The 57,671-nt window shown below is 49.6% G+C and carries 43 protein-coding genes, 3 pseudogenes and 1 riboswitch (2 of these 47 cut by a window edge); of the genes and pseudogenes, 36 read left to right on the forward strand and 10 right to left on the reverse strand.

Translation table 11 applies throughout. The features are described from left to right. A pseudogene (locus tag BFJ94_RS26280) lies at positions 1 to 50 on the forward strand (transposase) (its annotated part extends 444 nt beyond the left edge of the window); the annotation flags it as partial. 132 nt (positions 51 to 182) lie between these two features. Here the strand turns inward: BFJ94_RS26280 and BFJ94_RS00295 are convergent. Then, a complete protein-coding gene (locus BFJ94_RS00295; RefSeq protein WP_120460110.1) occupies positions 183 to 638 on the reverse strand; it encodes an NUDIX hydrolase in 456 nt (151 codons plus the stop codon). Between the two features lie 785 nt (positions 639 to 1,423). Here BFJ94_RS00295 and BFJ94_RS00300 point away from each other — a divergent pair. The 9 genes and pseudogenes from BFJ94_RS00300 to BFJ94_RS00340 all read left to right on the forward strand — a co-directional run. Beyond that, a pseudogene (locus tag BFJ94_RS00300) lies at positions 1,424 to 1,807 on the forward strand (hypothetical protein); the annotation flags it as partial. Positions 1,808 to 1,845: 38 nt separating this feature from the next. Further along, entirely contained in the window at positions 1,846 to 2,616 is a 771-nt protein-coding gene (locus BFJ94_RS00305) for a type II secretion system F family protein (protein WP_120465024.1), read from the forward strand. An 8-nt stretch (positions 2,617 to 2,624) separates the two neighbouring features. Then, entirely contained in the window at positions 2,625 to 3,500 is an 876-nt protein-coding gene (locus BFJ94_RS00310; RefSeq protein WP_120460112.1) for a type II secretion system F family protein, read from the forward strand. A 23-nt stretch (positions 3,501 to 3,523) separates the two neighbouring features. Then, on the forward strand, positions 3,524 to 3,721 hold the full coding sequence (locus BFJ94_RS00315; protein WP_120460114.1) for a Flp1 family type IVb pilin: 198 nt from the start codon (positions 3,524 to 3,526) through the stop codon (positions 3,719 to 3,721). Positions 3,722 to 3,727: 6 nt separating this feature from the next. Then, a complete protein-coding gene (locus BFJ94_RS00320) occupies positions 3,728 to 4,399 on the forward strand; it encodes a pilus assembly protein (RefSeq protein ID WP_120460116.1) in 672 nt (223 codons plus the stop codon). A gap of 76 nt (positions 4,400 to 4,475) precedes the next feature. Beyond that, on the forward strand, positions 4,476 to 6,680 hold the full coding sequence (locus BFJ94_RS00325) for a hypothetical protein (protein WP_120460118.1): 2,205 nt from the start codon (positions 4,476 to 4,478) through the stop codon (positions 6,678 to 6,680). Beyond that, positions 6,649 to 7,662, forward strand: a complete 1,014-nt coding sequence (locus BFJ94_RS00330) for a TadE/TadG family type IV pilus assembly protein (RefSeq protein ID WP_120460120.1) — start codon at positions 6,649 to 6,651, stop codon at positions 7,660 to 7,662. The genes BFJ94_RS00325 and BFJ94_RS00330 overlap by 32 nt, the downstream gene beginning before the upstream one ends. Before the next feature lie 76 nt (positions 7,663 to 7,738). After that, positions 7,739 to 8,248 (forward strand): A24 family peptidase, encoded by a 510-nt coding sequence (locus BFJ94_RS00335; RefSeq protein ID WP_120460122.1) that lies wholly within the window; start codon positions 7,739 to 7,741, stop codon positions 8,246 to 8,248. 18 nt (positions 8,249 to 8,266) lie between these two features. Then, complete coding sequence (locus BFJ94_RS00340; RefSeq protein WP_120460124.1) at positions 8,267 to 10,003, forward strand: DUF6382 and FHA domain-containing protein; 1,737 nt, start codon at positions 8,267 to 8,269, stop codon at positions 10,001 to 10,003. Between the two features lie 117 nt (positions 10,004 to 10,120). Here the strand turns inward: BFJ94_RS00340 and BFJ94_RS00345 are convergent, their stop codons facing one another. Next, positions 10,121 to 11,050 (reverse strand): TIGR01777 family oxidoreductase, encoded by a 930-nt coding sequence (locus tag BFJ94_RS00345; RefSeq protein WP_120460126.1) that lies wholly within the window; start codon positions 11,048 to 11,050, stop codon positions 10,121 to 10,123. Positions 11,051 to 11,392: 342 nt separating this feature from the next. On the opposite strand from BFJ94_RS00345, the pseudogene BFJ94_RS26285 reads away from it, so the two are divergent. The 5 genes and pseudogenes from BFJ94_RS26285 to BFJ94_RS00370 form a co-directional block, all read left to right on the forward strand. Next, positions 11,393 to 11,518 (forward strand): annotated as a pseudogene (locus BFJ94_RS26285) (transposase); the annotation flags it as partial. A gap of 302 nt (positions 11,519 to 11,820) precedes the next feature. After that, positions 11,821 to 11,915, forward strand: a riboswitch (cyclic di-GMP riboswitch). 192 nt (positions 11,916 to 12,107) lie between these two features. Continuing rightward, positions 12,108 to 13,697 carry a methyl-accepting chemotaxis protein gene (locus BFJ94_RS00355; RefSeq protein ID WP_120460128.1) on the forward strand — a complete coding sequence of 530 codons (1,590 nt, stop codon included), beginning with the start codon at positions 12,108 to 12,110 and terminating at the stop codon, positions 13,695 to 13,697. Between the two features lie 16 nt (positions 13,698 to 13,713). Next, on the forward strand, positions 13,714 to 14,139 hold the full coding sequence (locus tag BFJ94_RS00360; RefSeq protein WP_120460131.1) for a chemotaxis protein CheW: 426 nt from the start codon (positions 13,714 to 13,716) through the stop codon (positions 14,137 to 14,139). Between the two features lie 81 nt (positions 14,140 to 14,220). Then, positions 14,221 to 14,364 (forward strand): Hpt domain-containing protein, encoded by a 144-nt coding sequence (locus tag BFJ94_RS00365; protein ID WP_240431930.1) that lies wholly within the window; start codon positions 14,221 to 14,223, stop codon positions 14,362 to 14,364. A gap of 337 nt (positions 14,365 to 14,701) precedes the next feature. Further along, positions 14,702 to 20,899 (forward strand): polysaccharide lyase family 8 super-sandwich domain-containing protein, encoded by a 6,198-nt coding sequence (locus BFJ94_RS00370; protein WP_120460135.1) that lies wholly within the window; start codon positions 14,702 to 14,704, stop codon positions 20,897 to 20,899. 415 nt (positions 20,900 to 21,314) lie between these two features. Here BFJ94_RS00370 and BFJ94_RS00375 read toward each other — a convergent pair whose 3' ends face one another. Together BFJ94_RS00375 and BFJ94_RS00380 are read right to left on the reverse strand one after the other, a co-directional pair. Next, on the reverse strand, positions 21,315 to 21,782 hold the full coding sequence (locus tag BFJ94_RS00375) for a DUF2621 domain-containing protein (protein ID WP_120460137.1): 468 nt from the start codon (positions 21,780 to 21,782) through the stop codon (positions 21,315 to 21,317). 450 nt (positions 21,783 to 22,232) lie between these two features. Then, a complete protein-coding gene (locus BFJ94_RS00380; RefSeq protein ID WP_120460139.1) occupies positions 22,233 to 24,509 on the reverse strand; it encodes an MFS transporter in 2,277 nt (758 codons plus the stop codon). A 177-nt stretch (positions 24,510 to 24,686) separates the two neighbouring features. Between BFJ94_RS00380 and BFJ94_RS00385 the strand changes: the two genes are divergently transcribed. The 12 genes from BFJ94_RS00385 to BFJ94_RS00440 all read left to right on the forward strand — a co-directional run bounded on the left by BFJ94_RS00385 (position 24,687) and on the right by BFJ94_RS00440 (position 41,125). Continuing rightward, a complete protein-coding gene (locus BFJ94_RS00385; RefSeq protein ID WP_120460141.1) occupies positions 24,687 to 25,409 on the forward strand; it encodes a response regulator transcription factor in 723 nt (240 codons plus the stop codon). Between the two features lie 114 nt (positions 25,410 to 25,523). Further along, positions 25,524 to 25,703 (forward strand): ATP-binding protein, encoded by a 180-nt coding sequence (locus BFJ94_RS00390; RefSeq protein ID WP_439116401.1) that lies wholly within the window; start codon positions 25,524 to 25,526, stop codon positions 25,701 to 25,703. A 99-nt stretch (positions 25,704 to 25,802) separates the two neighbouring features. Beyond that, positions 25,803 to 26,915, forward strand: a complete 1,113-nt coding sequence (locus BFJ94_RS00395) for a deoxyribonuclease IV (protein WP_120460144.1) — start codon at positions 25,803 to 25,805, stop codon at positions 26,913 to 26,915. 87 nt (positions 26,916 to 27,002) lie between these two features. Next, complete coding sequence (purU, locus tag BFJ94_RS00400; RefSeq protein WP_120460146.1) at positions 27,003 to 27,899, forward strand: formyltetrahydrofolate deformylase; 897 nt, start codon at positions 27,003 to 27,005, stop codon at positions 27,897 to 27,899. Between the two features lie 377 nt (positions 27,900 to 28,276). Beyond that, a complete protein-coding gene (locus BFJ94_RS00405) occupies positions 28,277 to 30,637 on the forward strand; it encodes a DUF8725 domain-containing protein (protein WP_120460148.1) in 2,361 nt (786 codons plus the stop codon). Next, positions 30,634 to 31,563 (forward strand): ABC transporter ATP-binding protein, encoded by a 930-nt coding sequence (locus BFJ94_RS00410; protein WP_120460150.1) that lies wholly within the window; start codon positions 30,634 to 30,636, stop codon positions 31,561 to 31,563. The genes BFJ94_RS00405 and BFJ94_RS00410 overlap by 4 nt, the downstream gene beginning before the upstream one ends. After that, complete coding sequence (locus tag BFJ94_RS00415; protein WP_120460152.1) at positions 31,560 to 32,474, forward strand: ABC transporter permease; 915 nt, start codon at positions 31,560 to 31,562, stop codon at positions 32,472 to 32,474. The genes BFJ94_RS00410 and BFJ94_RS00415 overlap by 4 nt, the downstream gene beginning before the upstream one ends. Then, positions 32,467 to 34,197, forward strand: a complete 1,731-nt coding sequence (locus tag BFJ94_RS00420) for a DUF8809 domain-containing protein (protein ID WP_120460154.1) — start codon at positions 32,467 to 32,469, stop codon at positions 34,195 to 34,197. Before BFJ94_RS00415 ends, BFJ94_RS00420 begins: the two co-directional genes overlap by 8 nt. A 23-nt stretch (positions 34,198 to 34,220) precedes the next feature. Beyond that, entirely contained in the window at positions 34,221 to 35,210 is a 990-nt protein-coding gene (locus BFJ94_RS00425; RefSeq protein WP_120460156.1) for an AAA family ATPase, read from the forward strand. Next, positions 35,207 to 36,214, forward strand: a complete 1,008-nt coding sequence (locus BFJ94_RS00430; protein ID WP_120460158.1) for a DUF58 domain-containing protein — start codon at positions 35,207 to 35,209, stop codon at positions 36,212 to 36,214. The genes BFJ94_RS00425 and BFJ94_RS00430 overlap by 4 nt, the downstream gene beginning before the upstream one ends. A 14-nt stretch (positions 36,215 to 36,228) precedes the next feature. Beyond that, positions 36,229 to 38,319 (forward strand): BatA domain-containing protein, encoded by a 2,091-nt coding sequence (locus BFJ94_RS00435; RefSeq protein WP_162944091.1) that lies wholly within the window; start codon positions 36,229 to 36,231, stop codon positions 38,317 to 38,319. Next, complete coding sequence (locus BFJ94_RS00440) at positions 38,303 to 41,125, forward strand: VWA domain-containing protein (RefSeq protein ID WP_120460162.1); 2,823 nt, start codon at positions 38,303 to 38,305, stop codon at positions 41,123 to 41,125. The genes BFJ94_RS00435 and BFJ94_RS00440 overlap by 17 nt, the downstream gene beginning before the upstream one ends. 831 nt (positions 41,126 to 41,956) lie before the next feature. Here the strand turns inward: BFJ94_RS00440 and BFJ94_RS00445 are convergent. After that, positions 41,957 to 42,217, reverse strand: coding sequence for a hypothetical protein (locus tag BFJ94_RS00445; protein WP_162944093.1), 261 nt, complete (start codon positions 42,215 to 42,217; stop codon positions 41,957 to 41,959). A gap of 614 nt (positions 42,218 to 42,831) precedes the next feature. Between BFJ94_RS00445 and tkt the strand changes: the two genes are divergently transcribed. Together tkt and ppnP are read left to right on the forward strand one after the other, a co-directional pair. Further along, the gene (gene tkt / locus BFJ94_RS00455) at positions 42,832 to 44,859 is read left to right on the forward strand and encodes a transketolase (RefSeq protein WP_120460168.1); all 2,028 of its coding nucleotides are present in this window, start codon (positions 42,832 to 42,834) and stop codon (positions 44,857 to 44,859) included. A gap of 49 nt (positions 44,860 to 44,908) precedes the next feature. Beyond that, positions 44,909 to 45,241, forward strand: coding sequence for a pyrimidine/purine nucleoside phosphorylase (ppnP, locus tag BFJ94_RS00460; protein ID WP_120465025.1), 333 nt, complete (start codon positions 44,909 to 44,911; stop codon positions 45,239 to 45,241). Between the two features lie 93 nt (positions 45,242 to 45,334). Here the strand turns inward: ppnP and BFJ94_RS00465 are convergent, their stop codons facing one another. After that, entirely contained in the window at positions 45,335 to 46,231 is an 897-nt protein-coding gene (locus BFJ94_RS00465; protein WP_120460170.1) for an NAD(P)-dependent oxidoreductase, read from the reverse strand. Between the two features lie 213 nt (positions 46,232 to 46,444). On the opposite strand from BFJ94_RS00465, the gene BFJ94_RS00470 reads away from it, so the two are divergent. The 3 genes from BFJ94_RS00470 (at position 46,445) to BFJ94_RS00480 (ending at position 49,139) form a co-directional block, all read left to right on the forward strand. Then, a complete protein-coding gene (locus BFJ94_RS00470; RefSeq protein ID WP_120460172.1) occupies positions 46,445 to 47,800 on the forward strand; it encodes a glucose-6-phosphate isomerase in 1,356 nt (451 codons plus the stop codon). A gap of 104 nt (positions 47,801 to 47,904) precedes the next feature. After that, the gene (locus tag BFJ94_RS00475; RefSeq protein WP_120460174.1) at positions 47,905 to 48,537 is read left to right on the forward strand and encodes a YigZ family protein; all 633 of its coding nucleotides are present in this window, start codon (positions 47,905 to 47,907) and stop codon (positions 48,535 to 48,537) included. A gap of 5 nt (positions 48,538 to 48,542) precedes the next feature. Next, entirely contained in the window at positions 48,543 to 49,139 is a 597-nt protein-coding gene (locus tag BFJ94_RS00480; protein ID WP_120460176.1) for a TetR/AcrR family transcriptional regulator, read from the forward strand. 160 nt (positions 49,140 to 49,299) lie between these two features. Here BFJ94_RS00480 and BFJ94_RS00485 read toward each other — a convergent pair whose 3' ends face one another. Next, entirely contained in the window at positions 49,300 to 50,280 is a 981-nt protein-coding gene (locus BFJ94_RS00485) for an alpha/beta hydrolase (protein ID WP_120460178.1), read from the reverse strand. Positions 50,281 to 50,961: 681 nt separating this feature from the next. Here BFJ94_RS00485 and BFJ94_RS00490 point away from each other — a divergent pair. Beyond that, the gene (locus BFJ94_RS00490; protein WP_120460180.1) at positions 50,962 to 52,026 is read left to right on the forward strand and encodes a sulfate/molybdate ABC transporter ATP-binding protein; all 1,065 of its coding nucleotides are present in this window, start codon (positions 50,962 to 50,964) and stop codon (positions 52,024 to 52,026) included. Between the two features lie 114 nt (positions 52,027 to 52,140). Here BFJ94_RS00490 and BFJ94_RS00495 read toward each other — a convergent pair whose 3' ends face one another. From BFJ94_RS00495 to BFJ94_RS00505, 3 genes are read right to left on the reverse strand one after another with little or no spacing between them, the layout of a single operon-like run. Next, a complete protein-coding gene (locus BFJ94_RS00495; protein WP_120460182.1) occupies positions 52,141 to 53,241 on the reverse strand; it encodes an ABC transporter permease in 1,101 nt (366 codons plus the stop codon). After that, on the reverse strand, positions 53,238 to 54,242 hold the full coding sequence (locus BFJ94_RS00500) for an ABC transporter ATP-binding protein (protein WP_120460184.1): 1,005 nt from the start codon (positions 54,240 to 54,242) through the stop codon (positions 53,238 to 53,240). The genes BFJ94_RS00495 and BFJ94_RS00500 overlap by 4 nt, the downstream gene beginning before the upstream one ends. 2 nt (positions 54,243 to 54,244) lie before the next feature. Continuing rightward, positions 54,245 to 55,405 carry a COG1470 family protein gene (locus BFJ94_RS00505; protein ID WP_120460186.1) on the reverse strand — a complete coding sequence of 387 codons (1,161 nt, stop codon included), beginning with the start codon at positions 55,403 to 55,405 and terminating at the stop codon, positions 54,245 to 54,247. Between the two features lie 253 nt (positions 55,406 to 55,658). On the opposite strand from BFJ94_RS00505, the gene BFJ94_RS00510 reads away from it, so the two are divergent. From BFJ94_RS00510 to BFJ94_RS00520, 3 genes are all read left to right on the forward strand, one after another. Continuing rightward, positions 55,659 to 56,243 (forward strand): RNA polymerase sigma factor, encoded by a 585-nt coding sequence (locus BFJ94_RS00510; RefSeq protein WP_120460188.1) that lies wholly within the window; start codon positions 55,659 to 55,661, stop codon positions 56,241 to 56,243. Beyond that, a complete protein-coding gene (locus BFJ94_RS00515) occupies positions 56,236 to 57,135 on the forward strand; it encodes an anti-sigma factor domain-containing protein (RefSeq protein WP_120460190.1) in 900 nt (299 codons plus the stop codon). Before BFJ94_RS00510 ends, BFJ94_RS00515 begins: the two co-directional genes overlap by 8 nt. Before the next feature lie 306 nt (positions 57,136 to 57,441). Further along, positions 57,442 to 57,671: the 5' end (the start) of an MBL fold metallo-hydrolase gene (locus BFJ94_RS00520; RefSeq protein ID WP_120460192.1), read on the forward strand. It continues 544 nt past the right edge of the window; only the first 230 of its 774 coding nucleotides appear in the window; it begins with the start codon at positions 57,442 to 57,444; the stop codon falls past the right edge of the window.

Consider the following 57,671-nt stretch of genomic DNA (forward strand, 5'->3'; position numbering starts at 1 on the left):
GAACCGTCCCATTGCAGGGCGAGTACGCCGTCGTCTACATGGATGCCATCGGTCGTCGACTCAGCAGGTTGAATGTATCGTCTGATTAACATCTATGAAATCGGCGATCAAGGGAAAATGCACGCAGTTGGAATGCGGTGTTAATTGGTGTCGGGGATCCTCGATTAACTAAAATAATGTTTTCATGCTCTTACTTCATTTATAAATCTTGTTATTATTGGTAGATCAGGAGGACTTATTTGACTCGGTATCTTATCTAACTCGAAAAATTGGATATCCTGTACTTCATCTTCATCGCCTCTAATTGTTCCACTGTATTCTTTACATATATAAGCCACAACTACGTTATATACTTCATCTCCATGTGGATACTGATAATACAGATCTGGTCCTGAAAATATATCTAGTAATTCTAATTCTTTAGCTTCTAAACCTACCTCTTCAAAAAGTTCCCGTTTTGCAACTTCTTTCATTTCTTCCCCGGGTTCCATTGAACCTCCTGGTAATCCCCATAAATCATTATCTGTTCTATGCTGTAATAATAATCGTCCTTCACCGTCTATAAGAATCACACACGCTCCTACCATTATTATAGGATGTGTTCCTACTAACTCTCTTATTTGTCTTATGTAATTCATGATCTTCACGTCCTTTTCTGGTCTTCATTGGTCTTACAATGTTTTATTTACATATCCCCGATTTTACTTAACTTAGCGTTCATTTATTCATGACGTTCCGCCCATTTAAGATTCCATCAGATATCGGTTGCGCTTGCGCAGTTGGTCGGTGTGTACGTCCCGGCTTATCCCGCTTGCTACCACTGAAATACCTTTTTCGACTCCGCTTCTTACTTCGTGCTGGACCGTGGGCGAATGCTCGATGTGTGAATACGGTGTTAGGTGAAGTTTGGCACTTCTCAAAGATCATTTGGTTCATATCTTAATTACTTGCCATTCCAATCACTTTCGCCCCTCCATTTGACCTTATCGGAACTAATCTGTAGCAAATCTGTACTAACCTTTTTGATCCTAATTTCTGTAATACTCCCCATGTCAAGACACGTTTTATCGAGAAATAAGTTATGCCCTCCTTCCTGTGATTAGGATGCAATATGCTCGACTTTGTGGACGTAAAATTGTTCAGGCATCGCCTCGCCAGGTGACTGACGAGGATTGAGATACGAAGATGTACTCGTGTGGTTGGTGTATTTCCCAACCAGGACTCCTACATTCACCCTAAGATTTATTCAAGAGATTCAAAAAAAACAACAACTTGCTACGTAAACCTATTTGGAGGTACTGATGCTTTTTGCAAACTATCTTTTATTGGTGCTATCTCAATTACTACCACAGTACTTATTATAGCTCCCCATCATGCGTATTGTGGAAGTCAATATAAACAAGAGGATGATATACACAATATCAATGATAGGAGCTTATCGACGGGACATGGAAATTCCTCAGTTGATATGATCAGCAGGCTAGAGACGATGGTGCTGAGCGGAGCGGATCTACCGCTTGGTGTTGTCAGGCAGCAGATCGCCTCGGCGATCGATATTATCGTGCATTTAAGCCGGCTCCGTGATCGTTCGCGGCGGGTGATGGAGATATCTGAAGTATGCGGAATGAATGAGGGGGAGGTGGTGCTGCATCCGCTCTATGTTTTCGAGGAGGAGGCGGAGAAGGACGGGAGAATTATCGGGAGCTTGAGGCGCACAGGGCAGCCGCTGAGGTATGTGGACAAGCTGCAGATGGCCGGTGTTTTCGTGGAGGGGATGACGTCAGAAACAGGGGGAAGAATGGCGTGATACGGGTAAAAAGATCGGGGGGAACGAAGCCCGCAGCGATGGAGGCGAATGACCGGAAGTCCAGCGGATTAACAGATTACCGGAGCTATACTCTTTCGCCGAGGCAGAGGGTGGCCACATTGCTGGTGGGCGGCGGATGCTGTTTTTTGATAGGGTATATCTTCTTCCATTCATGGCTGATTAGCCTGATCCTCGTCAGTGGGGCTGCCTATGCACCTAAATACTGGACCGGTTATCTTCTCCGCAAACGTCGAGAGGCGCTAGGATTGCACTTCAAGCAGGCGCTCTATTCTCTCTCCTCTTCGCTGGCGGCTGGACGATCGGTAGAGAATGGCTTTCGTGAAGCGATTGAGGATTTGCAGCTGCTGTATCCCGGGAATTCAAGCGATATGATCACTGAACTGAGTATTATATGTACCCGCATGGAGTATGGTCAACCGATTGAGGAGGCGCTGCTCAATTTTAGTGAAAGGGCTGGACTGGAGGATATCAGCAATTTCGCTGATGTGTTTACGATTTGCAAGCGCTCTGGAGGAGATCTGGTCGAGGTGATCAGACGTACTTCAACGATTATTAGTGAGAAGCTGGAGATCAGTCAGGAGATCGGCGTGATGATCGCCCAGAAAAGATTTGAAGCGAAGGCGATGTCCGCCGCTCCGCTATTTTTTCTCGTATTTATGGAATTCTCTTCACCGGATTATATGAGGCCGATGCATAGCGGGATCGGACTTATCATATCGTTCTTTGCACTGGCTCTGTTCGCACTATGCTTCTGGCTAATGATGAGAATTATGAATATCCGGGTCTAGGAGGCGAAATGAAGGTTTATAGCGTCGCAGCTATTGCTGCACTAGTGCTAGCCTGGCTCATATTGTACCAAGGCTCCCGTGAGAAATACCAGGGATGTCGGGATATGAAGATGGAGGGACTCCGATTGCAGTGGATGGCTCCTCCGATGCTGCTTCTGCTGGAGAAGCTTAGAGTGTCGCATAGATTTCCTATTTTATTCTTCAAAATACAGCGCTCGGTGCAAAAGATTAGCGGAGATAAGCGCGGGGGCGAGTATACTTTGCTATTTTTGGCTGAAATGCTCACGTATGGCTGGCTCATTCTGGTGATCACTTGTTTGCTCTCTCTGTTTCTGGACGGTGACCTTATGGTCATTATGCCGGGTGCTATTCTGGCTGTCCTGGTTCCTGTCGCACTTGCCGGGGATCTGCATCAGAAGGTCGTTAGGAGAGAGAGGGAAATCATCTTGGAGCTGCCAGAGCTTCTTAACAAGATGGTGCTGCTGGTCGGTGCGGGTTCAACGGTACAGCAGGCTATCAAACGTTGTCTGGAGCGTAAGGCAGGTCAAGAACAGCATCCATTGTATCGTGAGTTATTCAGAATGCAGCGGGAGTGGGAGAGCGGCTACTCCTTTCAACAGGCTATGGAGGGAGTTAGTAAACGGCTGGGCGTTCAGGAGGTATCTGCCTTTGTAACCTCTGTATTACTGAACTATCGCCGTGGTGGCCATGATTTTGTGCTGGCGTTGATGGATCTGTCCCATACATTATGGGAACGCCGTAAGGCGGTGAGTAAGACATTGGGTGAGCAAGCCTCTTCAAAGCTTGTGTTCCCGATGCTATTACTATTCCTGATTATCATCGTTATGGTAGGGGCGCCAGCGTTGATGATTCTGGAGCTATGAACATTATTTTGGGAGGGTATCGGATGTTAAGTATATTCACAGGCAGGATCAGGACATTTTTGCGGGACGAAGACGGCTTGGGAATGCTGGAGATGATTCTGATCATCGCTGTTATCGTTATTTTGGCTATTATCTTCCGTAAGCAGCTGAAGGAGATATTAGAAAGCTTGCTGGGTAAAGCGAAGAACAAGACGGAAAGCTTCATGGATGATGCAGGTTAATGATTGATGAAGCGGCTGATACGTGAGCAGCAGGGCAGTTTTATTCTTGAAGCTTCGCTCGTGCTTCCAACTATTTTTGCGGCTGTGTTAGTTCTGCTCTTCTTCTGTATGTATCTATATCAGAATGCTGCGCTGGGACAAGCAGCAGCCATTGCTGCCGAACGCAGTGCCTATGCCTGGGATAACAGCTATCGCAAGCCGCAGACCGGCGCCTATGAAGCGGGAAAGTATGATTCGCTCTATTGGCGGCTTAAGGATGATGGCATGCTGCAGGCCATCTTCGGCTGGAGTGGCGAGTTGCCCGCTTCGGATCTGTCCCTTCCAGTCAGTTACTCGGACGGAGGAGCGCTACCTATGAAGAAGCTTGCGGCAACTGGTGAACTGCTTCCTTCTTCACTTAACGGAAGAATGCAATATGAGAATAAACTGCTGCTGCGCAAGGTCAAGGTTAGCTTGAAAAGGTTGGTTCCCCTTGTTCCTCTAGAGAAGATCATCGGGGATCTCGCCCAATCGGGTCAGGCTGTTTCCTACATTGTCGATCCGGTAGAGTGGATTCGAACCGTGGACTTGGCGAGGTATTATGGAGCCAAATTCAAAGGCCGTAGCGGCGAAGCAATGGATCAGCGTGAAGCAGGGAAGGCGTTGACTCTGTTTGGCAAGCAGGGAGAACAGCCATGACTCAAGCGGATGCGGCGAGAATATCACGTAATGATGATATAGACGAGTAGGCGGGATCAGGGGAGGAGGAAATTCATTGTTCAAGAGGCGGCAAGATGCGGAGCACGGGGCAGTGACGATATTTCTAGTAGTTATCTTTGCTTCTGTTTTCGCGTTTGTATCGATATTTATCGATTTTGCCAGAATGGCAGCCCTGCAGACCAAGACAGAGATGCTGGCTCGTTCGGCAGTCAGGTCGGTTCTATCCTCCTTTGATCCGCAGCTGGTGGAGAAGTACGGTTTGTTTGCATACGGGGATACGGATGCGAATTACATCATGTCCAAGGTGCTACAGGACCATATGACTCTATCGAAGAGGAAGGACGATATTCCGATAATGACTGCGAAGCTGGATTCATCGACGGTTGAACTGCTGCGGCCACTTGGCTCCTATGAAGTATTTGAACGGCAAATCCGGGAGGAAATGAAGTATAAGGCTCCGATTGATTTTGCGATCGAGATTATGAACCGCTTCAAGCCATTATCCAATGTGATGAAGGAGGCTTCTAATACTGTCGATCTGCTGAGCAAGCTGCAGAAGCTATATAATCAGCGGGAGGCGAAGCTGGATGAAATGCTGGAGAAGCAGCGCTCCGCGGCCTTAACAGTGAATGAGGTGGCTGCTCTTATCCCGCGTTCAGGTGGTTCGAGCGGAAGCCGCACAGCTGTATCCGTAGCGCAGGGGTATGCGAATTATGCGGCCATGTATGCAGAGGACATGTACAGAGAGCCGGAGGAACGCCAGTATTCCTATGAAATTGCTATATATCGATCCATGACCATGGGGCTATTCAGCGGTTTGAATCGAAGCGTTCAGCATTCGTCTGCCCGTCACGCGATCCTGCTGCCAGAAGCCAGGGAGCTACTTAAGGAAGTTATCGTGATAAATGGTCAGATGAAGAGTACGATCCAGGAAGCTGAGCAGCGTCCTGTACTTGGAGGCTATAACGATGTGGCGGCATATGAAGGAACTGGTGATCAAGAGGGTGTTACAACTGGCGATGAGATCGCTGCTATCCGCGAGAAAAGTGGATCATTGCTGCTTACTGACGAGTTAATAGCGAGTCTGGAGGGAGATATCGAGCGGCAGGAGTCGGAGTTCAATTCATTTTATGTGGCGGCAGGCTCTTTTCTCGGATGGGAGGGTTCGGTTCTGGCGGCTTCCATATCGGAATCTTCCTTATATGCTGCGGTGAGCAGCCTAAGTCAAGCAACAAGTGCTTACCTGCGTCAATACTTTGATAAGGGCAGTGGCAATATCCTGGAGAAGAACCAAAGTCTGCTTGAGCAGCACCGTGCTTCTGATCGGGAGCGGCGTAATATCGAGCAGCAGGCCGGGACGGAGCTTAAGGAAGCGAGAGGGTTAATCGGGAGGATCTCAGGCCTGAAGGATAAGTTCAAGGATGTCCAGAAACAGTTTGATCAGCTGCAAATTTTCTATAATGATAATCTTAGCTTTAATCAGTCTCTCTCGTCTGGCGAAGGAGATGGTCAAATGAAGATAGGAGATGATCCGACAGGGGCTGGCGCAGAAGCAATGGCGGGGATGGATGGTTTCTATGGCGGCTTATCCCGGATATTGGACTCTATGTCGGATGCGGCTTTTCAAGGGGAGTACATCGCGCATTATTTTTCCTTATTTGATATCAGTACATTGGAACAACTGCTGCGCAATGGGGACTCGAGCGTTACTGAAGCATTAGGCGATTCGTTTACGCCGGGGAAACAAGAGATTGAATACATATTGTATGGCTTTCACAATCCGGCAGGAAATATTGCGGCTGCTTATGGGGAAATCTTCACGTTGCGGCTGGCGATTCGCACGATGGAGGGTTTATTGAAAAATTTGCATAAAGGCAATCCACTGCTGATTCTCGCCTCTGCTCTATTGTATGGAATTCAGCATTCCGTGAAGGATATGCTGATGCTGACCAAGGAAGGAAGTCTTCTGCTTAGCGAATATATGAAGGTGAGGTTGACCTATAGGGATCATCTGCGCATCTTCCTGCTGATGCATGGCCCGAGTGAACGGAGATTGTCCCGGATACTGGGGGTCATCCGGATGAACACGGGAATACGCACAGAGCAGCGTGCGACCTATCTAAGGGGAGGGGTCACTCTGTCTATGCCAGTATGGTTCCTGCCTGGAGTAGCTAAGTCGCTAGGGGCTACCGGGGTCTTGCAAGGAAGAGTGGAAGGAAGTCGGTATTATGTTAACAAGCAAGCGGACTTCTCATATTGATTCAACCGGTCGCCCTGATCGCGGGTGGGTGGCTTCCCGCCGCAGTAGCGGCAGCATTGTGCTTGAAGCTACGTTGGTGATGCCGGTATTTATCACTGTCATCTTCTTCTTTATTTATGTGGTACAGATGACGCTGATCTCCAGTCAGATGCAAATTGTAGCCTCGAATGCCGTTAAGCAGGTGTCGGCTCATATATATCCTGTAGCATTGGCCGTTTCGGCGGCTTCCAGCGATAATCAAGGTCACGCGGAGAAAGGGGATGGGGCCGTATCGGAGGGGAAGATGCCGAGCCTGTCTCTTGAGGAGTGGGCGGATCAATATGCTGTAGCATTGCCGGAGCCCATTTCCGATTGGGTGCGGGCTGCAGCCCGCAGAGGGGACGAGCCTTTGCATGAGCTGAAGAATAACGTTCTGGAGAGCGTACTCGACCCGGTAATCAAGCCGCTGCTTCAAACTTTTGTGGCAGATACGACGTTGAATGAAGAACGGTTGCATGTTAACCGCCTGGTGGTTCCTGATTTAAAGAACGGGAGAACGCCTTATTTCGGCTTAGAGCTCAGCTATGAGCTGCCGATCAAAATGCCGTTTACCCAGCAGCCAATCAGGCTACAGGCAAAGGCGGAGGAGAGACTGTGGATCGGGGATACTGGCGAGCTTGATCAGGAAGACGGAGATGGGGAGCAGGAGGAAGGGCAGCCTGCGGTCATTCTCTCCAAGCCAGAGCCAGCCTACGCGGGGCATCGCGCTCTGGTAGAAGCCTTGATCAAGCCGGGCGCGACAGCTAAGCTTACTGTGTACTATAAAAGCGGAGTTAGCCAGGCCAAATATTTAGGAGAAGCGACTGCAGGTGAAGATGGCAAGGTGGAGTGGAATTGGCTGGTCGGAGGAAATACGACGCCGGGGACGTGGACCTTTGTGATCGAGACAGAGGATGGATTGCGAACAACCGCTCAATTCGATGTTGAAAGTCCGCGTAAATGACTATTATGCTGTGCTAATAGGCGGGCCAAGCGGAGCAAGCAGATAATCTAGAGTTTATCGGAGGGGATAAGCGCCAATGCCATTGGAATACTGGGGTTGCTTGATTGTGCTGATAGCGGCATTTATTACAGATATCAGGTGGATGAAGATTCCTAATAAGATCACGATTATCGGGTTCATCTCGGGACTAGCATTTCATGCTTTTTCCGGGGGGATGGAAGGGGTTCTATTTGCTCTGAAGGGCGCAGCGGTGGGCTTCGCCCTGATGTTCATTATGTATTTGTTCGGTGCGGTAGGCGGAGGCGATGTGAAGCTATTTGGCGGGATTGGAGCTTGGACGGGGTTAGGCCTGACTCTATCGATTCTTATGTATTCTATTCTTGCCGCGGGGATTATTGGCATATTCATATTGCTCATGCGGCGTGAATTCATTATGCGGATTCGTAATGTAGTGCATAGCTTGTTCGGGGTTATATTGCTACAAAGCCTGAGCCCGATTCAGGAGGGAACGAAGAAGCAATTGCAGATGCCGTTTATGCTGGCTGTTCTGCCAGGAGCGGTGTACGCCATTTTAACTTTTTCTTAGTAAGGGGAGTGGCTTTGAATGCCGGCATTTAACGTCGATTTTATGAGGAATGGCGGTACCTATATGATTCTGAGGGGAGCAAACGGTCTGCACTCCAGAGATATTAACCGGGTTCAGCATACGATGCTGGCCTCGATGGAAATTCCCGGCCTGCTGCCGCTTGATCTTCGCGAGATAAATTTTGAGGTCAGCTTATATTACGAAATTACTGGCAGGCGCATGTTACCTCAATGTCTGAAGAGCGATAAGTTAAGCGCGCAGGAGTTCTATAGCTTACTGCTGCAAATTGTAGCGATATTGGATGACTGCGATCAGTATATGCTGTCTCCGCTCAATTTTTTAATAGATGAGGATTTTATATTTGTCGAGGGGCCGCTCGCATCGGCAATGCTGTATTTGACCTATGTTCCTATTCGGGAACCGGCGGGACAGGAGCGATTAGGGCTATCGCTGTTGACCTTGATTACCCGGATTTTGAACAGTGTAACGGCTGTTGAGGGAGATGGGATTCAGCGGATCGTTAGCTTTTGCGGGGATGAGCTCTTCTCTACGGCCACCTTGAAAAAAATTCTGCTAGATCTGCTGGGAGGGGATCGCTCAGAAGCGGTGAAAATGGTTGCCGCCAAGGGGAATGATAGATATGAATCAGAGAATTCACCGGTAATGATCAGGGAATACGTTCAGGCTTCCGAGCATTCTGTAGAAGGCAAGCTTCAAGATCGGCAGAGACGAATACAGAAGCATGTCCATTCAAGGGCTGCAAAGTTAGAGGGGAGCGGTGAAGCCCATTTTCAGCCTCACTCCATTCATAATCACCAAGCTGAAATATGGGATCTGGCGGATAACACCGAGCTTGATGATGAGAGTGAGCCAATTAAACCACGTGGTAAATTTACATATTATCTACTGGGTTCTCTGCTTGCCGCTGCGCTATGCTGGAAGTTTCTTTATCTCGATGCTCCCAGCTCATGGGGGCTGTATGTATGTGCTGGAATTTCGTTAATTATGGCCGTTATGCTGCTGTTAATCCGCGGTGGGAAGCTGGAAGTGATCATGGCCAGTTTGTCTGAGATGATGGATCACTTAAGTCGCCGTTCTTCTGATGAAGGAGAGATGACCGATGATGAGGCCGTAAACTGGAAGCAGCCTTGGAACGGGGGAGTCTGGGGAGGAGAGAATTCGCTACATTTGCCTAAGCCAAAGTCCGTTATATCTGGGCAGGATGCGCCAGAGACAGGTGGAGGGGAGCGCGTAGGTTCATGGAAGCAGGATGCATTTCGGTCGAAGGCTGTGGAAGTAGGGGAACTGGAAAATGAGCTGAAGGTTCAAGCTAATCTACCCTTAGTTGAGGAGTCCTTGCATCAGCCTGCGACCGTTCTGCTTAGCCATAATTCTGTCTCACCAAAGACAGCCTCGCCAACTGCAGCGTTTCGCTTGGAAAGATACGCCGCCCAGGAAGAACAATGGAATGCACCGGAAATCATCGTCCTGAAGCCGGGAAGCTTTGTGATTGGCCGTTCAGAGGAGATTGCTCATTACGTTGAGCAGGCTGCGGGCGTATCTCGGGCGCATGTCGAGCTAATGATCCGTGAAGAGGGCTGCAGCATTAAGGATCTGGGCTCTCGCAATGGCACGTTGCTCAAAGGGGAGCTTATCGCCCCTTACAAGGAATACCCGCTTGAACCCGGTGATATATTCCTGATCGCTGACAGCACCTATAAGCTCTGCGCTGGTCATACAGCGAAAGCCTCTTAGGTGAATGATCCAGCGGAGTTAATCTAGCCCCGGGCCTGATTTAGTTGTCAGGATCAGCCGGGGCTGGTTCGCGTTAATTGTTGGCAATGTGGTGCCCCAAGGCAATGTGATGTCCGGTCAATGGCGTTTCTGGTCTTTAAGATTTGCAACGGCTTCCTCTAGCTGAGGATAGGTGTATTTGAACCCGGATGAAATGGCAGCTTGGGGAACGACTTGCTGTCCTTCTAGTAACAGAAGGGACATTTCTCCTAGTATAGCCCGGAGTACAAAGGCGGGCAGTGGGAGCCAGAAAGGCCGATGATGGACACGGCCGATCGTGTGGCCGAACTGTTCATTCGTCATCGGATTTGGGCTGACTGCATTGACCGGGCCTGAGATTTCAGGATGTGCTATGCAGAAATCGATAAGTGAGACCAGGTCTCCGATATGAATCCAGGGAACCCATTGCTTGCCTGTGCCGATTCGACCGCCGACTCCAAGCAGGAAAGGAAGGCGCATCAGAGGATAGGCGCCACCTTGGTTGCCAAGCACCACACCTGTCCGCAGTAGAACAAGGCGAGTCGCTGTCTGAATGCTCTGCTGGGCTGTCTTTTCCCATGCGGCCGTAACTTCAGAGAGAAAATCGGGATGAACGCATGAGGAATGCTCCGTGAATTCCTGCGTGAGGGAAGTGCCATAGATGCCCACCGCTGAACCTTGAACGATCACCTTCGGTCCCTCATTTCCCAGCACACTTAGCCATCGACCCAGAGCTTGTGTTGTACTCAATCGCGAGTCTATAATGGCCTGCTTCCCTTTTCGTGTCCAACGCTGGTTAATCGTGGCTCCCGCCAGATTAACGATTCCCTCCGCTCCACGAAGGAGGAGAGGATTCTGCTCAATATCGTGCCACGTGTAATAGAGTAATGGTTTCTGCACATCCGTCAGGGCGCGATCTCCTAGCTTCGATTTACGAGTAATAATCACCACCTCATGCCCTTGCTCCAGCCAGAAGCGGGTCAGGGCACTGCCGATAAATCCGCTTCCCCCAAGAATGACATATTTCATCCCAATTCCCTCCTTTTAATTGTACAGAAAGGGGAAGTTTATCAGTGTCGCCGATCTCTAACGAAACACCATATCGTTATTGGCTCAAAAACAACGGTAAAAAATTTTTAACGAAACGCCACATCGTTATTTATACTAAATTTGGGTCTAAACATGCTTTTTTTGCGAAATAGCGATCTCCAGTATCGTTAAAATTTCCAGAAGCCCTTTTTGGTGTGAATAGCGTTTCCCAGTTTCGTAAGAGTTCGTAAGTGTGCTGGGTGGAGCTTCTAATTGCATAATGTACAGCTAAAACAGCACAAATAGGTAAAGACTCTGTTCCAGTTGCAGAACATACACTTAATAACCGCAGATGCTATGCACGTCTGGGGCATTCAGAAGGTGACAACACACCAATACCTGAACGCCATTGTATTGTTCGCTTCTGCGATAGCAATGGCTCGTCAATCTAAGAAAGCTACCGCTTAATTTTTGTAATTTACCAGAAAACTCCGTAAGTCTGCTCATTCTCCCCTTTAAGCCAACAAAACTGAAAAATCTGCATTATTCATACGGGCCTCCGGTCGGATACGAGTCTTTCAAACTTCATTTTTGTATAAGTTATATAAAATTATAAGTATAAAAAATAAAGTCTAAAGAACTATATTGAACGCGTCACAAGGGTTATTTTTTACTATTAATTTTATAAACTTCATTGTTGAAATGAGATAAATAGACTATAATCAACAATCGACGAAAAAATCAAATTTTTTTGGGTGATAAACACCTGACAACAGAAAAGGCACACCCGTTGAAAAGCGGGGTCGCAAAGCTATAGGGGCTACTATGTTTTTCCAATAAAACATTATGCCAGCCAGTTGCCGAAATATAGAGGATCATCCTCCTGTTTCGGGAGGATTTTTTTGTGCTGCAATCTGGTTTGGAAATACAAATGTTTTGCACTAAAAGAGGGGATGAACTATGTTAAATTAATTCCATATCGCTATATTATAACCAGTAGATACCGTCTATTTCCCGAAATTCGATGCAAAAATAATTTAAACGAGGTGCTTTAACGTTGAAATGGTTTTATAATTTAAAAACAAATGTGAAATTAATCACAATCTTTATGGTTATGGCGATTATTCTAACGTTTGTCGGCTTGTTCGGATTGTCCAATATTGGAAAAATGGACTCTAAATTGAGCGAAATGTATGATTACCGACTTGTGCCTGTGGACCAAATTACGGATGTGCAAATTTTGTATCAGAGAATGAGTGTTACCATTTTTGTTATGGCTACTTCCGATGCAAATGAGGAAAAAATGGCTTATTCCGAAACGATAGAAGAATTTAAACAAGAAATCAATTCTAAAATTTCCGCTTATCACAATCGAGCCTTTAGTCAAGAGCATGAAGATATATTTAACAAATTCACACCTGCCTGGCAAGCCTACAACGGAGTGGCCGAAGATGCAGTACAACTCATTTTGGACGACAAGGATGCGGAATTTCAAGCTTTCGTGCGGAGCGAATATAAAAAAGTGGGCGATGAATTAAACGCTGTTTTGAACGAATTAGTTACATACAACCTCAAGACTGCGGAGCAAGCTAATTTGGAAGGAGACACTATGTACGCTTCCTTCCGCACGATCACGATTTCGGTCATCATTGTAGCGTCGCTGCTCAGTATCGCTTTAGGTTACTTTATATCGCAAATTATTGCCCGTCCGTTAAATCGGGTGATCCGATTGGTAGCGAAAGTAGCTGACGGTGACTTAACTGAAACGGCGGATATTGATACGAAAGACGAAATAGGACAATTGGCCGGATCTATTAACAACATGGTGCTCCGTTTAAGGGAGACTGTCGGGGGCATTCTGGTTTCGGCTGAAAACGTCTCCGCCGCAGCACAGCAAATATCGGCCAGCACCGAAGAAATTGCCAGTAGCAGTACCAGCGAAGCCCATGCCGCTCAAACGATGAACGAATTATTTAGAGAATTGTCCGCGGCCATTATTTCGGTAGCCGAAAGCGCGGAACAAGCGTCGGAGTTATCCAATCAAACGTTGAGCATTGCGGAAGAGGGCGGGGAGGTCGTTCGCTCCTCCATAGACGGCATGAACCATATCGACCAGCAGATGTCCCGGTTGGAAGACGATTCGAATAAAATTGGGAAAATTATTGAAGTGATTGACGACATATCCGATCAAACGAATCTGTTAGCCTTAAACGCGGCGATTGAGGCGGCCCGGGCTGGAGATCAAGGCCGTGGATTTGCGGTAGTGGCCGACGAAGTACGGAAGCTGGCCGAACGAAGCAGCGAAGCGACCAAGCAAATTACAGTCATTATCAAAGGGATGCAGGAAAATACTCATCAAAGCGTGCTAGCGGTGGGCGAAGGTGTCGTTTCGTCGCAAAATATGGGGGAATCGTTCAAGAACATTATTGCAATGGTAAATGAATCCGCCCATAAAATCGGGGAAATTGCCGCTGCAAGCGAGGAACAGGCCGCCCAGTCTTCCGAAGTGTTGAGTTCGATCGAAGGCATTTCCGCTGCGACACAAGAATCGTCGGCAAGCAGTGAGGAAACGGCATCAACAGCTCTATCGCTTGCGCAATTGGCTGAGGGATTGAATAAAGCCGTCGAGTCTTTCAAAATCAAATAGCAAACAGGTGAATTCGATGACAACAACTCTGCAAACTCAATACATCGAGATTGAAATTGAAAACGAAAGGTATGCGCTGAACATATGTGATATTCATGAAATTATAAAAATGCAAGACATTACCGAAATTCCGACCAGCAAATCTTATGTGATCGGCGTCATTAACTTGCGCGGTAAAATCGTTCCCGTCGTCAGTTTGCGTAATCGATTCGGTTTGCCTGAGGCCTCCTATTCAAAGTCCACTCGCATCGTTGTCGTGAATTATGCGAATGAAATGATAGGCATTGTGGTCGATCGGGTGAATCGAGTGGCGACTTTCGCGAATATGCAGCCTCCTTCAGAGCGAATCGGCGATCTTCAAGACACTTATTTTGCGGGGATCGGCTTTACGGAAACCGGTTTGGTTGGAGTGTTGAAACTGGAACATGTTTTGCACGAATAGAGGGTGAGATCAATGGATTCATCATATAAATCCGAATTAATAGGTGTGTTTTTCGCCGAGGTTGAAGACCAACTGCAAACGATGGAACAAGAAATATTGAAGTTCGAACAAGACCGCGAGTCGGAAGAAACGATTCAAAGCCTCTTTCGGGCGGCTCATACGTTGAAAGGATCCTCATCTACTTTATTGGAAAGACGGATTTCATTTCGGGAGCTAGCATTTTAGGAGACGGCCAGGTGGCCTTAATCCTTGAGTTGACGGGAATCGGACGAATGGCCGGTTGCCTGTAAACAATAGAAATGAAAGAACAGTCGTTTCCGGATAAGACCAAGGCGGCTGTTTTTTCATTTTTCTTAGTTCTAAGGCTAACGTCTGTGGTGTATGTGTTGAGTCGAGCAAACTTTTTATGTATCGAGTAGTAGAAAGTAAGTTTTAGGTGAAAATATTCCTCTTGAATAGTCGAAATTGTACACGTTTTTAATTGTATCAAGATTAATATGTAATATGAGCTGTATAAAACGCTTGATTAACTATTAACTATAGAGGGAAGGAGTTTCAATTTATGAAGAAGTCAAGTTGTATAAGTGTGCTGTTAGTTTTTTTTCTCATGTTGAATGCGCTTTCAATTCCGGTGTATGCATCGGAGGAAGGGTTTGCTGCAGAAGCTGATTTGATGGAGGGAAAGAAAGCACCTGTTTTGTATTTGCCGCTGGATGGAAACTTGAATAACGAAGGAATAGGCATCATTGAGCCGTTTGCTAATACTCATTTTAAGGGGTATGTGTACGGTGCAAAAGGACAAGCTATCGAAATCGACAATCATAAAAGCAGAAGTCAGTCTGCCGGATATATCGATTTGGGGAACAGCGCTGATCTGAAGTTTGGCAGTGATACTGATTTTACCATTGCGTTTTGGCTTCAAATGCCCGATTACAATGTGGAAGGCTGGCCTGTCATCATCGGTAATAAAAAAGGAAAAAAAGAGACCGGCTGGCAGTTAACATCCGATAAGGATAAAATGCTCCGCTGGCAAATGACAGTCGGTAATAATGAATGGGAAGAAATTAAGTTTTATCCATTCACGGATGATCAGTGGCATCATATTACGATCGTAAATGAGCGCAACAGTCAAACTACTTTTTATGTAGATGGACAATTAGTTGCGGATAAGACGCAGGATACTTCTGGTGCAACAGGAACGGTTGATACCAGCTATTCTCCTAAAATCGGAGTAATGGGCGATGGTACTCTAGCTAATAAAACAGTTGATGTATTACATATATTTATGGATGAGCTTCATATTTATCGTTCTGTACTATCAGAAGAGGACATTTTGGATTTGGTAGGAGACGGACCACAGCAGCCGGAGAATCCAGAGCAGCCTATTGATCCGGAGAAGCTGGCGGCTTTTGAAAGTATGCGTCAAAAATGGACAAATTACTTGATTGGCGGGACAAGCTATAATCCGGCTGATCCGGATATTGCTAAGTCGATAGCGTCTATTACTGCTGCAGCAACAGATTTTTGGACGACAATGGATAAGAACAGTGAGCGGACGGAATTATGGAGTGATAAGCCTGCATCATCTGTAAATGGTTACGCTGTAGCCGACTCTTATAAGCGTCTAAGAGATATGGCAACGGCATACTCGATCAAAGGCTCTGCCTTGTACCAAGATGAAGTGCTGAAAAAAGATATTATAGATGGGCTCGACTGGCTTAATAGTAAATGGTACAACGAATCCAAGTCCATCGTTGGCAACTGGTTTGAATGGGAAATAGGTATTCCATTAGCACTTGGAGATACAATGGCGCTTATGTACAATGATTTGAGCGAGCAGCAAATAAAAAAATATGTTCAAGCAATCGATCGATTTGTTCCCGATCCCACTAAGCGAACTGTCCAGCCTTCAGTGACTGAAACAGGCGCTAACCGGATGGATAAGGCATTGATTACAATATTACGAGGTATTCATGATCATAACGAGGACAAAATTAAAGAGGGCAGAAGCGCAATTAGCCAAGTGTTTCCTTATGTGACTAGAGGTGACGGCTTCTATCTTGATGGTTCCTTTATTCAGCATAACAATATAGCATATACAGGAAGCTACGGAGCTGTATTGCTGGGCGATATGATGAAAGTGATGACACTTTTGGATCATTCTCCGTGGCCTATAGAAGACGCAAATCAAAACCATGTATTTGATTGGGTTACAAATTCTTTTGAACCGGTAACGTATAGAAAATTGATGATGGATATGGTTTTTGGACGTTCTGTTGCTAGAGGTAATCGTCAGTTAGTGCCGTGGAGTCATATTTTGCGATTGGCTGAATTTGCACCTTCTAAAGAACAATCAGACAATTTTAAAGCAATGGTAAAGCATTGGTTTGAGGCTGATTCAGAAGTGCCTAACTATTACGATGGTTTGCGGGTTGCAGATGTGATTTTATTGAAAACGCTTATGGAGGACACTAGCATATCCAGCAAGGATGATTTGACCTTGCATAAGCAGTTGTCAGCAATGGATCGAATCGTTCATCATCGTCCTGGATATGCATATGGAATCAGCATGTCTTCAGCACGTATCTCTAATTACGAGAAAGGAACAGAGAATCATAAAGGCTGGTATACAGGAGATGGAATGACTTATTTGTACAATAATGACTTGAATCAATTCCATGATGCTTTCTGGCCAACAGTGAATGCCTATCGTTTGCCGGGAGTTACATCTGATGGTGCCATCCGAAATGCTGCCAAAACAACAGGAAAAACATGGGTTGGCGGATCGGTTATAGACAATTTGTATGGTGCGGCAGGTATGGATTTAAACCCGAACAATAGCACGCTCACAGGTAAAAAATCATGGTTTATGTTTAATGACGAGATTGTGGCACTGGGAGCAGGGATTGCAAGCGAGGATGATCGCTTTATTGAAACAATTGCTGAAAACCGTAAACTTAATGAAGACGGCACAAACCGTTTTATTGTAAATGGCGAAGTGATGCCAGAAGCTACGGACTGGAATAAGAAAGCCGAGCAAGTTCAATGGGCTCACTTGGAAGGAAATGTTCCTGGCTCCGATATAGGTTATTATTTCCCGGGAGGAGCAAGCCTGGATCTGTTACGCGAATCGCGTATCGGCTCCTGGAGCGAGATAGATAACAATGGGTCTAGCGATGTGCTGCAAAGAAATTATTTGAGTATAGCTTTTAATCATGGCAAAAAGCCGCAAGATGCTTCCTATGCCTATGTGCTATTGCCAAATCAAGATGCAGCAGCTACAAAAACATATGCAGAAGACCCAGCTGTTGAAGTGATTAGCAATACTGCTGATGTACAAGCTGTAAAACATGCGGGACTGAACTTAACAGGCATTAATTTCTGGAATCCAGGTAAGCTTGAGTCTGTTGAGGTACAGCAACCTGCCTCGATTATGATGAAGCAAGTGGGAGATCAATTGCAAATTGCAGTATCCGACCCAACTCAAACTCAATCTAAGCTAAGAGTTGCAATTGGCTATGAAGGTTTGGAGAACTTGCAGTTGGATGAAAGCGTGAAGGTTGTGCAAATGTCTCCATTTATCATTATTGAAGTGAATACGAACGGATCAAAAGGGGCTAGTCATTTCGCTAGTTTCAAAATCGATCCTAGTGCAGTGGGTACAGATATGAGTGAGCATAAGCCTGATCCAGAGGCAATTACAACAGTGATCGTTAGTGAGGACAGCTTTATTGAAGGAGGAACTAAGGCCGGCAATGTAAACGGAGTAGATAAAAACTACCTCGGTATTACAAATGGCAGTGCAGAAGCGGACAGAAAAGCATTTTTGAAATTCGATCTATCCGATTTTGAAGGGGAAATTGCAAAAGCGACCTTGCATGTGTACGGCAAAACAAATTCTGGCGGCCAAACGGTGTCTGATATTGCTGTTTTTGAAGTAGCTGATGATAGCTGGAGCGAGCTTGAGCTTAACTATAACAATGCCCCTGCAATTGGCAAACAAATCGATTTAATTACATTTTCGGGTCCCGAAGCATGGAGACAGTTCGACGTTACGCCATTTGTACATCAAAAGCTGGCAGATAATCAAATCGTGAGTGTCGAACTTAAACAAGTCAATTACAATCTGTATTCTGATATTAGAAGCAGAAAAAATGAAGGCGGCATATATGCAGCAAGACTAGAACTGTGGCATAAAGATACAGTTGCGCCTGTTACTAAAATGTATGTAAACGGTTCCGAAAATCTAAACCAATCCTACGCAGATGCTGTCGTGCTTCGATTCGAAGCAACGGATAGTGCAGACAATGGCTCTATTGGTTGGGGAGTAAATAAAACAGAGTACCGCATTAACGGCGGACTTTGGATAACGGTGGATAATACAGCAAGTGTGACACTGGAAAACGCTGGATTGTACACAATAGAATATCGTTCAGTAGATAAAGCAGGAAATAAAGAGAAGATCAACAAAGTGGAGCTTCTCATTGGAAAGGTTGAGTCTGTAAACATAACGCCTAACGATGTGGATGGTTTAATTGGAACTTCACTAGCATTTAAAGCGGAGGTTAGAGGTACTGCACCTGATACAGTTACTTGGGATGTGTATGGAAATTCAAGTGACAATACTACAATTAGTGACGGAGTACTAACCATTGCTGCCGACGAAAAAGTTGATGGCGTACTGACAGTTACAGCAACTTCAACGATAAATACAACAAAATCAGGAACAGCACAAGTGTTAGTAGTAAGTGAACTTGTTCCAAAAATAATTAGTGTTGTAATTCCTGACCAAGTTGACTCCGTTAAAGCGGGTACGAATCAGCAATTTACTGCAAATGTTGCAGTGAAAAATAATGCGGACACGTCAGTTACTTGGGAAGTTGAAGGTGCTACAAACGTGGGTACTATCGTTAACAATGGTTTGTTGATGGTGAACGAAGATGAAACAGCGGATCAACTTACAATTAAAGCAACATCTGTAGTTGACCCGACAAAATTTGCTGCTAAAACAATTATAGTCGAAAAAGATATGGATAAACCTTGCACTATTACAATTGATGCTATGATTAATGGTTCAGTAACAGCAGATCTATCGACAGCAAAAGCAGGTGAAACTGTGACATTGACAGTAACCCCTGATGCAGGATATCAGCTAAAACCAGGTTCTTTGAAAGTAAATGGCGATGTGATCTTCGGAGATACATTTACAATGCCAGCTCAAGATGTAACAATCACTGCTGAATTTGAGATGATTACTGCAAGGAAACTCGTAAGTATCGATGCACCAGCAGCAATAACTGGATTGCCTAACGGAACCGCAAAGACAGCAGATGCACTTAAACTGCCAAGTAGTGTAACATTGGTTACGTATACAGATGATATGCTTACAACTACAGATGATATACTTGCAAATGTCACTTGGGACGTTGATGCAGCAGATTATGACCCTACATCAAAGTGGGATCAAGTATTTACAGTAGAGGGATCAGTAACCCTACCTGAAGGGGTACTAAACACCAATAGTATCTCATTGACCACAAGTATTGAAGTGACAGTAGACGCAGAAGTTAAATACGCCGTTGATGTAGAAAAAGGTACAGGCAGCGGGAATTATCCTGAAGGAGCCACGGTTACAATAATGGCTGATTCAGCACCAGTAGGCCAAGTATTTGACAGATGGATTACTGAAAACAGTAATGTTGTATTTAAAAATGAAAATGAAAGTACAACCACATTTGAAATGCCAAGTGAAGCAGTTACAGTAACAGCACTGTATAAGGACGATACACCAGAAACAACTCCACCAACATGGTCAGAGAATGCAAAATTAATTGCTTCAAGTGTTGGTAGAACGAGTCTTGTGCTTTCATGGACAACAGCAACGGATGATACGGGTGTAACAAGCTATAAGATTTATAAAAATGGTATCGAATTAACTCAATTATCAGGCGATAAAACTAGCTATACAGTCAGTGGCCTTTTATCTAACACGACGTATACCTTTAAGGTTGAAGCAAGCAATGCAGCTGGAAAATGGAGTTATGATGGTCCGAGTGTAACTGTGAAGACTGAAGCTAACTCTTCGGGTGGTGGTTCGGTGACATCACCGGATCCAAAACCAACAGAACCAACAACACCAACAAAACCAACAGAACCAACAGCACCAACAGATCCGACAAATCCGACAAATCCAGTGAAACCTACTGAGCCTGAAACACCTAAGGTAGATTTGTCTGATATTGCAGATCATTGGGCCAAGGATTCCATTGAAAAATCAGTTGAACTTGGTATTGTAAATGGTTATGAGGATGGAAGTTTCAAACCGAATGGAAATGTAACACGTGGCGAGATTTCAACCATGCTAGCAAGAGCTTTGAAATTGGAACTTAACAATACAGAGTTTGTTTTTGAAGACCAAGACAAAACTCCAGTATGGGCACTGCCATCCATTAATGCCCTTGCTAAAGCAGGTTATATTTCAGGATATGAAGATGGTTCATTCCGTGCGAATAACGAAGTCACACGAACTGAATTAGTCGTCATGATTGTACGTGTGCTTGGTCTTGAAGTAAATCCAAAGGCAACTTTGACGTTTAAGGATGCAGATCAAGTGCCAGTATGGGCAATGCCTTATGTTGCAGCTGCAGAAGAAGCAGGTCTGATTAAAGGAAATGGGAATGGTAAATTTAATCCTAATGCTTCTGCAACTAGAGCTGAAGCAGTCACTTTAATTCTCGGCATGTTAAATAATTTGAAATAAGTCTCGATAAAAAAGATTTGTTAGATTGTTAGTTTAGAAATTTTGATACGCTCCCATCATAGTAGACAGTGGAAAAAACAAACTTCTGCTTCTACAATGATGGGAGTTTTTATGATTTCCCAAAGGAGTCCAATTTCTTTAGAAATAAAGTTATATGTCGTAGAACGATGCCTTCAGAATGAAGCAAACCCAGGTTATGAGCGAAACGGCTGGGGATAGCCGATACTACGGTTACAGATTGGGTAAGGAAGTATCAAGCAGACAGTCGTGAAGGATTCAAGGAATCCAGAGGATGGAACGCAGTGCAGAGTATTTTATCACCGTATCTCCCTTTTATTAAAAATGAAGACAGCATCCCGGTAAGCCAGCTTGGCGCAAAGCGAGGGAGTGCTGCCATCTATAAGTGTAAATAAGTTTATTTATTCATTAAATGCCGGTAGGGCTTGTAATCGATCTGGTTCTTCTCCAGGAAGGTGACCAGAAATTTATTATCTCTCTTCGGGGTCGCTGAGATATAGCCTTTGATACAGTGCTCCTGTGTAACCGCATCAGCGTTCTCTTCCAGGGCGATTCTGCCGATCTCCGCAGCGATGGAATGCCTAGCGATGTCGCGGAACGGGCCTGGAACCGGTTGAACCAGCATATCCAGGAAGGTCTTGGTCTCATCAGTCCACAGATGGCGGCTCGTCTCTACCCAGTGATTCTGCCAATCCAGCTTGGACTTGCCATCCGCCTTAGGCAGTACCTTCAGGAACTTGCGGAACATGAAAAATCCGCCGATGAACATCATGCCGAGCAGAACGAATCCCCATAGGGCGATAGAATTCATGAACCAGCGATTAGGCTGATCCGCTGCCAGGAATTGAAACGATGTATGTATCATTAGAATGATCACCTCATTTTTCAATCTATTCTTTGATTTAACATATGATTGCAGAATGGGAAATTTATCAGTGTCGCCGATCTCTAAAGAAACACCATATCGTTATTGGCTCAAAAACAACGGTAAAAAAATTTAACGAAACACCATATCGTTATTTATACTAAATTCGGGTCTAAAGCTGCTTTTTTTGCGAAATAGCGATCCCCAGTTTCGTTAAAATTTCCGGAAGCCCTTTTTGGTGTGAATAGCGTTATCCAGTTTCGTTAGAGTTCGTAACTCTGCTGCAAAGACTGGTTTTGTAGAATAGGGATCCAATATAAACGGCTTCGATATGATGAAATTAATAAATTCCGTTGGGAAATGGTCGATTTTGTTACCAATCTATATCCGTCTTGACATGAAGTATAACTTATTTTCCATTTTTTTTCGAGAGTGAGTTCTTTTTTGCAATTAGAGACCGCCGACAGTGGCAGCACTGCGGATGCCGATATCGCGCAGATATACTGAGCCTTGGTCGGTCTTGTCGAAAATAAAGCCGATTCGGCTGAGTTGTTCCGGCTGGAAAGCCGGATTTACTTGTTTGAAATCGGCCAACCGGAAGGCAAAGTTTTGGAACACGGGCTCCCGAGTTGGCAGCAGCGACGTAAACGGCCATTTCAGGATGTCGCCTTGGAGCATCGGTAGCAAGCTGGCGTTGCTGCTTAACGGCATAGCAGCAATGTTGCCGCTCTTATCAGCAACCTGCACGGTCAAATCGATAAGCGCTTCCTGCGTATCCGTCTTTTTCCTATCGTCGCGGTCAGCCATAGAGAAGACAATAGAGCTTCCCGGCTCTGCGGCAATCCCGGTGTCAGGCAGAATCACCGTATAACTAGGGATATCATTAGACTCTCTGCGATCCCAACCAAGTTGAACCGCGCTGTACAGGTCTGTGCCATATTTCATCATGACTTTTTCTTCTTTCCATTCCTTTAGTGCCTTTCCAATCAGGCGTCCGCCTTCGATTGTCGTCGTGGATAGATCGATATCCTCATCAAAGCTGCTGATCAGCGTGGTGTTGGCATCCCAATAGTTGCTGATATACATCGTGTCCGGGAGCCATTCCTTGGCATAACCAAGGTCTTTAAATACATGGCGATACTGCTCTTGTCCCTGCAGCGTGGCTTCCAGAAAGGAAGAGATGAGTACTTTAGCTGCCTGCAATTGATCCTCCTGAGAGAGAAGCTGGGCGGTATTATAGAACTTGCTGCCAAAACCGATAGTGTCCGCTCTGCCCCATGTGGTATTAAACTGTCCATGATTCGCTCCATAAACATAAACAGACGCCTTGAAGTGAGGCACATTATCGGAAAAGCCGATTCGGCTGTATTGGCTTGCGCCGGCAAAGGAACTGACGTCCATATCATGCGAGCCTTGAATTGCCAGGTAGCTGACATCCCTCAAGGGGGTGGGCTGACCAGCGGGCTTGTGTTGGCCGTCGGTACCGGCAATGGAAATAATGGAGCGGATCCCAAAGTTATAATCGAATGGGATATCGCCGTGCTCGGGAGCTGACGGTAGCTTATTGTAGGCTGCTGCTACAGCTACTGCCTCGCCACCGCGGGAGTGGCCGATCAGCGATATTCGGCTCATATCCGCTTTGTTGAAGAACGGGTTGCCCTTCGTGCCGTTCCATTCCTCCCATACCTTCAGATGCTCCAGGATTAGCCAGCCGCGGGCTGGATTTTCATTTTTCAGTACCTTCAGCATGAACAGATCGTCATAGGGTGACGTATTCAGGAAATTCTCATCGAGCGAAACAAAAATATAGCCTTTGCTCGCCAGCAAGTTGCCTAAATAAGCATACCCTGGATCGGAATAATCGGTAGCTAGATGATTGCCATGTACAGCGATCACTAAGGGAAACGGTCCCTCGCCCTCGGGGTACCAGACCAGCCCGTTAAGCGCCATTTGATCTGGCCCGAATCCGAAGGTTTTTGTGCGGATCGAGGACCAGTTTTCCACAAATGCCGATCCGTCCACTTGCCTGGTTATCAATGAATCCTCGGCATTAAATTCCTTACGGTAGCTGTCCGCGCTTCCGTATGTCAGGGTTTTGACGGGATAAGAACCGGGTTCACTCGGGTTCGCCATGGCCGTGGGATAATGCTCGGCAGTCTTGATGGCTTGCAGGCGGTATGGCTTCGGCAAGTCGCTATTGCCGCTGTCAAACAGCCAGTAGCCGCCCAAGAGTATATAGGCAAATGCCACTCCCGCTGTTATGCCGGAGAGAATTTTGGATATCTTTTTTGCTTCGCGATATTTGCCGGTGAACCAGCGGTACATCAACATCCCCAGCAAGGAGAAGGCTACGATGATGGACAAAGCGGCGATAAACATCAACTGCACAGGGCCGATAAAACTGATAACCAGCAGGCAGAGTGAAGTAAGCACAAGCCAAATATAACGGGTGGGCATTTTCTTGACCCCATGAAGTAGCAGGGCGATGACTCCGGTCAGCAGGATGCTTGCAAGCAGGAACAAGATGATCCCAGCGAGGTAAGGGAGGGCTCCCCGTCCTCCAATCATGGTGTAACCTTGCACAAAATAGAGGCACAGGACTATAACCCCCAGCGCTAGCGATGCTCCTTTCCATCCGGGGGAAAGCGGTGCAGGACGTTTCAGGAAACGGGCGACACGTAATCTGAATCTGGACTTTTTCTTTTCTTGAATGACTGGATTTGCCATAGAAACTCCTCTTTCTTTTTGAACTATATGTGGTCTCCGAGATGTGGTCTTCAAGATGTTATGAGGTTAAGTATAAACTATCATTCTGTCTCTGCACTTGCATGATTCTTAAATTAACCTTAAAAGCAGGAGATTGGCCGGGAAGCACGAAAAATTACGTGCTGAGGGGGAATTTTGATGCGTAAAACGATCCTGCTTGTGGAGTATGATCCGGATATTGTAGAACTGCTCAAGCTTTTTTTAGAAAAAGATTACGACGTACTCGAAGCAAATAACGGCATAGAAGCCGCCGAGCAATTCTCGCGGCATTCGATAGATTTGGCGGTGATCGATATTATGATGCCGGAGCTCGACGGCTATCAGCTGCTGCGATGGATTCGCAAGCAATATAAGCTGCCGGTGCTAATTGTATCGGCGAAAAACCAAGAGATCGATAAGATCGCTGGCCTGGGCTTGGGCGCGGATGATTTTATCACGAAGCCGTTCAGCCCGCTGGAAGTAGTGGCGAGAGTACAAGCTCAGCTTCGGCGAAGCTATGAGTTCAATGAGCCTATCCCGGCCGGAACGGACGAAGAGGAAGCGCCGATCAAGATAGGTAACCTCTGCTTGGATCATGAAGCCTGCATGCTGGTCAAACGAGGCGAAGCCCTTCCGCTAAGCGCGATCGAATACAAGTTGCTGAAGCTGCTGATGAGCAAGCCAGGGCGTATTTATACCAAGAAGCAGATTTTTGAAAAGGTGTGGGAAGACGTTTATATGGCGGATGATAACACCATCATGGTGCAGATCAGCCGGCTCCGGGATAAAATTGAGGATTCGCCGCGGGAACCGGTATATATAAAAACGATACGTGGACTCGGCTATCGATTTGCCAGAGAGGAGGAACTGGATGAGACGTAAATCAAAATTGTTCGGCATGCTTGTCCGAAACTATATTTTCTTTTCACTGACGGTGGGTTTGACCGTATTCTTGCTGTTGGTCTGGTTTATTGTGCAAACAAACCAAGAGATATCATATTCGAGGCCTTCGTGCGAGGGGATGCGGCGAGAAAAAGCGATGGCGGTACGGGTCTTGGGCTGACGATTGCCAGGCATATTGCAGATAAACATGGTGGACGGCTGACGTTGGAGTCGAGCGCTGGGGAGGAACTCACCCGATTCGTATTAACGCTGCCGAAGAGGATGACATTGTAGCGATTATTTCTGTATTTCTCCGCTCGACTTTATTTATTTTGAAGATCAAGCTAAAATATAGGAAGTTTAGCGGTTTACTGTCTAAAAGGGGGAATTATTATGCTGAAAATAGGTTCACATGTATCTTTTTCGGATAAAGGTCTATTAAGCGCGACGGGGGAAGCTGTGTCCTATGGCTCAAGCTCGTTCATGATATATACCGGCGCTCCGCAGAATACGCGGCGCAAACCGATGGATGCGATGTATTTGCCGGAAGGTAAGGAAGCGATGGAGGAGGCCGGTATTGACGAAATTGTGGTGCATGCGCCTTATATCATTAATTTGGGCTCCTACAAGTCGAATACGTATCAGCTGGCGGTTGATTTTCTACAGGAGGAGATTCGCCGTACCCATGCGATCGGTGTGCGTAATATCGTGCTTCATCCGGGCGCTTTTACGGACAAGGATGCGGAATATGGCGTTGCGCGGATCGCTGAGGGCTTGAATGAAGTATTAAGCGGCACCGATGCAACCGAAGTAAACATCGCCCTGGAGACGATGGCGGGAAAAGGGACCGAGGTTGGACGCAGCTTCGAAGAAATCGCAGCGATTATCGATAAGGTCGAGCACAATGAGCGGCTAACGATCTGCCTCGATACTTGCCATATTCACGATGCGGGCTATGATATCATAAATGATCTCGATGGCGTGCTGCATAAATTCGATCAGACGATCGGTCTGGACCGGATCGCGGTCGTTCATATTAATGATAGCAAGAATCCGGTCGGCGCGGGGAAAGACCGTCACACTCCGCTGGGTACAGGCTGGATCGGCTTCGAAGCGATTGATAGAGTTGTGCATCATGAAGCGCTACAAGGACGTCCATTCATACTGGAGACGCCTTGGGTTGGTAAAGACGCCAAGACTCAGCGCCCGATGTATGAAGTGGAAATCGCTTTGCTGCGCGGAGAAGTAGAGCAGCGCTTCGGTATGGAATTTATCGCAGATGTAGCCGGACTGCATGACTTCTTCAGCAAGCAGGATATCCATTACCGCTCGTTCGTGCTGGACACTTGGAATCTGCTGAAGAACGATGCGAAAGCGAAGAAGGCGGACCCTCGCGAACCGCTGGAGCGTCTGTACGATATGGTGATCGCCGCGAATCTATTCCCGGAATATTCGGAGGAACAGATTAATCATCGCTTGATCGCCTGGCTCTCAGGAAGATATTAAGCTTCAGATCGTTATAATGAATAGACTTGGAATTTTAAATAGAGAGAAATGCTATAGATCATAAGCCCAGGGGGAATAGAGAAACCAATGGATAAGCACATGAAGATGAATGGACTAGTTAAGTCTTATGATACTAATCGGGCGCGTATGCTCATTTCTTGCCCGGATGGCCCGGGGATTGTGTCGACAGTATCCCGCTTTCTGTTTGAGCATGGAGCGAACATCGTTCAATCCGACCAATACACGATCGACCCGGAGGGCGGAATGTTCTTCATGCGGATTGAGTTCGATCTGGCTCAGCTTGAAGAACGTATAGACGGCTTGAAGCAGGATTTTGCCAAGATAGCGGGCAGATTCCAAATGGAATGGAATATATTTCAGCTCAGTCATAAGAAGAAGCTGGCCATCTTCGTCTCCAAGGAGGATCATTGCCTGGTCGAGCTGCTATGGCAGTGGCAGGCGGGCGATCTGGATGCCGAGATTTCCATGGTCGTCAGCAATCATCCGGATATGAAGGAATATGTCGAATCATTTGGAATTCCTTATTATCATATCCCTGTTACGCCGGAGACCAAGCGCGAAGCAGAGCAGAAGCAGCTGGAGGTTGTGAACGGGAAGGTGGACTTGATCGTGCTGGCCAGATATATGCAGATCTTGTCACCGGCCTTGATTCAGCCTTACCGCAACCGGATTATCAATATCCATCACTCCTTCCTCCCGGCCTTCGTAGGTGGCAAGCCCTATGCCCAAGCCTATGATCGCGGTGTAAAAATTATCGGCGCGACGGCCCACTATGTCACTGAGGAGCTGGACGGCGGTCCTATCATTGAACAGGACGTACAGCGTGTCAGCCACCGGGATGATGTAGCTGAACTGAAGCGGATCGGCCGGACAATCGAGCGAGTGGTGCTGGCCAGGGCTGTGAAGTGGCATATCGAGGACCGCATTCTGGTGCATCAGAACAAGACGGTCGTATTCAATTAATATAATCAGAAGCTCATTTATATATCATCGACAACCGTCTTAGCAAACCATCATTGACTTGCTAGACGGTTGTTTTGTTGAGGTGAGGCAGATAGTGTGTCAGCCTTTGTCCGCAAATCGCGAATCAAGTAACATTATGCCTGCTTGCCTCGTTATATGATTGAGCCAGAGGAACTTTCTAACGAAACTCTATATCGTCATTTATGAGGAATACTGCCTTTAAGCCGATCATTGATCCCAATAGCGATACCTTGTCGTTAGAGTGAAATCGGCAGGCAGGTTTCCAATTATTGCGGCAGTAAGAGGGATGTACAGCGATCAGACTAACTTCCATAATAAAAGAATGAAGAAGAAGCTAGTTGAGAGGGGAGAAGCATTTGTATATTTCATTCAAGCGAGGAATGCATACGCTAATATTAAGCATGTTCATCGTAGTCTCGATTCTGTGGGGGAGCCCGATGACTGCTCATGCAGCAAATCCCAATATCAGCATAGAGAGCGAGATCGGTTATGGCGGAAGCTATAAACATAATAAGTGGACGCCTCTGACAATTACTTTGAAGAGTGATGAGGATATTAGCGGCGAAGTCGTAGTTCAAATGGAGAACCCGAATTTCGGGGGGCGTCAGTCCTATGTGAAGAAGGTTGATTTGCCGGCAGGGACCGCCAAGCAGATCACCTTCGGCATTGTGGGGAATTACTTTGACAAGAATAGCAATTCAATTCGTTTCTATAAGGGCTCAGTTGAATCAGGAAAACATATCGCCTTTAAGTCGGGACAAGCCTACGTCGAATCTCAACCGACGAATGGAGTGTTCATTGGGCAGCTGGCTTCCGATCCAGATAGTCTTAATTTCATGAATTTACTGAATAATCAGAACGATCCACTTCAGGTTTTGCCATTAAGCGGCGAGCAAATACCGGATGAGGGGATCATGCTATCTTCCGTTGACGTTCTATTCCTGAACAATTTTGCCTCCGATACGTTGAAGGAGCAGACGAAGCAGGCTATTTCGGCCTGGGTACATCAGGGTGGAATTCTTGTATTATCCGGCGGGCCGAGTTACCCGAAGACGGCCAAGGGCTTGGAAGCCCTATCGCCCGTTGAATATAAGGGAACAACCGATGCGAGAGCGCTGCCTGAAATGGAGAAGCTGGCTGGCAAGGCGCTGAAGCTGGAGCATGCGATCTCTCTATCAACAGCTCAATTGAAGGATGGAGCGGATAGTCTCGTCAGATATGAGGACGGGCCGTTAGTCGCCTCCTGGTCGCTCGGCAAGGGCAAGGTATTCTATGCAGCCTATGATCTGGCGACTGAGCCAGTTCATAGCTGGTCAGGTCATGCCGACTTCTGGAATAACCTGCTTAAGGGCAAGCTGGCAAGCACGATTAAAGATCGGAACAGATCTTATCCGGATATCGAGAGTTATATGGATAATTACCTGAATTATTTTCCATCCTTGGCTCTACCGCCTTTCTCATTATTCTTCTGGTCGCTGATTGGCTATGCCGTATTAGTAGCTCCTGTACTCTACTATGTACTTAAGAGATTTGATCGGCGTGAATGGGCCTGGTTCCTTATTCCCATCATCGCTATCCTGGTGAGTGGAAGTATCTATGTGACCGGCACTTCGGGGAAAACCTCTCTGCAGGCGCATACCCTGAATATGGTGGAATTAGACGGCAAGGGACAAGGGATGAAAACCACAGGCTCAGCCATATTCGTACCTCGTGGCGGCAATTATGAGTTGGAACTTCCCGGAGAGGTCCATCTGATGAGTAAACGCGAGGATGGTTATATCTCTGGTGGAGGAGAAGAAGGGATTAACAGACAGTTAATTCGTCAGCAAGATGGTGTGACAACGCTCAAGCTGAAGGACATGACCCATCGTTCGATGGCTAAAATATGGATCGCAAAACAGACTGGGGATTATGGCGCACTAGAGATCGAGGTTCATCCTGATCAGAACGGGATTGCCCAGGGCAGTGTAACCAATCGTCTGGATCGGGATCTTAGTGATGCGGCCTTGATTCTGGGAGGAAATGTGTATAGCCTTGGAGAGCTTAAGCAGGATCAAACCGTGCAAATTCCCGCGAAATATGTTCCAAGTGCTTCTAACAACTATTCGACGACTCTATTCCCTTATTCCAGCCGGGATGAGAAGAATAGAGAGCGCGCCATGATTGATGGGCTGTTAGGACAGAGCTTAGGTGAGTCAAACAATATGCTGCTAGCCTGGAGCAAGGATAGTCTTGACGGTTATCAAGTGAATGGGAAAAATCCCGATACGGAACAGCTGAATCTGTGGGTGCAGCCTGTAAAAGTGCAATTCAAGCCTGATCAGACCAACGAGATTATTGTGCCTTATGGTTATATTCCTGCACAAGTCGCGGCGATATCGACTTCGAACTGGGATTTGGAGAACGGTGGTGAAAGGATCCATATGGAACAGGGCGAAGTGCAGTTTGAATTCACTCTGCCGATGGCGGGCCAGATTGATTATTCCTCACTGAAGCTGCAGCAGAATGATCCCGGTCAGCATACCAAGACGATGATATGGAATTTCAAGGAGACGAAGTGGGAGGAGATAAGCTGGAACAAGGGCGAAGTGACAATATCCGACCATCTAGCTGACTATATTCAAAATGGAGCCTTAGTGAGAGTTGCTGTTACGACAGAGGAATGGGGCGGCTTTGATATTCCGAGGATCTCCGTGAAAGGCAAGGTGAGCCCATGATTGAAATTCATAATTTGACGAAGATCTACGGCAGCTTTCATGCACTGGACGAGGTCAATATTCAGATCGATAAAGGGACGGTATTCGGATTCGTAGGCCCTAACGGAGCGGGCAAAACAACGACGATGTCGATTCTGGCAACACTGCTGCTGCCTACATCCGGCACGGCTAAAGTGGGGGGCTATGACGTCGTCCAGCATCCGCATGAGGTTCGCAAAAGAATCGGCTATATGCCGGATTTCTTCGGGGTATATGATCAGTTCAAGACGACGGAGTACTTACATTTCTATGGAGCTAGCTATGGCATCCCCAGGAGTGAGCGGAATAAGCTGATTCCGCAGCTGCTGGAGCTGGTCAATCTGAGCGACAAGATCGACAGCTATGTGGACAGCTTGTCACGCGGGATGAAGCAGCGCCTCTGCCTGGCGCGTTGTCTCGTGCATGATCCCGAGGTGCTGATCCTGGACGAGCCGGCTTCAGGGCTGGACCCGAGGGCACGCATTGAAATGCGGGAAATTCTTAAAGAGTTGAAGCTGATGGGCAAGACGATTATTATTTCGTCGCATATTTTGCCGGAGCTGGCGGAGATGGTGGATGAGATCGGGGTCATTGAACACGGCAGAATGGTCGCTCAAGGGAAGGTCGCAGATATCCAAAACCGTCTAAGGGTGAAAAGAGTTCTCCACATCCGCATGCTCGATCAGACGGAGCGGTTCAGCACCTGGCTTAAGGACGAAGCCTATGTCAGTCAGGTATATAGCGATGCTACTGGCGTGCATATTCATTTCAGCGGCGGGGATCTTGAGCAGGCTGAATTGTTAGCCAGGATGATCTCAGCCGGATTCCAGATCGTCTCCTTCAATGAAGCACAGACGAATCTAGAAGATGTATTCCTGGAGATTACGAAAGGGGGGAGCTACGAATGAATTGGCGAGGTATGCTGATTAACCCTGTGTTGGATAAAGAATTCCGGTTGCGTATGAGAACTCCCCGCTCTGCGGTAGCGCTGCTTGCTTATGTGTTGGTGATGGGCTTCTTGGCCATGGGTATCATCTATGTATTAACGTCCAATGGCATGGGCAGCTCGGGACGTTTTGACCCCACAGTTAGCCGGATGATCTTCTACGTGCTCAGCTTTGCCCAATTAGTGATGATCGCCTTCATGACGCCGGCGCTGACGGCGGGCGTCATCAGCGGAGAGCGGGAGAAGCAGACGCTCGGTATGCTGCTGACGACCCAGCAGAGCTCGGCGACGATTATTCTGAGCAAGCTGGTGTCTTCGCTCAGCTTCATGACCTTGTTGATCGTGGCTACTTTGCCGGTATATAGCATTGTCTTTTTATATGGCGGGGTTTCTCCAAAGCAGCTGTTTGTCTTGTTTCTATTCTATTTGTTCGTGATGCTGATGCTAGGCTCGCTAGGTATATTCTTCTCGACCTTATTCAAACGGACGATGATAGCGGTCATCGTGACCTATGGGGTCGGATTAATGATTTTTCTCGGTACAGGACTGATCTATTTATTCGCGATGGGCATGGCGCAGGCGCGCTATATCCCTTCGTCAGCTCAAGGCCCGGACTACTCTTGGGTCGGCTATATACTCGGACTGAATCCGGGCGGGGCGCTAATCAGTATTTTCGAGCCGTCCTTCTCCAAGTCGGCCTTCCTGTTCAGCGGCGGAAATATGGGGGCAGGTGCGCCGATCGAGCTGTGGCTCGAGTTTATTATCGTCTACAGTGTAGTTATCGTGCTGATGCTATGGCTTGCGATCCGCTATATCCGTCCGGTCAGACGACGCAGGAAGCGTTCGAATCCAGGGGGAGAGCAGCTTGGATAGCATATACCGTCAGCTTGATATTGTCCGTAAACGGTTGAAATGGTTGCAGGCGTGGACAAAGGTGAGGCCCGGATGTTTGGCTGGCCTGGCCGCTGCGATACTCTGCCTGCTCGCAGGTCGTCTGTGGCCGATTGAGTCGCTATGGATTTACGCAGCCAGTGGCTTGCTGCTCGGTCCGTCGCTCGGCTGGCTCTGGGGCTGGCTCAGCCCGGTATCTGATCGGATGACTGCCCGGACGATGGATCAATGGAAGCAGAGCGGGGAAGCCGAGGATTTAATGGTGACCGCTCTGTCCTTCGCTGAATCGGATAGTATGCTGGCGCTGCAACAGCGCTTGCAGGCCGAGGAATACGGTGCAAGATTCATCCAGCAAATCAAGCAGAATCTACCCTTCTCAATTAAGCCAAAATGGTGGCTGATATATGGAGTCGGATGTGCAGTGATCGTTGCGCTTGTCCTGCTGCCGAACGAGATGAATGATGTCATCGACAGACAGAAGCAGGAACGAGCTTGGGTCAAAGCGCAAGTGAAGGAGACAGACGAAAAAATAGAGGAACTGGCCCATCAGCCGCTTGATCCCTTGAATAAGGCGGCTCTGGATCAAGAGCTGCAGAAGCTGCGCCAGGCATTAGCGGAGAGCCGACAAGGAGAGAAGTCGCTGGAAGCGCTGGAGCAGTCGATGAAGACGCTGCAGGAAATGTCGGACAGGCTGAATCTGCAGCAGCAGGAGCGCACAGCATGGCTGGACATGTGGCAGGCGAATCCGTCGACCTCAAGCCTTGCTAAGGCATTGCAGCAAAATCAGGCCGAAGAGGCCAAGCAGGAGCTGGACCAGTTGAAGTCCCGTCTGCCGGAGATGAGTCAGGCAGAGAAGCAAAAGCTCGCTGACCAGCTTCAAGGACTGGCCGAAGCGGCGCCGCAAAAGGATGAGGATGCGAAGCGACTGGCTGAAGCGCTGAGTCAAGTGGCTGCGGCGCTGAATGCCGACGATTCGCAGGAGCTGGAGCAGGCGATGGAGCAATTGAAGCAGTTGGCTGAAGAGAATGCCAACGCCGCTTCGGCTCTTTCGCAGCAGAGCGCGGCAGCCGCGCAGCTGGCTTCGGCCCTGGCCAAGCAGGGAATCGGCCTGGCGCAGGATATGAATGCTGCGGGCATGGCGGTCGCGGATAGCTGGAGTATGGGCGGACTGGCCGAGCAATTGGCTTCAGCAGCCGCAAGTGGTACTGGCGGTGAGGTTGACCCGGATGGATCGAGCGGGAATGGGAATGGCTCGCCCTCGGAGGGGGCTTCCGGCGCTGCCTCTGGCAATACGCCTGACGGTTCCGGGGCGGCTGAGGGTAGCGGCTCTGCCGCAGGCGGTGCGAATGGCGCTGAAGCCGGGGGCGGTAGCGGAAATGGAGCCGGGACCGGAAATGGTGCAGGAGCCGGCGACAGCAGCGGCGGCTCCGGAGCAGGTCTGGGCAGCGGCGGTCGCAGTCTGGTCACTACGCCCCGTGAGTACAAAGGCAGCGGAAATATTCAGAATGATGGCGGCCCGACCTCGGGCGGACAGGTGCAAAAGGGCGGGAATTCGCCTGTGTTTGATGGAGTAAGCCGTCCATATGAGGAAGTGTATAGTGATTATGCCTCAGAAGCCAAGCGCTCGCTGGAGAGAAGTGAACTGCCGCAGAGCATGCAGGGGCTTGTGGAGCGTTATTTCATGGAGATAGATCCGGGCAGGTAGAAGAGGAGAGGGAGGAATAAATAATGCCGGATACGAAGGAACAGGCTCTGGTCTGGAGAGATACGATCTCTGCGGTGCGGGAGCAGATCGGCAAGGTCATTGTCGGTCAGGAGGAGGTTGTCGAGCAGCTGCTCTGGTGTATTTTTGCTGGGGGACATGCTTTGCTGGAAGGGATTCCTGGACTCGGGAAGACCATGCTCGTCCGTACGATTGCAGATACGCTGGATTTATCCTTTTCGCGGATACAGTTCACCCCTGACCTGATGCCGAGTGATATTACGGGGACGAATGTCATCCGCTTCGGCCCGCAGGGGACGAATGAGATGGTGTTCCAGCCGGGGCCGGTGTTCAGCCAGATCGTGCTGGCTGATGAGATCAACCGGGCCACACCGAAGACGCAGAGTGCGATGCTGGAGGCGATGCAGGAGCAGACGGTGACGGTTAGCGGAGAGACCCGGCGCTTGCCGCAGCCATTCTTCGTGCTGGCAACGCAGAACCCGCTGGAGAATGAAGGCACCTATCCTTTGCCGGAGGCCCAGTTAGACCGTTTCATGTTAAAGATTAACGTGAGCTATCCTACACCGGAGGAATTGAAGGAGATCGTGCATCGTACGACATCCGTAGAACAGCCCCATGCGGAGCAGCGGGCGACAGCGGAACAATTGCTGGAGATTCGGCAGGCCTCCAAGGAGATTCTGCTCGCTGATGAGGTGCTGGATTACGGGATTTCTCTATTGATGATGACGCATCCCGAGGAGGCCTCGGCTCCGGAATCGATCCGTAAGTATGTCAGCTACGGCTCGGGGCCGCGCGGAATCCAGTCGATGGTCGCCATCGCCAAGGTAAGAGCGCTTTGTAAGGGACGCTGGCATGTATCGACCGGGGATCTGGCGGCGGTCGCTATTCCGGTGCTGCGCCACCGGCTGTTCCTTAATTTTGAAGGACAGGCGCTGGGGATATCAACCGATCAGCTGATCCAGGACATTGTAGAGCAGCTGGAGAGTTCAAGATGACGGAGCATTTGTTGCCACCGGCGCTATTGCCGAGATTAGAACGACTGTCGATCATGTCGGAGAGAAGAGTGCGTGGGATGGCCCAGGGGAAACGTCGTTCCGGCAGCTTCGGCGCATCGCTGGAATTTGCCGATTATCGGCAGTATTCTCCCGGTGATGATATCCGCCGCTTCGATTGGAGCGTCTACTCGCGGACCGGTCGTCCTTTTGTACGGCAATATTGGGATGAACAAGAGCTGCCTGTCAGCTTGTATATAGATGTATCTGCCTCTATGGATCATCGGGGAGCGGGAGATGCAGCGCCGCGTGAAAAAATTACGGGAGCGCAGTTTTCGGCTGAGGGATCATCGCGCGGAGGAGAGTCCGGTGGCATAGTCTCGTCAGTTCGGGGGACTAGCGGAGATTCCAAGCTCCTCTATTCCAAGCGGCTGGCCGCAGCGGTTGGGTATATGGCCTTGGCTGGTTCTGACCGGGTCCAGGCCTATCTATATCATTCCAAAGTGGAGGCCTGGCTTCCGCCGCTACGCGGTAAGCCAGCTGCGGTGAAGTTATTTTCTTTCATTCAGGCGGCGAAGGCCGGAGCGACTGGAAGTATGGCCGGTGCCTTGAGCAGTGCGCAGTTCATACCGCGGCAGCCGGGAATGACCTGGATTTTCTCGGATCTATGGCTGGAGGGCGGCGTGGAAGAGCTGGAGCAAGGTCTGTCACGGCTGCAAGCGGCGAGGCAGGAGGTTGTACTCGTCCATGTGCTGTCTGAGGATGAGCTTAATCCCCGACTAAGCGGAGACCTGCGGCTGGTTGACATTGAGCTTGGAACAGGCAAAGAAGTCGCAATTACCGGCAAGGTGCTGGATCGATATAAAAAGGCGCTGGAGCGCTATTTAGGGGATATTTCCCGACTTTGCAGCGAACGTGGGGTCCGCTATGTACTGGCTCCATGCCATCGGTCCCTGGAGAGGGGGATGATCGAAGTTCTGCGCAAGACAGGGGCTATCGGCAGTTAAAGGAGGGGAGAGACATGGGGATAGGGCTGTGGTCCGGGCTATGGTTCGGTCTGGCGATTCCGATCATTCTATTGATGTATCTGTTTAAGCGAAAATACATAGATACGACGGTATCCAGCCATCTGCTATGGAATCATGTTCTCCGCAACATCGAGGCGAACCGGCCCTGGCAGAAGCTACAGAACCGTCTGCTGCTATGGCTGCAGCTGCTCGTAGCTGCTCTGCTCGTCTTCGCTCTGATGGCGCCATATATTTGGGTTCAAGGCGGCAGCAAGCATACCGTGGTCATCGTCGATGCCTCGGCCAGCATGAGCATGATCTTGAATGAACAGACGGATGGTCCGCAGGGAGTCCAGAACGGGATGGAGTCTGACCAACAGGCGACAGCAGGATTCGGCTTGGAGCAGCGGAGTAGCCAGAATTCTGGTCAGACGGGAACGGTGAGTGCGATGGATCAGCTGAAGGAGGAATTGAGTGAATTCACGGCTTCCCTGAACAGGAAGAGCGAGCTGACGCTGCTCAAATTGGGCAGTAAGCCGCAGGTGATTTTATCGCGGGAGACGAACCGGGGCAAGTGGAAACAGGCGATCTCGGAACTGACTCCCGATTTCGGGGTATCCGCATATCGTGAGACCTTGTCGCTCGCAGCGGCGATGACGAAGGAGGATGCTGAAGCACGGCTGGTTATTTTTACCGATGGGCGTTGGCTGGAGCGGTCTGATGATATTCCATTGGATGTGCCCGTGAATGTAGTAATGATCGGTGATGCAGCGCCCGGCAATGCTTCCATCGAACAATTCGGGGTGAAGAGTAACCCGGCGGCCGAGACGGTAGAAGGAGTCTCTGTAGTTCGTAATTATGGTGGTCACGCTTTGGAGGCTGAATTAAATCTGTACGGGGATGAGCGTCTGTTAGCTTCGCAGCAAGCGGTAGTTGGGGCAGAGGAATCGCTAACGGTAAGCTTTGCGGATCTGCCTGCGGCTGAGGTTTACCGGCTCTCGCTGAGTCCAGGAGACAGCTATGCGCTGGATAATGAGGCCTTTGCTTTTTCCGGGCAGCATCGCGCTCCTCAAGTGCTGTTGTTCTCGCGCGGCAATCTGTTTCTGGAGAAGGCATTACAGCTCGCTGGAGCGAGTGTGACCCGAATGAATCCTGACGATGGGGGCGAGACTGGGGCTTCTGAAGTGCCCAAGCTTCCGGAACGAACCCCGGATATCATGGTCGTGGATGGCCAAGCGCCTGATTATTTGCAGCAAAGCCCGTGGTCCGAGCTAATATCTCGCACTCCGTTATGGACGATCGGCGGGAAGGAGGACAAGGTTCAGCCACCTAATGGGGAACTGAAGATCGAGAATCATCCGGTGACCCGTTATTTTACGATCAAGGATTCGCCGACGGCTACGCTGTCTAAATCGCCGCTGCCCGCTTGGGGAAAGTCAATTATGGAAATAGGCGGTCTGCCGGCGATTTATGCAGGTAATGAAGCAGGGGTGGCACGGCTGGGATTTCTGTTCGCGCTTGAGGACAGTGATCTGCCGCTTCGCCCTGAATTTCCGATTTTGGTGAATAATGCGGTAGAGTGGCTGCAATCGGGGCGCGCGGCGGGCCTAGGCAGAGCTATGGTCGAAGCGAAGGTGTCGATTCCGGTTGCGGCGGAGGCGCAGCAGGGAGTCTGGACAGCCATCGGGGGATATGCGGCGACAAATGGAGTTACTGATATTCCTGCCGAGATGAAGGACGGCCTTGTGCTGGCGGAGCAGACCGCCCCGGCGGTGCCCGGGTTATGGCGGTTTCAGCTGCGTGATGTAAATGGTACCGAGCTGGCAAGCTATTATTTGCAGACGACGGCGAGTCCGCTGGAGTCGGCTGTGCAAGCGGCCTGGCCGTTGCAATTAACGGCGGGGGATAAGTCGGAGCCATCCGCAGCTGGCGCTGATGATGGAACGGCGGGTAGCCCTGGCTCGGTAACGGATGCAGATACTCGGACGGAACGCGGACAGGGTGATTTTTCGGACAGGTATCCGCTTGCCTATTTGCTGGCGTTGCTTGCTTTTCTGGTTATTTTTGCGGAATGGGGGGTGTATCAACGTGGGCGTTCAATTTGAGCATCCCTGGTTCTTGCTTCTTATGATAGCCGTGGTGGCGTTCGCGGTGTATGCCTTGCGCAGTGATTTCAGATTGAGCGGCGGGCGCAGAAGATGGGCGATCGGCTTAAGGATGACGGTGGTTATTCTGCTCGTGCTGGTGATGTCTGGATTCCACACCTTCAGGATGGTGTATGACAAGGAGTTGGTCTTCGTCGTCGATCGTTCGGCAAGTATGCCAGAGGACGGTCAGACGCTGAGCTGGATGAATGCGGCGGCCGAGGGCAAGAGCCCGCGGGATAGGCTCGCTATGGTTTCAACTGGACTTGATGCGGTGGTTGAGAAGAGTCTGGATTCGGGCTGGTCAGCAAATACAAGCTCGAAGACGGCGGTGAATTCGCAGTATACGAATTTAGAGCAGGGTCTGCAGCTGGCTGGTAGCTTATTCAGTGGGCGTGGCGGCCAGAGTAACGGACGGATCGTGTTGATTTCAGACGGGGAAGAAAATGTGGGGGATATGCGGTTCGCTGCCAATTTGCTGAAGGAATGGGGAATCGTGCTCGATGTGCTGCCGAGTGAGCGACAGGCGGTCCGGGATGCAGCGATCCATTCTTTTCAGATGCCGGACAAGCTGTATCAGGCCGAGTCGTTCACTTTCGAGGTCGTGGTGCAGAGCACTTTTGCCGGAGAAGGCGAGCTGAGGCTATATGAAGATAATGAGGAGATCGGCCGCACGAAGCTGACGCTGGAACGCGGGGAGAATCGGGTGGCGCTGCAGGGCTTGGCGCGACAGACCGGGATGCATCGCTATCGGGCCGAAATCTTCGTCTCTGGCGATGAGCAGGCGGCGAATAATACGTCCTATGCTTTTACAAGGGTAACCGGTAGTCCCCATGTGCTGATCGTGGAAGGTCAAGCGAATACTAGCGTCAATTTGGTCAATGCGTTTAAGTCCAGTCTGATCGATCATGAGGTGATTGCTCCGGGGCTGCTGCCGTTGGAGCTGGCCAAGTACGCGGGATATGACAGTATCGTGTTCAATAATGTGTCCGGTGAACAGGTCGGCGGCAAGCAGATGGAGCTGATTGAGCAAGCGGTACGCTCGTATGGAATCGGCTTCGTCATGATCGGCGGTGAGGAGAGCTACGGAATGGGCGGCTATTTCAAGACGCCGATCGAGAAGCTGCTGCCGGTATCGATGGAGCTGGAGGGCAAACGGGAGATTCCCTCCCTCGGCCTGATTCTGGTGATCGACCGTTCGGGAAGCATGGATGGCGATAAGCTGAAGCTGGCCAAAGAGTCGGCGATGCGGACGGTTGAACTGCTCCGGGCGAAGGATACGGTGGGCGTTGTCGCCTTCGATGATCGTCCATGGTGGGTTGTAGAGCCACAGGTGCTGAAGGATAAAGAGCATGTACTATCGCAGATCAACGGTATTCCTAGTGCGGGGGGAACGGATATTTATCCTGCGGTCGCGGATGCGACGGCGAAGATGCTCGAGGTGGAAGCGCAGCGCAAGCATATTATTCTGTTAACGGATGGGCAATCCGCGGGGAATTCTGGCTATAATGATCTGCTGAAGACGATGTTGGATGAGAAAATAACGATGTCCACCGTGGCGGTCGGCGAGGGGGCGGATGTGAATTTGCTGCAAATGCTGGCGGATGGGGCCAAGGGTCGCTATTATTACGTGCAGGATGCGACGACACTGCCGACGATTTTTAGTCGCGAGGCGGCGATGGTGGCGAGGACGTATATTGTGAACAAGCCTTTTGTTCCTGCGCTTGTGCAGCCTGGTGACTGGCAGTCCTTATTCTCTGGAGGCCTGCCGCAGATTAATGGCTATGTGGCGACTACAGCGAAGACGACTGCACAGACGGTTCTGACCAGTCCCGAATCCGATCCTTTGCTGGCGCGTTGGCAATATGGTTCAGGCCGTTCGGTCGCCTGGACTAGTGATATGACCGGGAAGTGGTCTAAGGACTGGGTCGGCTGGTCTCATTTTGCGGAGGTGTTCACGGAGATGGTGAAGTGGACGCTGCCACAGTTCACCGCTTCGGATTATGCGGTGAATACGTCCGTCGAGGGCAATCGGGTGCAGTTCGAGGTCCGGGCGGAAGGCGAGGCGACGACGCTACCTGAGAAGCTGGAAGCGGTCGTTAGCTCAGAGACGGCTGATGAGCAGCGGGTGACGCTCGTCCAGTCGTCGCCGGGAATCTACACCGGGGCGATGGAGGTTCGCGATCCGGGGACTTTTCTGGTGCAGCTGCAAGGCGGTGTGGATGGTGAGCGGCAGAGCTATGGCGCAGGAAGCGGCTTCGTCGTTCCTTATTCGCCGGAGTATCTGCTTACCTCCGGGAATGGGCAGGAGAAGCTGAGCGCGCTAGCCGAGCTGTCCGGAGGACGGGTGCTGAGCTGGGATCAGCCGGAGCAGGCACTTCGCTACAGCGCGGCGGGCTATGCCGAGCCGCGCGATTGGGAGCGGCCGCTGCTGATCGCGGCGCTCCTGCTATGGCTGGCCGACATCGCCGTGCGGCGGATGTCGCTGCCCTGGGGTCGCATCGCGGAGCATCTGCGGCCGTGGCGTCGCCGCGCCGGAGCGCGCGCGGCGGCACCGTCCGGCGTCCCGCCTGGGGCGGACGCCGGGCTGGCCCGGCTGGCGGCGCGTAAGTCGCGCGCAGCCGCCTTTTATGGCGCCAGCGGGGGATGCGCTGGGCCGACTGCTTGGCGCCAAGCGGCGCGGCCAGCGCTAGAGCAGAGCAGCGGCGGACATTTGTCCCGCCGCTGCCGCTGTTTCTGGCCCCAAAACAGGGCCATCCAACTCTAACGAAACACCATATCGTTATTTTCGCTAAAATGAGGGGAATTAGATTCTAACGAAACACCATATCGCTATTTTCATGAAATCGGGTTTAAGCCAGTAATTTGCCTCAATAGCGATATCCAGTTTCGTTAGATTTGTAATTCGCCTTTTTTGACGCTAATAGCGTTACCCAGTTTCGTTACAAAATTAGGGCTAGCACGTTTCCATCTTCTACAGAGCATCCATTCATCAACAACCCGTTGAAGTGGTTATTTTGCGGAATCGGAATTACACTACCCAGTTTCGTCACAACTTTCGGTGACCCTTCTTAGCGCGGTTCGTGTTACTACGTATCACCAGACTTCTCTGCTGGATAGGTTGGGGGTTACTCCAACACTTGCAAGAACGCCGTAATTCCGCAATATTTCCTCCTAGTAACTAGAGCCTTTTTCTCTGGTCGACCGACCGCCGTCATGCAGCGAAGCACCGTACATTGGGAGATACTATGAAGCGCGAACAGATCTATCAGTTGATGGATTGGTGGCGTATCCCTGAGCAAGTCCCCACTGGATAAGTTACTTACTGATAGTTACAGAAATACACTTATTCCCGGGAGAGTTGCTATAAAATCAGAGAATAACTGCGCACATGCAACTATTTCCTTAGTTAAGCTCAAATCGAAAGGAAATCCACCTGAATAGTTGCAGAAATGCACTTGTATCTCATATTCGGGGAATTGTGGGGTTATATAGTTGCATACTAGCACTTATAATCTATCCATCGTCATACGTACCATACATAGCCTCTATTAGAGTATAATTATTTTCAAATCTCGCTGGTGATATAGCTTCAAATTCAGCTAGGTGCATCAGCTTGCCAAATGAACGATTCGGACGAAGGGGTTCCAAGTTCCACAATGTAGGCGCTAATTGCATAAAGTACATCTATACGGTCACAAATCAGCTCTAGCCTTACTTTAATTGCAAAAAGTACAGTTAAAAAGGTGTTTTTCTTGAGTCCGGCGAAAAGGGTGATTTTAAGTGTATAAAATGCTGCTAAAAGTTGATCTACCTCATCACCCGCCAAAATAAGTGTAGAATGTGCAATTAACTGCACCAACAATGATCCGTTTAAACCGGAGGGCGCACTCGCCCCGCGCCTTCATCCTATTTCCACGATATCGGGGGTCCGGATCGGGGGCGAATTGAGAGCGAATTAGGTTCGGAATGGTCGGATTTGGGGGGCGGATTGAGTTCGGATTGAGTTCGGATCGAGATATGGATTGGAATCCAGATTGGAGTCTGGATCCGAGCTCGGTCAAGGGTCCGGTCAGAGTCCGATCGGTGTCCCGATGGAGTCCAGTCAAAGTCCAGGTGCTCGGTCAAGGGTCCAGTCGCTGTCCCGATGGAGTCCAGTCAAAGTCCAGGTGCTCGGTCAAGGGTCCAGTCGCTGTCCCGATGGAGTCCAGTCAAAGTCCAGGTGCTCGGTCAAGGGGCCAGTCGCTGTCCCGATTAGGGGCCAGATTAAAGCCCCGTCAGAGTCCGGTGAAGCCTCTTTGCAAATTGCGTAATTCCTTGGGCGGGGAATGGAAATAATGGTATGGAAAAGGTAGGCTTGAGGTGATATAATGAATAAAGTCAAAATGATTTTTTCAAAATGAATGTTTTGTGAAAAGAAGGTCATGTTCAACTGCATAAGTTGTATCTCTTCATTCATAAGGAGGAAATAAAATGCCAGTGTCAGACAATAACAACACGATTGAAAATCTGTCGATTACGACGATTCGTACGCTTGCGATCGACGCGATCGAGAAAGCGAAATCCGGTCATCCAGGGATGCCGATGGGCTCCGCGCCGATGGGGTATCAATTATTCGCCAAGACGATGAATCATAACCCGGAGAATCCGACTTGGGTGAACCGCGACCGCTTCGTGCTGTCCGCAGGCCATGGCTCGATGCTGCTCTACAGCTTGCTGCACCTGAGCGGATATGATCTCTCTCTAGAGGATCTTAAGCAATTCCGTCAATGGGGCAGCAAAACCCCAGGTCATCCGGAATGGGGACATACCGCCGGGGTTGACGCGACTACAGGTCCATTGGGGCAAGGGCTCTCGATGGCTGTCGGCATGGCAATGGCTGAGACTCAATTAGCTGCGACATATAACAAAGATGATTTCAAAGTCATCGATCACTATACTTATGGCATCTGCGGCGATGGCGATCTAATGGAAGGCGTAGCGAGCGAAGCGGCTTCTCTGGCTGGGCATTTGAAGCTGGGCAAGCTGATCTTCCTGTATGACTCCAATGATATTTCGCTGGATGGCAAGCTGAACCTCAGCTTCTCCGAGAATGTACGACAACGTTTCGACGCTTATGGCTGGCAGACACTGCTCGTTAAGGACGGTAATGATCTGGACGCGCTTGCGGCAGCGATTGAAGAAGCCAAGGCTGACACAGAGCGTCCTACTCTGATTGAAGTGAAGACAGTCATCGGCTATGGCAGCCCGAACAAGCAAGGCAAGGGCGGACATGGCGGTACGCACGGCTCGCCGCTCGGCGCTGAAGAAGCCAAGCTGACCAAGGAATTTTACAAATGGGTATATGAAGAAGACTTCTATGTTCCTGAAGAGGTACGTGAGCATTTCGCTGAAGTGAAGAAGCAGGGGAGTGCTGCTAATCAAGCATGGGATGCAGCTTTTGCGAAATATAAAGCGCAATACCCTGAGCTGGCAGCACAATTTGAGACGGCTGTGGCTGGTGACATGCCTAAGGACTGGGACGCTGATCTTCCTAAATACAGCGCTGAGGACAAGGCAATCTCGACTCGTGTCGCTTCCGGTAAGGCCTTGAATGGTCTCGCAGGCCGTGTGCCGCAGCTGCTGGGCGGTTCCGCTGACCTCGAGAGCTCGACGATGACTCACCTGGACGGACTTGAAATGTATACCCCGGACACTCGCGCCGGACGTAATGTTTACTTCGGGGTACGCGAGTTCGGTATGGCCGCAGCGATGAATGGCGTTATGCTGCATAGCGGCTTGAAGATATACGGCGGTACGTTCTTCGTATTTACCGATTATCTGCGTCCTGCTGTACGTCTGGCAGCCTTGATGAAGCTGCCGGTCACTTATGTATTGACTCACGACAGTATCGCTGTCGGCGAAGATGGCCCAACGCATGAACCGATCGAGCAATTGGCTTCCCTGCGCATCATTCCTGGCCTGACTGTCATTCGTCCTGCCGATGGCAATGAGACCTCTGCTGCATGGGCGTATGCGGTTGAGAACAAGGAAAATCCGGTAGCGCTCGTCCTGACCCGTCAGAACCTGCCTATTCTGGAGAAGTCGGCAGAGCTTGCCCGTGAAGGGATCAAGCGCGGTGGTTATGTAGTATCCGATGCGAAGGATGGCAAGCCGGTAGCACAGATCATCGCCACAGGCTCTGAAGTACAGCTTGCGGTTAAGGCTCAGGCGGCTCTTGCTGAAGAAGGCATTCAAGTTCGTGTCGTCAGCTTGCCAAGCTGGGATCTGTTCGATAAACAGGATCAAGCTTATAAGGACTCCGTCATTCTGCCGGAGGTGAAGGCTCGCGTTGCTGTTGAGATGGCACATCCGTTCGGCTGGGAACGCTATGTCGGCGAGAAAGGCTCGATCATCGGCATCACTACCTTCGGGGCTTCTGCACCTGGCGACAAGGTCGTGGCCGAGTATGGCTTCACGGTTGAGAATGTAGTTAAGCATGTTAAGGAACAATTGAAATAAAAATTACAGCGTGTTGCTTGGAAACACTTTGAGGGGAGCGGGAAGTATGATGCAGGAGTGGAGAAATGTAACAGTTGAGAAGGCGGCTAACATTTACTTTGACGGCCAGGTAACGAGCCGTACAGTATGGCTTCAGGATGGCAGCAAAATTACACTCGGGATCATGCTTCCCGGAGAATATGAGTTCAGTACGGATTCGCTCGAAGTGATCGACGTTATTTCCGGGGAGATGGAGTTCCTTCTCTCCGGAGAGACCCTCTGGCGGGAAATTAGCGGCCGGGGGACGTTTTCCGTTCCTGCTCATTCCTCGTTCAAGGTGAGAATTCATAGCGTAACCGATTATTGCTGCTCTTTTGGTTCAGCAGCCTGTGTGAACAAATAAATGAAAGGCAGGAACAGCTGTGTATGCTGAACCTGCCTTTTTGACAATGTGATGGGTTACGAGTCCATTATAGGGTTTCAGATGGGCTTAGGCTTAGGACTGCTTATCGCCGATCTTCTGCCCAATCCATGCTTCATATATTTTCACAACGGAGGATAGATCCTCGTCGCCATAGCCTTCAGTCTGACCGGCCTGGAACAGGCTCTTGGCCAGATTCAGCATCGGTGCGGGGATGGCTGAAGCGTCCGTCAGAGACGAAGCCAGCTTCAGATCCTTCAGCATAAGCGCAAGCGAGAACTGGTTCGTGAAATCATGCTCGATGATTTTGTGGCCCTTAAGCTCGGCGGCTTTGCTGCCTGCTGAGCCAAGCTGTACCAGTTCGAGGAAGCTGTCCACAGGCAGGCCGGATTTGGCCGCGATGGCAAAGCCCTCGACAAGCGCCAGGTTGTTGATGCCTACGATAGTATTGTGAGCGATCTTGGCAACGGCGCCGCTGCCGCTAGGTCCCATGTATAGAAGCTTTTTGCCCATGACATCGAAGATGTCGCGGCACTGGTCTACCGTATCGGCATGGCCACCCACCATGAAGACGAGTGTGCCGTCGATGGCGGCTGGCGAGCTTCCGGTTACAGGAGCGTCGAGGAAATCGCCTTCCCGTTCCTGTACCTTCGCCGCTGTGTGCTTCACGAGTGCTGGGGAGATCGTACTGCAGTCGATGACGATCGAGCCGGATTTAAGGCCGGCGAGCACGCCGTCCGTTCCTTCATATACAGCTTCTATCGATTTGTCATCGCTAACCATGGTAATGACTATATCGGTAGCTGCGGCTGCTTCCTTAGGGGATGAAGCTAACGCTGCGCCTTGCTCGACAAGGGGGGCGCACTTGGAGGCTGTGCGGTTGTAGACAGTGACTTCATAGCCTGCTTTAAGCAGATTTGCTGCCATCGGGGCACCCATGGTGCCAAGACCGATAAATCCTATTTTTTTCATGATTGTCCACCTCTTTTGAAGTATCTGCAAACATATTTACATTTTACCATGATGCTAGGAATACTGCATATTGTGCCCTTGTGTTCATGGAATTTTTACAGTATCCTAAGTTTAAGATTGTTGAACATATCTTTTAAGAGGGATAATGGCATACCTTTATCTCTAGTGGATAGGCTGTGCGATAATATAAATACAGATGGAGGTTTGTTTCAGATGAGTAAAAAAGTTACATTTGATTACAGCAACGCTCTGGAATTCGTAGGACAGCATGAGATTGATTATTTTGCTGAACCGATCCGTCTTGCCCATGAGCAGCTACATAAAGGTACCGGTGCAGGCTCCGACTATCTCGGCTGGATTGACCTGCCTACCGAATATGATAAAGAGGAATTTGCCCGCATTAAGAAAGCGGCGGCCAAAATTCAAAGCGATTCCGAAGTCCTGATCGTTATCGGGATCGGCGGCTCTTACCTCGGCGCACGCGCGGCGATCGAATCATTGTCGCATTCCTTCTACAACCTGCTGCCTAAGGATAAACGCAAAACTCCGGAAATCTATTTCGCAGGTAACAATATCAGCTCCACTTATGTCAGCCACCTGCTTGAACTGATCGATGGCAAGGACTTCTCCGTGAATGTCATCTCCAAATCCGGTACGACTACAGAACCAGCGATTGCCTTCCGTATTTTCCGCGCAGCACTGGAGAAGAAATATGGCAAGGAAGAAGCACGTAAACGCATCTATGCAACGACTGACCGTGAGAAGGGCGCTCTCAAGGACCTCTCTAACGAAGAGGGCTATGAATCCTTCGTGATTCCGGATGATGTAGGCGGACGTTACTCCGTGCTTACGCCAGTTGGTTTGCTCCCGATCGCCGTTGCCGGCATCGACATCGACGCGATGATGCAAGGTGCAGCTGACGCAGCTAAGGAATACAGCAATCCGAATGTCGCTGAGAATGAGAGCTATCAATATGCAGCAGTGCGTAACGCCTTGTACCGTAAAGGTAAAGTTACGGAAATCCTCGTGAACTACGAGCCATCCCTGCACTATGTATCCGAATGGTGGAAGCAGCTCTACGGCGAGAGCGAAGGCAAAGACTATAAGGGCATCTTCCCAGCAGCGGTCGATTTCTCTACTGATCTGCACTCGATGGGACAATTCATTCAAGAGGGTAACCGCAACATCTTTGAGACCGTCATCCAAGTGACTGAAGTAGCTAAGCATATTGCGATCGAATCCGATCCGGATGATCTGGATGGACTGAACTTCCTGGCCGGCAAGACGATGGATTTCGTGAACAAGAAGGCCTTCCAAGGCACACTGCTAGCGCATACCGATGGTCAGGTTCCTAACCTGGTAGTCAATGTACCTGATATGACACCATATTCATTCGGATATCTTGTATATTTCTTTGAAAAGGCTTGTGGCATCAGCGGCTACTTGTCGGGCGTAAATCCGTTCGACCAACCGGGCGTTGAAGCGTACAAGAAGAATATGTTCGCGCTGCTTGGCAAGCCGGGCTATGAGAAAGAAAAAGCAGCTCTGGAAGCAAGACTGTCCGAATAAAAGGACGACTGGCTTCGACGACTAGAGGATAAAACGCCAGAAAGCAGTTCTACGGGAAACCGGATGGGCTGCTTTTTGGCACATTCATAAGGATGAGGATATTAATGTTGGAACGGTACAGAACAGTAAGGCAGGCCGGTGATAAGGAGATCGTGATCCGGAAATCGCGGTTCATTGGTCATATCAGGCCGGTTGAGACGGAAGAGGAAGCGATAGCTTTTGTAGAAGAGATTAAGAAGAAGCACTGGAACGCGACCCATAATTGCTCCGCTTACATGATCGGCGAGCGGGATGAAATCCAGAAGCAATCGGATGACGGGGAGCCGAGTGGGACCGCAGGCAAACCGATTTTGGAAGTGATTAAGAATCAGAATCTGAAAAATGTGGCGATTGTCGTCACGCGGTATTTCGGCGGTATTCTGTTAGGTGCAGGCGGCTTGATCCGCGCTTATACGGATGGCGCAGTAGCGGCGATCGAAGCGGGTGAGGCGATTACCCAGGTGCTACATCAGGAGGTTCTGGTGGAGCTGGATTATACCTGGCTCGGCAAGGCGGAGAATGAGCTTCATAACCGTGGAGTGCGTATGGGCCAGACTGAGTTTACGGACAAAGTCACTTTACACTGTTTGCCGCTTGCAAGTGAGGCGGAGCAGTTCATGAATTGGATGACTGATATGACACAAGGACAGGCGGCGATGACGTTAGGCAATAAGGTTTATTATATCGAAGGGGAATAATGCCTATGGCAAGAAGAGCAGTAGAGCAGGAATTATCAAGGGAAAGAATCATGGATGCCGCGAGACACTTATTTATTACCAAAGGATATCGGGGCATTTCCATGCGGAGTATCGGCCAGCATTTAGGCTACAGCCACGGCTCACTCTATTATCACTTCAAGGAAAAGGCTGAGCTATTCTATGCGATCGTCATGCAAGACTTCAATCATTTGACAGTGCTCTGTGAACAGGTGACCCGAAGACCGATGATGGACGGATTGACCAAGACCGAGGAATTGATGCTTGAGTTCATTAAGTTCGGTCTCGACCATCCCCATCAATATGAGATTATGTTCATGCTGCGGGATGAAGAGATATTGTCATATTGCCGGGCTGAGCAAGCCAAATGCTTCGACAAGTTCAAGACGATTGCATTACGCTTCCTGAAGGAGGAGCAGCATCCGCTGCAGCAGAATCCCTCCTTTCCGCTTACTATGTTTTTGGGGGTACATGGGTTTATATCATATTACATCCAGGACCGTCTTACCTTTGATGAGATTATGCCCGCTGCGGTAGGCCATGTGAGAATGTTAAGCCAGAGCAGTTACCGAATGACGTCTTGAGGCGTTTTTGTTTTCCACTTGGACTTTATCCATTTACACTATCATCGCTGTGCTTCTGTATTACATTAATTTAATAGGGTAATGATGCGATTTGCTAAATTTCAAAATATAGAAGGCCTGGAGTTCCCGATAAGGAATCAGGCCTTTTATGTTCTTAAACTTAAGGGAACTTCGCCGCTAAAAAGTTAAGGACCGCTTGGCTGAACTCAATATCTTCGGCAGGGTTCTCCGAGTATTGCTCATAACAGACGAAGTGTTCATCCCCTTCACGGACGAAGGTTGTCACGTCGATATTATGCTTCTTGGCTTTGCTCAGCAGCTTCTCGAACTGTTCATAGGGGATCTGTGAGTCCCCTGTTGAATGCATCATCAGGATCGGACGCTCACCCAGCTTGACGATGCTCTTCTCGGCAGAATACTTCAGAGTATTGAAGCCGAAGTGAAATCCGAGATAAGCATTGAGAAATGGAGTATCCATCACGCTGATCGCTTTCGGCATCCCGTTCATCTCCATATTGTAAATGAAGACATCTGACCAGGAGGAAAAGGCGGAGATCGAGATCACCGCGCTTACTTCCGGCAATTCCCCTGCGGCGGTGATCACTGTACTTCCTCCCATCGATGTGCCGAGTGCGACAATGGGCAGGTCTTTGACTTCTTGGTCTGCACGAAGGAATTCAACTCCGGCCTTGACATCCCGCCATTCGGTCAAACCGAGGCCGATTTCTTCCCCTTCACTTTCGCCCCGGGCTCGCATTTCAATCAGTAGAGAGTCCCAGCCATGGTCGGCAAACATTTTGGCATATCCAAAGAAGGCAGTAACCGAAGGGTTCTGTATCCCGGATAAAATAATAATAGTTCCCTTGGAAGTTTCCGTTTCGGCGCGGGTACGCCATGCTGCGAGGGATAGAGAATCATCTGTGACCAATGTGATCCGCTCTGATGAAATGCCATAGTCCGAGGAATTGAACTGCTGTTGCTCATAATGCTGTCCCAGGAACATCGGCATGATCGCATAGGGGATAAAGATAAGTAATCCGATAAAAAGTACAACCAATACAGTGGCGATAATGATTATAATTTTCTTCGCCCTGGACTTTCGGGGCTTGCTTGGCTTTTGGAGAACCACACTCTCGTTCATTGCTCAGGCTCCTTTATATCAGAGAATTCTAGCAGACACTAACACAACTACTATTATGTAAGTTTGGCCATGGTAGCTCGAGTAACTGGAATAGCTCGAAAACTGCAAAAATGCAGGTTTTTGAAAAGCACCGTAGCTCTAACGAAACACCATATCGTTATTTCCGTGTAATCAGCACTCATCCAAATCTAACGAAACACCATATCGTTATTTTGGTGAAAATCGGCCATTTCGCCCCTAATCTGCATGAATAGCGATACCCTGTTTCGTCAGATTTTGAAATCACTCCTTTTGGCGCAAATAGCGATACCTGGTTTCGTTACAATTTAGGCCCGTCTTAGGCTTGTTTGATATGGGGCCAATGTACTATTTTCAAGATTATACCACAAGGTGGAAGCTGCCCCACTATATTCTTTATCACAGCTTGCTGACCCGGCGCGGTTAAGTATGGCTATAGCGATTCTTAGACCAGCCTGGCTATGGACTAGGAATATCATATCTTTCGACCTGGAAGGACCAGGGAATATTTCGATTGACGGCGGTGTGGTGGTTTGATAAAGTGTTGTATAAGCAAAACCAAGTAATTACATATGAAATTATGGAATGTTATCTATACATAAACTGGCGGTCTTACTCGATCATCGGCTGTCAGCTCTAATGAAAGGATGGTGGCCTCTTCCGATGCATATTGAAGTACGAAATCTGGATAAGCATTTTGGCAATTTCCATGCGGTGAAGGACGTGAGCTTTGAGATAGAAAAGGGGCGGCTGATCGGGCTGCTTGGACCGAGCGGCGGGGGGAAGACTTCGATTCTCCGTATGCTGGCTGGGCTGGAGCAGCCGGATTCAGGAGAGATCCTGTTCCATGGGGAGCGTGTGAATGAGCTTGCGCCGCAGGAGCGCGGCATCGGCTTCGTATTCCAGAGCTATGCGCTGTTCAAGCATATGACCGTGTTCGACAATATCGCCTTTGGACTTCAGGTGAAGAAGGTGCCGAAGCAGACGATTAAAGAGCGGGTTATGGAGCTGGTTGAGCTGACCGGGTTAAAAGGCTTTGAGAGACGTTACCCGCATCAGCTATCGGGTGGTCAGCGGCAGCGAGTCGCCTTCGCCCGGGCGCTTGCGCCGGAGCCACAGCTGCTGCTGCTCGATGAGCCCTTCGCTGCGATCGATGCGAAGATCCGTCAGGAGCTTCGGGCCTGGCTGCGCGAGCTGATTGAGCGCGTCGGCATCACCTCGATCTTCGTCACCCATGATCAGGATGAAGCGATCGAGGTGGCGGATGAGATTATGATCATTAGCGAGGGCCGGATGGAGCAGAAGGGTTCGCCTTGGGATATTTATCGCGAGCCAAGCACGCCGTTCGTTGCCTCCTTTATCGGGCAATCTACGTTGGTCGATGATCCATCCGAGCTGCGCGGTTTCGAAGCCGAGGTGGCAGCTTCGCAGGCGAAGGCGCTGATTCGTCCGGAATATATCGAGATCGGCAGCGAACGGGATTTCAGCCTGCTGTCTGCAACGGCTGCTGGTGTGGTGAAGCATGTGCATTTCCGGGGCAGCGAATGGCTGGTTGAAGTAGAAGTGGGAGGTAATGTGCTGACCACCTTCCGTTCGTTGGAGAAGGAGACATTGCAGATCGGACAGGAAATTCGCGTACTTATACACCGCGTCTATCTATATAATGAAGAGCGCAGCTGGATCGTGGAAAATCCGTTGAAGCGCGACCCGATGAGCGCTATCATCTAGATGAGGTGATGCGAATACTACTTCTTATGGGGACTTCGGGATGGAAGTAAGCAAAGGACCTGGCTATTACGCCAGGTCCTTTGCTGTATGGGTGGGATAATGCTATATAACAGATCACACTCTGGAACGGATCTCCTGACGCATGAACAGATAGTAGGAGATGCCGAAGCAGACCATCGTCTCGGCGATCATGCCGGTGAGCTGGGGCCATACGAGGATCAGACTCTGTCCGAGGGACAGAGGGCTGGAGATAGCTCCGACGAGCTGGTCCATCGTGAGTGGCCCAAGCGAGCGAACCCCTGGCGAGAGCATCGTCGTGATGGTCTCGGTGAACAGATAAGTAGGAGACAAGCGGTTCAGCGTCAGGATCAGATTCATCTGAGAAATCTGCGCCGAGACATCCGCTGTCTGCGAAACTGCTGTAACGCTGTCGATCAGTCCGGTAATCATGCTATAGAAAATAGCGAAGAACAGCCATACGGCCATCGACGATAACGCCGAGGTCGCTGCTTGCCGGAAGCGGATCGAGAACAGGATCGACAGATTCAGCCAGAAGCCGATGTAGACGACGGCGATCACCAGGAACAGGAGTACCCGCAGGAATTCTTCCGGGGTTGGCGGATAACCGATGACGAACAGGCCAAGCCCCATGATGAGAAAGCCGAGCGAGAATACGACGACGGCGATCAGGAACAGGGACGAGATGAATTTGGCGATAATGAAGTCATCCCGGTAGATCGGCTGAGATAGCAAACGTCCCAGCGTGCCTTTGTTGCGCTCCGAATTGACCGCATCGAAGCCGAGTGCGATCCCGATGAGCGGCCCGAGCCAGGCCAGAAAGCTGGAGAACGGCGGAATAGCTAGCGATGGGCTGGTGAGCGTGAACATCTGCAAGAACAAGAAGGTATCTCCTGAAGACGGGCTACTGGCGGAACCGCTGCGGATGGCCGTTACAGCCGAGAATATGGAGCCGATACAGGCCAGAACAATGATGCCGATCAGAATGCCGAATCTCCAGCTGCGGATATGATCGCCGATCTCTTTATGAACCATTACCCAGAAAGGGGATGCCCCCTGTCCACGTTCATCCTCGGCTTGGTCACTGTAGCTGCGCTGTCTCGGCGGAAGTCCGAGCTTCGCTTCCACTCGGTCTATGAACGGTCTGATTCGAGGCCAGATCGAACGATCGCCGGATTTTGCGGTAGTATCTGTCATCGCGCTCCCTTCCTTTCAAAATAACGGTGATAAATATCATCAAGTCCATAATCCTTGCGCCGCAGATAGACCAGATTAGCATGGCTGCGGATGATGGTCTCGGCGATTTGCGAAGTGAGGTCCCGGTCGCAGACGATCGTTGCCAGATCGTATTCTTCATTCCCTTTATCGTCCGGATTTCTGTAGATATCCAATACTCCTTCAATTTGGGCGATGCTGGCCTGGAGTGCCTCTGTCCATACGGCGGTTCCTACTTCGATATTGATCGAGCCTTCATCATTCAATTGATTGGACAAGCTCTGTATATCCCCGCAAGCGATCAGCTTCCCCTGAACGAACAGGCCGACCCGGTCGCAAATTTGCTGCACCTGATGCAGATGGTGAGAGGACAGCAGCACGGTTAGGCCTTGATCGCGGCTTAGCGAGGAGATCAGCTGCAGCAGCTCGCGCACGCCTTCTGGGTCAATTCCTAGCGTCGGCTCATCGAGGATAATGACCTCCGGGTTCTTGATCAGCACATCGGCCAAGCCGAGCCGCTGCCGCATCCCGCGCGAGAATGCGCCCACCTTCTTGTGCATATGCTCAACAATTCCTGTCTTCTCCAGGAGGATTTCGGCGCGGGACTTGGCTTCGTCTATGGATATGCCATTCAGCCGGGCTGTATAGATCAAATTATCGAGCGCGGTCCGGTCTTCGTAGAAGCCGATATCATCCGGCAGATAGCCGACCCGTCGCTTCACCTTCAGTGCATTTCGAGCCGGATCAAATCCGCATATCCGCGCCTGCCCGGAGCTGGGCTCTGTCAGCCCGAGCATCATAAGGATGGTCGTCGTTTTTCCCGCCCCATTCGGGCCAAGCAGGCCGAAGATTTCTCCTCTATGAATATTCAGATTCAGCTGGTGAACCGCTGTGTAATCACCATAGCTCTTCGTCAAATCAACGAGCTGAACCGCCGGCTGATCCTGCGCAGCATGGATTGAAGTAACTACTGAAGTTCCCATATTTATCGTCTCCCGAATTTACGGAATAGATAGTAGATAGCCGCGCAGACAGCCAGAATGATGACAATTCCGATCCACCCCCACAGGACGGAGGATTTGACGGTGATGCGCAGGTCAGCGGAAGAGCTCTTGTTGGCGGAGGAGGCAGTCAGACTGACGACGTAATCCCCGGCTAATGATTTATCGCTTGATTTGATCAGCGCCGTTACCTGCTTGCTCTCTCCCGGGGCTACTGAATTGATCGTGGAAGGCTCAAAGGAGACTTCCCAGCCTGAAGGCGCGTTGGACGAGAAGGAAATATCCTGCAGTTCAGCCGATCCGGTATTGTTGACGACAAAATTCAGCTTACGCTCCGAGCCAGCCTTAATATCAGCGCTCAGCCGATCATTCGTAGTGGTGAATTGCATATTGTACGTTCCGGTGATGACAGCTTCCAGGGTAGCATCTACGCTAGATTCCCCACTTGACGCCATGATCGGGATTTTGTAGGAGCCTGCCTTGACCTGCTCGGACGGCTTCACTTGAATGGAGATCGTCTTATCCTGATTCGGCTCGATTTCGACCGAGGTCACACTATTAGAATCCGCATTGAAGCGCACATCCCAGCCAGGCTCCGCCTGCGCACTCAGCGCGTAGGTCTGCTTCTGGGAGGTACGGTTTTTCAGCACGGCGCTATAAGTAAATGTAGAATCAGAATGTCCTTCCATATTCGCCTGATCGACCGATAATTCCGATTTAAAAGTCCCTTGCTCCGAGATATTAATCACAAGCGGAAGAGTCGTATCATCGGCGTGCAGCTTGAAATTATAGCGTCCCTTGTTGATCTTGAGCGGGACTTCAATTTGCAGATTGAAGCTCTGGGTTTCGCCGCCTTTTACGGCTAGGCGGGAAATTTCTCTTCCTCCGGCAGACATATTGTATTTCCAATCAGCAGAGGCCGGGTCGAGCGATAGAGTGGCGGAAGCTGTAGAAGAGCCGTGATTGACGACGTCGATCGAATACGAGACCGATTCACCAGGTGCGGCGGACCACTCCAGATAAGGCGTATAGAGTTCAAGCGAGCCTGCTGCTGAAGCGTGACCCTGACCCGTATAGATGATGCCAACCAATACACTAAGCATCAACAGCAGTATCCCTGCTGCTTTTCGAACAGATCGAAGCATGTGAATCCTCCTCATTATTTTTTGTTCTGAACAGCCGATCGGGTAATATTGGAATGCTTGCTAGCAGTCCGATAGCGATGGGCCCCTCGCTACTTATGACCCCCTTAATCGTTGCCGTCATTAGTGGTACGCACGAGGGAAGGATTTGGATTTATCGATTTCAAAATATTTTTAGGGGTTTTCAAAAGCAGAGCTTTTTGATAAAACGGGAGGTAAGAGGAGAAGAGGAGAACAATTGCGGGAGGGAAGGGGCATGGACCTGCAGAATGAAGAGATGTCCAAGCGACTGCTCGACATGTGCGAAGGTTCAGTGGAGGCTTTTGACGAGTTTTACGGTTATTATTCTCCCTTTGTGATGCAGGTAGCTGTCCGCATGCTTGGCGAGCGGATGGAGGCGGAGGATATCTGTCATGAGGTGTTCCTGGAGGTGCTGCGCCGGGGGAAGCAATATGATGCTTGCCGGGGGTCGATCAAGGCCTGGCTGGCCGTCATGACGAGGAGCCGCTGTCTCGATCGGCTCAGGCGAAGTCAGCGAATTCAGTATGTCGAGGAGGATCAGCTGGATCCGGCCGAAGAGTCACAGGAGGAGATCGTGATCTCCCGATTGGAGCGGGAGGCGCTGCGAGCGGCTGTATATACGCTGCCGGATGCTCAGAAGAAGGCGATCATCGGCTCCTATTATGCTTACCAGACGCAGCGGCAAATGTCCGAGGCCTGGAATGTGCCGATCGGGACCGTGAAATCCTGGGTCCGTTACGGAATCAGCAACCTGCGTAAGCAGCTGGAGCGGCAGGGCTGGGCAGGTACGGCGGAAAGGAGGGAGCAGCGGCATGAATAAGCGAATTCATCATAGAGACATAAGAACAAACCTTCAGCATCAATGCCAGCAAGGCTATTCGGAAGAAGCCTGGATCGATTTCCTGCTCGGCGAGAAAGGGGAGGCTGTGCGCGCGGAGATGAGCAGTCATCTGCAGCTGTGTGCTGCTTGTCAGCATGTATATAAACAGTGGGAAGAGCTGCTGCTGGTGCAAGACGCATCCCATGCATACCCTGCATATCCTGCACCCCCTACACCCCCTGTGCATTCCGTTCACCATGTGCGCCCTGCTGAGTACCCCGCTGTCGAAGCGCCATCCGTATCCGCCGAGGAGCCGACTTTGGTGGACCCCATATTGCGGCCTTCCAAGTCGATCCAGAGAAGGTTAAGATCCAGAGTCCGCTGGATCGGAATCTGGCAGACCATGAAGCAGTTCATCTCGGTTCGACGCAGGCTGGTTATGTCACTGGGGGCTGCACTTGTACTGCTACTGGCAGTCGGCGGAATCTGGCATACGACCCGGGCAGGGACGGGATGGGATCATTATGTAAGGGCCTATGAGCCACAGGCGATCCAGGTGATGTCGAATCCGGAGAGTCAGTTCTATCCGGTCAGCCTGGGCCAGCTTGAGCCTGAGTCGGCGGCCATGTGGTACAATGCCAGCTCAGGGGAAATGCTGATGCTGGTGGGCGGCTTGATCCCACGGGAGGATCAAGTGGTCCGGGTATGGGCGATCCGGGAAGGCAGCCGGGATGATTTGGGCGTGCTTCAATACCATGCTTATCGGGCTCACCTGTACGTTAGAGGCTGGGAGCTGGATCAAGCTGATATCCTGCTATCGATCGAGCCGAAGGACGGTCCGTTTGATTTCTCTCAAGTGGAGACGATCTCCTTCGGTGCGCCTGGGCGCTAGGGTAACTTTTAGGGCAACTTTAACGAAACTACAGATCGCTATTTTCGCAAAAACAAGGGCTTTCCGAATCTAACGAAACACCATAACGTTATTCGCAGGGAATCGAGCCTAAAACCCTCTATTTCCCCGAAATAGCAATCCCCTGTTTCGTTACAATTTGGAACAGCTCTTTTTGATGCCAATAACGCTGTCCAGTTTCGTTAGAATCTGCAGATGGCTGATCATTGCAATAACGGTGCTGCGTTCGCTAGACTGATATAATAGAAAATATAGCAGATTCGTAGAATCAGAGAGGAGGCATCGCGGATGGATCAGCTTGTATTCCTGGGAACGGGCGATGCTATGGGAGTACCGAGGGTATACTGTGATTGCCGAGTGTGCAATGAGGCGAGAAGCAGCGGGGAGAACCGGAGATATCGCTCTGCGGTAGCGGTAGAATGCGGAGATCATAGGCAATTCATGATCGACTGCGGACCGGATTTCCGGGCGAGTATGGAACGGCGTGGTCAGAGATTTATAGAGCATATTGTCATTAC

It is taken from the genome of Paenibacillus aceti (genome assembly GCF_003614185.1).
Taxonomy (GTDB): domain Bacteria; phylum Bacillota; class Bacilli; order Paenibacillales; family Paenibacillaceae; genus Fontibacillus; species Fontibacillus aceti.

What these genes read in the sequence shown, in the direction of transcription:
- BFJ94_RS00295 (WP_120460110.1), bottom strand. Translation starts at nt 638, where the DNA reads ATGAATTACATAAGACAAATAAGAGAGTTAGTAGGAACACATCCTATA.
- BFJ94_RS00305 (WP_120465024.1), top strand. Translation starts at nt 1,846, where the DNA reads ATGGAGGCGAATGACCGGAAGTCCAGCGGATTAACAGATTACCGGAGC.
- BFJ94_RS00310 (WP_120460112.1), top strand. Translation starts at nt 2,625, where the DNA reads ATGAAGGTTTATAGCGTCGCAGCTATTGCTGCACTAGTGCTAGCCTGG.
- BFJ94_RS00315 (WP_120460114.1), top strand. Translation starts at nt 3,524, where the DNA reads ATGTTAAGTATATTCACAGGCAGGATCAGGACATTTTTGCGGGACGAA.
- BFJ94_RS00320 (WP_120460116.1), top strand. Translation starts at nt 3,728, where the DNA reads ATGAAGCGGCTGATACGTGAGCAGCAGGGCAGTTTTATTCTTGAAGCT.
- BFJ94_RS00330 (WP_120460120.1), top strand. Translation starts at nt 6,649, where the DNA reads ATGTTAACAAGCAAGCGGACTTCTCATATTGATTCAACCGGTCGCCCT.
- BFJ94_RS00335 (WP_120460122.1), top strand. Translation starts at nt 7,739, where the DNA reads ATGCCATTGGAATACTGGGGTTGCTTGATTGTGCTGATAGCGGCATTT.
- BFJ94_RS00340 (WP_120460124.1), top strand. Translation starts at nt 8,267, where the DNA reads ATGCCGGCATTTAACGTCGATTTTATGAGGAATGGCGGTACCTATATG.
- BFJ94_RS00345 (WP_120460126.1), bottom strand. Translation starts at nt 11,050, where the DNA reads ATGAAATATGTCATTCTTGGGGGAAGCGGATTTATCGGCAGTGCCCTG.
- BFJ94_RS00360 (WP_120460131.1), top strand. Translation starts at nt 13,714, where the DNA reads ATGACAACAACTCTGCAAACTCAATACATCGAGATTGAAATTGAAAAC.
- BFJ94_RS00365 (WP_240431930.1), top strand. Translation starts at nt 14,221, where the DNA reads ATGGAACAAGAAATATTGAAGTTCGAACAAGACCGCGAGTCGGAAGAA.
- BFJ94_RS00370 (WP_120460135.1), top strand. Translation starts at nt 14,702, where the DNA reads ATGAAGAAGTCAAGTTGTATAAGTGTGCTGTTAGTTTTTTTTCTCATG.
- BFJ94_RS00375 (WP_120460137.1), bottom strand. Translation starts at nt 21,782, where the DNA reads ATGATACATACATCGTTTCAATTCCTGGCAGCGGATCAGCCTAATCGC.
- BFJ94_RS00380 (WP_120460139.1), bottom strand. Translation starts at nt 24,509, where the DNA reads ATGGCAAATCCAGTCATTCAAGAAAAGAAAAAGTCCAGATTCAGATTA.
- BFJ94_RS00385 (WP_120460141.1), top strand. Translation starts at nt 24,687, where the DNA reads ATGCGTAAAACGATCCTGCTTGTGGAGTATGATCCGGATATTGTAGAA.
- BFJ94_RS00395 (WP_120460144.1), top strand. Translation starts at nt 25,803, where the DNA reads ATGCTGAAAATAGGTTCACATGTATCTTTTTCGGATAAAGGTCTATTA.
- purU (WP_120460146.1), top strand. Translation starts at nt 27,003, where the DNA reads ATGGATAAGCACATGAAGATGAATGGACTAGTTAAGTCTTATGATACT.
- BFJ94_RS00410 (WP_120460150.1), top strand. Translation starts at nt 30,634, where the DNA reads ATGATTGAAATTCATAATTTGACGAAGATCTACGGCAGCTTTCATGCA.
- BFJ94_RS00415 (WP_120460152.1), top strand. Translation starts at nt 31,560, where the DNA reads ATGAATTGGCGAGGTATGCTGATTAACCCTGTGTTGGATAAAGAATTC.
- BFJ94_RS00425 (WP_120460156.1), top strand. Translation starts at nt 34,221, where the DNA reads ATGCCGGATACGAAGGAACAGGCTCTGGTCTGGAGAGATACGATCTCT.
- BFJ94_RS00430 (WP_120460158.1), top strand. Translation starts at nt 35,207, where the DNA reads ATGACGGAGCATTTGTTGCCACCGGCGCTATTGCCGAGATTAGAACGA.
- BFJ94_RS00435 (WP_162944091.1), top strand. Translation starts at nt 36,229, where the DNA reads ATGGGGATAGGGCTGTGGTCCGGGCTATGGTTCGGTCTGGCGATTCCG.
- tkt (WP_120460168.1), top strand. Translation starts at nt 42,832, where the DNA reads ATGCCAGTGTCAGACAATAACAACACGATTGAAAATCTGTCGATTACG.
- ppnP (WP_120465025.1), top strand. Translation starts at nt 44,909, where the DNA reads ATGCAGGAGTGGAGAAATGTAACAGTTGAGAAGGCGGCTAACATTTAC.
- BFJ94_RS00465 (WP_120460170.1), bottom strand. Translation starts at nt 46,231, where the DNA reads ATGAAAAAAATAGGATTTATCGGTCTTGGCACCATGGGTGCCCCGATG.
- BFJ94_RS00470 (WP_120460172.1), top strand. Translation starts at nt 46,445, where the DNA reads ATGAGTAAAAAAGTTACATTTGATTACAGCAACGCTCTGGAATTCGTA.
- BFJ94_RS00475 (WP_120460174.1), top strand. Translation starts at nt 47,905, where the DNA reads ATGTTGGAACGGTACAGAACAGTAAGGCAGGCCGGTGATAAGGAGATC.
- BFJ94_RS00480 (WP_120460176.1), top strand. Translation starts at nt 48,543, where the DNA reads ATGGCAAGAAGAGCAGTAGAGCAGGAATTATCAAGGGAAAGAATCATG.
- BFJ94_RS00485 (WP_120460178.1), bottom strand. Translation starts at nt 50,280, where the DNA reads ATGAACGAGAGTGTGGTTCTCCAAAAGCCAAGCAAGCCCCGAAAGTCC.
- BFJ94_RS00490 (WP_120460180.1), top strand. Translation starts at nt 50,962, where the DNA reads ATGCATATTGAAGTACGAAATCTGGATAAGCATTTTGGCAATTTCCAT.
- BFJ94_RS00495 (WP_120460182.1), bottom strand. Translation starts at nt 53,241, where the DNA reads ATGACAGATACTACCGCAAAATCCGGCGATCGTTCGATCTGGCCTCGA.
- BFJ94_RS00500 (WP_120460184.1), bottom strand. Translation starts at nt 54,242, where the DNA reads ATGGGAACTTCAGTAGTTACTTCAATCCATGCTGCGCAGGATCAGCCG.
- BFJ94_RS00505 (WP_120460186.1), bottom strand. Translation starts at nt 55,405, where the DNA reads ATGCTTCGATCTGTTCGAAAAGCAGCAGGGATACTGCTGTTGATGCTT.
- BFJ94_RS00510 (WP_120460188.1), top strand. Translation starts at nt 55,659, where the DNA reads ATGGACCTGCAGAATGAAGAGATGTCCAAGCGACTGCTCGACATGTGC.
- BFJ94_RS00515 (WP_120460190.1), top strand. Translation starts at nt 56,236, where the DNA reads ATGAATAAGCGAATTCATCATAGAGACATAAGAACAAACCTTCAGCAT.